Annotated in this window: 41 protein-coding genes (1 of these 41 running past the window's edge); 22 read left to right on the forward strand and 19 right to left on the reverse strand. The window is 64.0% G+C overall.

Features of this window, described 5'->3' with window-relative positions:
• The 11 genes from gnd to QM609_RS17285 form a co-directional block, all read left to right on the forward strand.
• A protein-coding gene (gene gnd, locus QM609_RS17235) for an NADP-dependent phosphogluconate dehydrogenase (protein WP_007730904.1) crosses the window boundary here: on the forward strand, window positions 1-90 show its end. Its footprint begins 1,368 nt before the window's first position; 90 of the gene's 1,458 nt are visible here — the last part of the coding sequence; its start codon lies beyond the left edge, outside the window; it ends in the stop codon at window positions 88-90.
• 62 nt (window positions 91-152) lie between these two features.
• Window positions 153-1,655, forward strand: coding sequence for a DEAD/DEAH box helicase (locus QM609_RS17240; protein ID WP_050656952.1), 1,503 nt, complete (start codon window positions 153-155; stop codon window positions 1,653-1,655).
• 4 nt (window positions 1,656-1,659) lie between these two features.
• Entirely contained in the window at window positions 1,660-2,541 is an 882-nt protein-coding gene (locus QM609_RS17245) for a DMT family transporter (RefSeq protein ID WP_042919783.1), read from the forward strand.
• A 3-nt stretch (window positions 2,542-2,544) separates the two neighbouring features.
• On the forward strand, window positions 2,545-3,981 hold the full coding sequence (locus tag QM609_RS17250) for a GuaB1 family IMP dehydrogenase-related protein (RefSeq protein WP_042919784.1): 1,437 nt from the start codon (window positions 2,545-2,547) through the stop codon (window positions 3,979-3,981).
• Between the two features lie 311 nt (window positions 3,982-4,292).
• Entirely contained in the window at window positions 4,293-5,675 is a 1,383-nt protein-coding gene (locus QM609_RS17255; RefSeq protein WP_003944847.1) for a hemolysin family protein, read from the forward strand.
• Complete coding sequence (locus QM609_RS17260; RefSeq protein WP_003944826.1) at window positions 5,668-6,756, forward strand: hemolysin family protein; 1,089 nt, start codon at window positions 5,668-5,670, stop codon at window positions 6,754-6,756. The genes QM609_RS17255 and QM609_RS17260 overlap by 8 nt, the downstream gene beginning before the upstream one ends.
• A gap of 3 nt (window positions 6,757-6,759) precedes the next feature.
• Window positions 6,760-7,638: a hypothetical protein gene (locus tag QM609_RS17265; RefSeq protein WP_042919785.1), complete on the forward strand. Its 879-nt coding sequence runs from the start codon at window positions 6,760-6,762 to the stop codon at window positions 7,636-7,638.
• A gap of 18 nt (window positions 7,639-7,656) precedes the next feature.
• Window positions 7,657-8,970 (forward strand): CoA transferase, encoded by a 1,314-nt coding sequence (locus QM609_RS17270; RefSeq protein ID WP_042919788.1) that lies wholly within the window; start codon window positions 7,657-7,659, stop codon window positions 8,968-8,970.
• A 31-nt stretch (window positions 8,971-9,001) separates the two neighbouring features.
• Window positions 9,002-9,478 (forward strand): OsmC family protein, encoded by a 477-nt coding sequence (locus tag QM609_RS17275; RefSeq protein WP_007727816.1) that lies wholly within the window; start codon window positions 9,002-9,004, stop codon window positions 9,476-9,478.
• Window positions 9,471-10,505: a nucleoside hydrolase gene (locus QM609_RS17280; RefSeq protein WP_003945017.1), complete on the forward strand. Its 1,035-nt coding sequence runs from the start codon at window positions 9,471-9,473 to the stop codon at window positions 10,503-10,505. Before QM609_RS17275 ends, QM609_RS17280 begins: the two co-directional genes overlap by 8 nt.
• A gap of 230 nt (window positions 10,506-10,735) precedes the next feature.
• Window positions 10,736-11,683, forward strand: a complete 948-nt coding sequence (locus QM609_RS17285) for a sulfite exporter TauE/SafE family protein (RefSeq protein WP_007727818.1) — start codon at window positions 10,736-10,738, stop codon at window positions 11,681-11,683.
• A 62-nt stretch (window positions 11,684-11,745) separates the two neighbouring features.
• Here QM609_RS17285 and meaB read toward each other — a convergent pair whose 3' ends face one another.
• The 3 genes from meaB to mutA are packed head-to-tail and all read right to left on the reverse strand — an operon-like array spanning window position 11,746 to window position 16,900.
• The gene (gene meaB / locus QM609_RS17290; protein ID WP_003945003.1) at window positions 11,746-12,738 is read right to left on the reverse strand and encodes a methylmalonyl Co-A mutase-associated GTPase MeaB; all 993 of its coding nucleotides are present in this window, start codon (window positions 12,736-12,738) and stop codon (window positions 11,746-11,748) included.
• 17 nt (window positions 12,739-12,755) lie between these two features.
• A complete protein-coding gene (gene scpA, locus QM609_RS17295; RefSeq protein ID WP_003944912.1) occupies window positions 12,756-15,008 on the reverse strand; it encodes a methylmalonyl-CoA mutase in 2,253 nt (750 codons plus the stop codon).
• Entirely contained in the window at window positions 15,005-16,900 is a 1,896-nt protein-coding gene (gene mutA / locus QM609_RS17300) for a methylmalonyl-CoA mutase small subunit (protein ID WP_050656504.1), read from the reverse strand. The genes scpA and mutA overlap by 4 nt, the downstream gene beginning before the upstream one ends.
• A gap of 423 nt (window positions 16,901-17,323) precedes the next feature.
• Between mutA and QM609_RS17305 the strand changes: the two genes are divergently transcribed.
• From QM609_RS17305 to QM609_RS17315, 3 genes are read left to right on the forward strand one after another with little or no spacing between them, the layout of a single operon-like run.
• Complete coding sequence (locus QM609_RS17305) at window positions 17,324-18,031, forward strand: TVP38/TMEM64 family protein (protein ID WP_007727829.1); 708 nt, start codon at window positions 17,324-17,326, stop codon at window positions 18,029-18,031.
• Window positions 18,032-18,062: 31 nt separating this feature from the next.
• A complete protein-coding gene (locus QM609_RS17310; protein WP_050656503.1) occupies window positions 18,063-18,659 on the forward strand; it encodes a hypothetical protein in 597 nt (198 codons plus the stop codon).
• A 55-nt stretch (window positions 18,660-18,714) separates the two neighbouring features.
• Window positions 18,715-19,248, forward strand: coding sequence for a hypothetical protein (locus tag QM609_RS17315; protein ID WP_003944797.1), 534 nt, complete (start codon window positions 18,715-18,717; stop codon window positions 19,246-19,248).
• A gap of 43 nt (window positions 19,249-19,291) precedes the next feature.
• Here the strand turns inward: QM609_RS17315 and QM609_RS17320 are convergent, their stop codons facing one another.
• Genes QM609_RS17320 through QM609_RS17330 form a run of 3 tightly spaced genes read right to left on the reverse strand, consistent with a single transcriptional unit; the run spans window position 19,292 to window position 21,876 of the window.
• Window positions 19,292-20,575: an SPFH domain-containing protein gene (locus QM609_RS17320; RefSeq protein ID WP_030536387.1), complete on the reverse strand. Its 1,284-nt coding sequence runs from the start codon at window positions 20,573-20,575 to the stop codon at window positions 19,292-19,294.
• Window positions 20,575-21,006 carry an NfeD family protein gene (locus QM609_RS17325; protein ID WP_003944877.1) on the reverse strand — a complete coding sequence of 144 codons (432 nt, stop codon included), beginning with the start codon at window positions 21,004-21,006 and terminating at the stop codon, window positions 20,575-20,577. The genes QM609_RS17320 and QM609_RS17325 overlap by 1 nt, the downstream gene beginning before the upstream one ends.
• 42 nt (window positions 21,007-21,048) lie before the next feature.
• Window positions 21,049-21,876, reverse strand: a complete 828-nt coding sequence (locus tag QM609_RS17330; protein ID WP_042919794.1) for a DUF3097 domain-containing protein — start codon at window positions 21,874-21,876, stop codon at window positions 21,049-21,051.
• Window positions 21,877-21,943: 67 nt separating this feature from the next.
• Here QM609_RS17330 and QM609_RS17335 point away from each other — a divergent pair, with 67 nt between their 5' ends.
• Complete coding sequence (locus QM609_RS17335; protein WP_007727857.1) at window positions 21,944-22,735, forward strand: Rv1486c family protein; 792 nt, start codon at window positions 21,944-21,946, stop codon at window positions 22,733-22,735.
• On the opposite strand, the gene QM609_RS17340 is transcribed toward QM609_RS17335, so the two are convergent.
• Together QM609_RS17340 and QM609_RS17345 are read right to left on the reverse strand one after the other, a co-directional pair.
• Window positions 22,725-24,518 (reverse strand): enoyl-CoA hydratase-related protein, encoded by a 1,794-nt coding sequence (locus QM609_RS17340; RefSeq protein ID WP_076948447.1) that lies wholly within the window; start codon window positions 24,516-24,518, stop codon window positions 22,725-22,727. The genes QM609_RS17335 and QM609_RS17340 overlap by 11 nt on opposite strands.
• Window positions 24,519-24,672: 154 nt before the next feature.
• Window positions 24,673-25,164, reverse strand: a complete 492-nt coding sequence (locus QM609_RS17345) for a hypothetical protein (RefSeq protein WP_003944993.1) — start codon at window positions 25,162-25,164, stop codon at window positions 24,673-24,675.
• 77 nt (window positions 25,165-25,241) lie between these two features.
• Between QM609_RS17345 and QM609_RS17350 the strand changes: the two genes are divergently transcribed.
• Together QM609_RS17350 and QM609_RS17355 are read left to right on the forward strand one after the other, a co-directional pair.
• Window positions 25,242-25,583, forward strand: a complete 342-nt coding sequence (locus QM609_RS17350) for a metallopeptidase family protein (RefSeq protein WP_003944783.1) — start codon at window positions 25,242-25,244, stop codon at window positions 25,581-25,583.
• A 106-nt stretch (window positions 25,584-25,689) separates the two neighbouring features.
• Window positions 25,690-26,298 (forward strand): transcriptional regulator, encoded by a 609-nt coding sequence (locus tag QM609_RS17355; protein WP_007727873.1) that lies wholly within the window; start codon window positions 25,690-25,692, stop codon window positions 26,296-26,298.
• Between the two features lie 11 nt (window positions 26,299-26,309).
• Here QM609_RS17355 and QM609_RS17360 read toward each other — a convergent pair whose 3' ends face one another.
• The 8 genes from QM609_RS17360 to QM609_RS17395 form a co-directional block, all read right to left on the reverse strand.
• Window positions 26,310-27,362 carry a ferrochelatase gene (locus QM609_RS17360; protein WP_050656502.1) on the reverse strand — a complete coding sequence of 351 codons (1,053 nt, stop codon included), beginning with the start codon at window positions 27,360-27,362 and terminating at the stop codon, window positions 26,310-26,312.
• Between the two features lie 84 nt (window positions 27,363-27,446).
• Complete coding sequence (inhA, locus tag QM609_RS17365) at window positions 27,447-28,244, reverse strand: NADH-dependent enoyl-ACP reductase InhA (protein WP_003944803.1); 798 nt, start codon at window positions 28,242-28,244, stop codon at window positions 27,447-27,449.
• A 54-nt stretch (window positions 28,245-28,298) separates the two neighbouring features.
• Window positions 28,299-29,048: a 3-oxoacyl-ACP reductase FabG1 gene (gene fabG1, locus QM609_RS17370; protein WP_007727875.1), complete on the reverse strand. Its 750-nt coding sequence runs from the start codon at window positions 29,046-29,048 to the stop codon at window positions 28,299-28,301.
• 70 nt (window positions 29,049-29,118) lie between these two features.
• Window positions 29,119-30,099 (reverse strand): VWA domain-containing protein, encoded by a 981-nt coding sequence (locus QM609_RS17375; RefSeq protein WP_003944878.1) that lies wholly within the window; start codon window positions 30,097-30,099, stop codon window positions 29,119-29,121.
• Window positions 30,096-31,088: a DUF58 domain-containing protein gene (locus QM609_RS17380; RefSeq protein WP_003944991.1), complete on the reverse strand. Its 993-nt coding sequence runs from the start codon at window positions 31,086-31,088 to the stop codon at window positions 30,096-30,098. The genes QM609_RS17375 and QM609_RS17380 overlap by 4 nt, the downstream gene beginning before the upstream one ends.
• Window positions 31,085-32,281: an AAA family ATPase gene (locus tag QM609_RS17385; RefSeq protein WP_003944917.1), complete on the reverse strand. Its 1,197-nt coding sequence runs from the start codon at window positions 32,279-32,281 to the stop codon at window positions 31,085-31,087. The genes QM609_RS17380 and QM609_RS17385 overlap by 4 nt, the downstream gene beginning before the upstream one ends.
• Window positions 32,282-32,431: 150 nt before the next feature.
• Window positions 32,432-33,979, reverse strand: a complete 1,548-nt coding sequence (locus tag QM609_RS17390) for an NlpC/P60 family protein (RefSeq protein ID WP_003944866.1) — start codon at window positions 33,977-33,979, stop codon at window positions 32,432-32,434.
• A 451-nt stretch (window positions 33,980-34,430) separates the two neighbouring features.
• Window positions 34,431-35,021 carry an Rv1476 family membrane protein gene (locus QM609_RS17395; protein ID WP_021332993.1) on the reverse strand — a complete coding sequence of 197 codons (591 nt, stop codon included), beginning with the start codon at window positions 35,019-35,021 and terminating at the stop codon, window positions 34,431-34,433.
• A 456-nt stretch (window positions 35,022-35,477) separates the two neighbouring features.
• On the opposite strand from QM609_RS17395, the gene acnA reads away from it, so the two are divergent.
• On the forward strand, window positions 35,478-38,279 hold the full coding sequence (gene acnA, locus QM609_RS17400; RefSeq protein WP_050656500.1) for an aconitate hydratase AcnA: 2,802 nt from the start codon (window positions 35,478-35,480) through the stop codon (window positions 38,277-38,279).
• A gap of 180 nt (window positions 38,280-38,459) precedes the next feature.
• Window positions 38,460-39,026, forward strand: coding sequence for a TetR/AcrR family transcriptional regulator (locus tag QM609_RS17405; protein WP_003944970.1), 567 nt, complete (start codon window positions 38,460-38,462; stop codon window positions 39,024-39,026).
• 60 nt (window positions 39,027-39,086) lie between these two features.
• Here the strand turns inward: QM609_RS17405 and QM609_RS17410 are convergent, their stop codons facing one another.
• On the reverse strand, window positions 39,087-40,718 hold the full coding sequence (locus QM609_RS17410) for an ABC-F family ATP-binding cassette domain-containing protein (RefSeq protein WP_003944932.1): 1,632 nt from the start codon (window positions 40,716-40,718) through the stop codon (window positions 39,087-39,089).
• A 129-nt stretch (window positions 40,719-40,847) separates the two neighbouring features.
• Here QM609_RS17410 and QM609_RS17415 point away from each other — a divergent pair, with 129 nt between their 5' ends.
• Window positions 40,848-41,633, forward strand: a complete 786-nt coding sequence (locus tag QM609_RS17415) for an SDR family oxidoreductase (RefSeq protein ID WP_047270400.1) — start codon at window positions 40,848-40,850, stop codon at window positions 41,631-41,633.
• Window positions 41,634-41,643: 10 nt separating this feature from the next.
• Entirely contained in the window at window positions 41,644-42,774 is a 1,131-nt protein-coding gene (locus QM609_RS17420; protein ID WP_050656499.1) for a lycopene cyclase family protein, read from the forward strand.
• A gap of 14 nt (window positions 42,775-42,788) precedes the next feature.
• Here the strand turns inward: QM609_RS17420 and QM609_RS17425 are convergent, their stop codons facing one another.
• Window positions 42,789-43,760: an alpha/beta hydrolase gene (locus QM609_RS17425; RefSeq protein ID WP_050656498.1), complete on the reverse strand. Its 972-nt coding sequence runs from the start codon at window positions 43,758-43,760 to the stop codon at window positions 42,789-42,791.
• A gap of 149 nt (window positions 43,761-43,909) precedes the next feature.
• Here QM609_RS17425 and ku point away from each other — a divergent pair, with 149 nt between their 5' ends.
• The gene (gene ku / locus QM609_RS17430) at window positions 43,910-44,749 is read left to right on the forward strand and encodes a non-homologous end joining protein Ku (protein ID WP_172932851.1); all 840 of its coding nucleotides are present in this window, start codon (window positions 43,910-43,912) and stop codon (window positions 44,747-44,749) included.
• A gap of 1 nt (window position 44,750) precedes the next feature.
• Here the strand turns inward: ku and QM609_RS17435 are convergent.
• Window positions 44,751-50,085 (reverse strand): non-ribosomal peptide synthetase (locus QM609_RS17435; RefSeq protein WP_283337321.1); only part of this gene is annotated, 5,335 nt, incomplete at its 5' end.

Below are 50,085 nucleotides of genomic sequence, written 5' to 3' on the forward strand. Positions count from 1 at the left end.
TTCTTCGGCGCGCACACCTACGAGCGCATCGACAAGCCGGGCAAGTTCCACACACTGTGGAGCGGTGACCGCAGCGAAATCGAGGCCTGATTCACAGCGGGTATCGGTAGATGCGGTCATCTGCGTCTACCGATACCCGGTAGCCTGGACAAATGCAGGAATCGACGATCGACTCGCCCACCTCGACCGAAGGGCGTTCGTTCGTCGACCTCGGAATCCCCGCCGTGATGGTGCACGCGTTGCGCCGAAGCGGCATCGATGCCCCCTTCCCCATTCAGTCGGCAACCATCCCCGATGTTCTTGCCGGTCGGGATGTACTCGGGCGCGGTGCGACGGGTTCCGGAAAGACTCTGGCCTTCGGGCTTCCGATGCTGGTGCGCCTCAAGGGTGGGGCGAGCCAGCGGAATCGTCCGCGCGGTTTGGTGCTCGCTCCCACCCGTGAGCTGGCGATCCAGATCCACAAGGCACTCGACGACGCCGCTACCGAGATCGGTTTGCGTGTGGCAAATGCGGTCGGGGGCGTTCCGATCAAGCGTCAGGCCGACATCCTTGCCCGCGGCGTCGATCTGCTGATTGCGACCCCCGGGCGCCTACTCGACCTACTCGACCAGAAGTCGGTGATTCTCGACGACGTCGTGATCACGACCATCGACGAAGCCGACCACATGGCAGACATGGGTTTCATCGACGAGGTTGCGAAGATTCTCGACACGACTCCGAAAGACGGTCAGCGTCTTCTCTTTTCGGCGACACTCGACGGCAAGGTCGACGATCTGGTCGCGGGTTACCTGCGCAATCCGGCGTCGCACTCGACTGCTCCCCCGGTTGCGACCGTCTCGACCATGGAGCATCACCTGCTTTTCGTCGACCGCGACGACAAGAGATCCGTTGTCGCACATATCGCTTCGCGCGCGGGGCGGACCATCATGTTCGTCAAGACCAAGCACGGTGTGGATCGTCTTGCGCAGCAACTGCATTTGATCGGCGTCTCGGCCGGGGCTCTGCACGGCGGCAAGACGCAGAACAATCGGACCAAGACCCTCGCGTCGTTCTCCGACGGGACAACACCGGTCCTGGTCGCCACCGATGTCGCCGCGCGCGGAATCCATGTCGACGACGTGACGCTCGTCGTTCACGTCGATCCCCCGGCCGAGGCGAAGGACTACCTGCACCGGGCCGGCCGGACGGCACGCGCCGGGGAATCAGGCGTCGTCGTCACCATCGTCACCGACGAAGAACGTGATTCGGTCGAGAAGTTGACCAAGCAGGCAGGCATCAAGGTTCACGGTGTGCGGGTTCGTCCTGACGATCTTGAACTCACGCGCATCACCGGTGCGATGGAGCCGACGGGAATTCCGGTCGAGGCTCCCGATACGACGGTTGCCGTCAAGCACACCGCCAAGCGTGGCCGTCAGGAACACGACACTGCAGGCCGGACCGCTGCCGGAGGCCGGATGAAGAAGGACGGCGAGAAGCGCGCCGCCTCCTCGCGGCGCGTCACCGATCCGAAGAGTGTGAAGAAGATCCGTGCGGACGGCACTCCGGTCCCGACCCGTTCGGAGCGTCTGGCGTCCAAGGGCTTGACCCCGCGTCGCGGCGCACCCGGCGCAGGAAAGCCGTCTGCCGGAAATCGGGCGGGCAAGCGCGCACACTGAGGGAATGGGTGATCTTCCACTGATCTCGGTTCTCTGCGCACTTCTCGCTGCACTGCTCTTCGCGTGCGCTTCGGTCGCTCAGCAACGGGCGGCGTCCGCGGTTCCCGAGGGCGAGGCGTTGGTGGCGTCGTTGATTCGCAGTCCTCGGTGGTGGGCCGGGCTGATCGGTGACGGCGGCGGGTACGTCATGCAGGCCGTTGCACTGTCGTTGGGTTCGGTGTTGGTGGTGCAGCCGCTGATCGTGACCTCGTTGCTGTTCGCGCTGCCTCTCTCGGCCAAATTCTCGGGAATCCGCATCACCCGTTCCGCGTGGTCACTGGCGATCATGCTCGCGATTTCCTTGGCGATCTTCCTCGTCGTCGGCGATCCCACCGAGGGAGACAGCAATGCTCCATGGTCGGATTGGGCTGTGCCCCTGACGATTACGGTCGCAGTGGCCGTGGCCGCAACTGTCGGCGGCTTGTCCAAACTCGACGGCGGCTGGCGCGCACTGCTTCTCGGCTCTGCGGCAGGCATCTTCTACGGCGTCGCCGTCGCATTCACCAAGTACGTCACCGACCTACTCGGCCACGGCGTCATCGGGGTGATTTCGGCATGGCAGACGTGGGCGCTGATCGCCTCGGGCGCAATCGGGGTCTACCTGCAACAGCGCGCGTTCCAGGTCGGGCCGCTGTCGGCGTCGCTACCCGCCCTGACGATCGGCGAGCCGATCGCGGCCATCTTCCTGGGGATGACAGTGCTCGACGAACGCCTCCGCGTCGACGGTCCCGGAATTGCTCTCATCGGGTGCGCCGTCGCCGTCATGATCATGACCACGATCGCCCTCTCCCGCTCACAAGCGCGCGATACCGAGGGCGCTACGGCGGAATCGACGGTAGGCTCGTGAAACGTGCAGTTCCTCGAAGGGCAACGCCCCCCATACGACCTGACCTACGACGACGTCTTCCTCGTCCCTAACCGGACCGAGGTCACCTCTCGGTTCGACGTCGATCTCAATTCTTCCGACGGATCCGGAACGACCATTCCCGTCGTGGTCGCCAATATGACCGCAGTCGCCGGCCGCCGCATGGCGGAGACTGTCGCCCGCCGCGGCGGACTGGTCATCATTCCGCAGGACGTCCCCACCGACGCTGTCGCCGAGACCGTGGCGTTCGTCAAGAGCCGCCACCTCGTCGCCGATACGCCGGTCACGCTGAGTCCGGACGACGCCGTCTCCGATGCGCTGGCGCTGCTTCCCAAGCGCGCTCACGGCGCGGTCGTGGTGGTCGAGGACGGTAAGCCTCTCGGTGTCGTCACCGAGGCTGCCTGCGCGGATGTCGATCGGTTCACTCGCCTCCGTACCGTCGCGATCACCGACTTCGTCACGGCCCCGGTCACCGCCACACCGCGTGAGGTCTTCGAACTGCTCGAAACCAAGCACGATCCGCTGGCGGTCATCGTCAACGAAGACGGGACTCTTGCCGGCGTCCTCACCCGCACCGGCGCGATCCGTGCCGGCATCTACGACCCCGCAGTCGACGAGCGCGGCGCACTCCGGGTCGCTGCGGCGGTCGGTGTGAACGGTGACGTGGGCGCCAAGGCCAAGGCACTCGTCGACGCCGGTGCCGACGTGATCGTCGTGGACACGGCTCACGGTCACCAGCAGAGAATGATCGATGCGCTCACCACCCTCAAGGCGCTCGATCTCGGCGTCCCGTTGGTTGCAGGCAACGTGGTCTCCGCACAGGGAACCCGTGATCTGATCGCCGCAGGCGCGGACATCGTCAAGGTCGGCGTCGGACCCGGAGCCATGTGCACGACTCGCATGATGACCGGCGTCGGACGCCCGCAGTTCTCGGCCGTCGCGGAATGTGCTGCAGCGGCACGTGAGCTCGGCAAGCACGTCTGGGCCGACGGCGGCGTTCGACACCCCCGCGACGTTGCACTCGCCCTCGCGGCGGGCGCGTCGAACGTCATGATCGGCTCGTGGTTCGCCGGCACGTACGAGTCCCCCGGCGATCTCAAAGTCGATCAGGCGGGCAACGCGTACAAGGAGAGCTTCGGTATGGCCTCCAAGCGCGCTGTTGCCGCTCGCACGGCCACCGAAACGGCTTTCGATCGCGCTCGTAAGGGATTGTTCGAGGAAGGCATCTCCAGTTCGCGGATGCGTCTCGATCCCGAGCGCCCCGGAGTCGAGGACCTGATCGATCAGATCTGTTCCGGCGTGCGCAGTACCTGCACGTACGCGGGTGCGCGCTCTCTCGAGGAGCTGCACGAGAAGGCCGTTCTGGGCGTGCAGTCCGCCGCCGGATTTGCCGAAGGACGGCCGCTTCCGTCTGGTTGGTGAACCACGTTCTGTGACTGTCGGCGGGTGCTCGGGTCCCTACTCCCGGGCACCCGCCGGTATCATTGGATCCGTAAACAGAAAACAAAACTCGGTCGGGTGCCCTTCGGCGACCCGACCGAGCCCGCTACAGCCGAGAACTACTCGGCTCTGACGAAAGGAACCCGGTGCCCGAGGCACCCACACACTTACCCGGCGCTACACCCGTCGTTTTATCCGAGGAATCTTCTGATTCCGCCGGTTCGGAGGGCTCCTCTAGCGAGCCGGGAGACAAACCCGGCGGCCCCCGTGCACATCTCAGGTGGCGATGACACATGGACATCGTTTTCACCATTCTCAGCCTGGTCGGCTTCATCGCGCTGACTGCAGGCACCGCCCTCTTCGTGGCGGCCGAATTCTCACTGACCGCGCTCGAACGCAGCACCGTCGACGAAGCTGCTCGTGGCGGCGACCGACGCTCGCGGCAGGTTCAACACGCGCACAAGACTCTTTCGTTCCAGCTCTCCGGCGCTCAGCTGGGCATCACGATCACAACCCTGATCACCGGTTACCTGGCCGAGCCGGTCCTGGCACGGTTCATCACACCGGTCACGAAGGCCGTCGGGCTCAGTGAATCCGCTGCCTCGACAACGTCTTTGATCCTGGCGCTCGTGATCGCGACCTCGTTCTCCATGATCTTCGGTGAGCTCGTACCGAAGAACCTCGCAATCTCCAAGCCGATGCCCACCGCCCGCGCGACTGCGGGCCTGCAAGCAGGGTTCTCGCTGATCTTCCGGTGGGCCATCAACGGCCTCAACGGAACCGCCAACTGGATCGTGCGACGCCTGGGCATCGAACCCGCGGAGGAATTGCGCTCCGCGCGATCACCGCAGGAACTCGGGTCCCTCGTGCGGACGTCCGCGCAGCGCGGCTCCATCGACAAGGGCACGGCGATGCTCGTCGACCGTTCACTGCAGTTCGGTGACCGCACGGCAGAAGAGCTGATGACTCCGCGAGTGAAGATCGAATCGCTGGAACTCTCGGACACCGTCGCAGACCTGATCGTGACGGCGTCGCGGACCGGCTATTCGCGCTTCCCGGTCGTTCGCGGCGATCTCGACGACACGGTCGGCGTCGTACACATAAAGCACGCGTTCACCGTTCCGGCCGAGCGCAGGCGCACGACGCGCGTCGACAGTCTGGCTCAACGTGTTCCCGTCGTGCCGTCGAGCCTGGACGGAGACACCGTCATGGAGCGGATCCGCTCCGACGGCATGCAGGTTGCGCTCGTCGTCGACGAGTACGGCGGAACTGCCGGCATCGTCACGATGGAAGACCTCATCGAGGAAATCGTCGGCGATGTGCGCGACGAACACGACGAACCCGAACTCGACGTACAGCGCGTCGGCGACGGATGGTCGTGCTCCGGTCTCCTGCGCATCGACGAGGTCACTTCGGCTACCGGGTACACCGCTCCCGAAGGCGACTACGACACGCTCGGCGGCTTGGTGCTCACCGAACTGGGCCGCATCCCCGACGAGGGTGACGAGGTGGAATTGCCCGACGTCGACTCGTCCGGTGATTCGCGCGGAAAGTGGATTGCACGAGTGACCGGCATGGACGGCCGCCGTATCGACCGGGTGACCATCACGCCGGTCCCCGCTTACGTCGAACCCGAATCCGCAGACGACAGCAAGAAGGAGTCCGACGATGAATAACCTCTTCGGTGTACTCCTCACCGTCGTGCTGCTCGCCGGCAATGCATTCTTCGTCGGTGCGGAGTTCGCACTGATCTCCGCACGACGTGACCGCCTCGAAGCACTGGTCGCGCAAGGCAAGAAGCGGGCGCTCACAGTCATCAAGGCCGGTGAGAACCTCTCGCTCATGCTTGCGGCGGCTCAGCTGGGCATCACGATCTGCTCGATCCTCCTCGGTAAGGTCGCCGAGCCCGCCATTGCGCACCTCCTCGAGGTGCCGATGGAAGCCGTCGGCCTGCCCGACGGATTGCTGCACCCGATCTCGTTTGCCATCGCGCTGTCGCTCGTCGTAGTGCTGCACATCCTGCTCGGCGAGATGGTGCCCAAGAACATCGCGTTGGCCGGCCCCGAGAAGACGGCCATGCTGCTCGTTCCCGTGCATCTGGCGTTCATCAAGATCGCTCGCCCGATCATCGCGTTCTACAACCTGTGCGCGAACGGAGTGCTCAAGCTCCTGCGCGTCGAACCCAAGGACGAACTCGACGTCACGGTCTCGGCGGTGGAGTTGTCCGCGATGATCGGTGAATCGCGATCCGAAGGTCTGATCGACGCCGAAGAACACCGGCGGTTGAAGCAGGCACTCGAATCGACCGATCGGACCGTCTCCGAGGTCCTGATCACTCTCGACAAGGTGCGGACCATTCCCCTCACACCGTCGGGAACAACACTGGGTGAGATCGAGCGTGCGGTCATCGAGACCGGATACTCGCGTTACCCGGTGCGAGCGAGCGACGGATCGCTGGCTGGGTACGTGCACCTCAAGGACGTGCTCGACGAGGTGCTCGACGAGGCCGCTGGACCGGACACCGTCGTTCCGACGTCGGATATCCGGCCGCTGCCCATCGTTCCGCTCAGCACACCGCTGGCCGAAGCGTTGGCCGGCCTTCGTCGGGCCAGCTCGCACCTCGGCGCTGTCACGGACGCTGACGGAGTGGTGATCGGTATCGTCGCGCTCGAGGATCTCCTCGAGGAGTACGTCGGAACGGTCCGCGATGGCACGCATCGCGGCACGGATGCTGTTCCCGGACAAAGAAACAGCTGATCGATGACACGTTCGGTGCATTCACTCGCACTCGCGCAGAGCGAGTGGACGGCTCGGCGGGCACTTCACCTCGAGGAGGTGGAGAAGCTCGTCGAGCCGCACCGAGCGCGTCGTAGCGCCGGTATCTCTCACCCGGTGCACGACTTCCTCTTCACGTACTACAACTTCAAACCCGCCCAACTGCGCCGCTGGCACCCCGGGTACGGAGTCGCGCTCGAGAACGCCGCCGAATACGCAGCCTTCTCCGGCTACCGCGTCGACGGGTCGGGTACCGCGACGGTCGAGGCCTCAGTGCTGGAGCGTCGGCGTCACACAGTCCAATTCGTGTGGAATCTGTTGAATCAGACGTCTGCGCGGCCCGCTGTGCTGGGTTGCTTCGGCCTCCACGAATGGGCGATGGTCTATCGCGGGGGCGAGGACGCAATCCGTCACCAGTCGGTGCCGCTGCGACTCGGGTTCGCCGGTACCGACGCGGTCGTCGAATCCCTGCCACTCAAATGCACGCACTACGACGCGTTCCGGTTCTTCACACCGGACGCGGCCCCCAAGAACTCGCTCCCGCTTGCACGCGAAACTCAGATCGATCACGAACAGCCGGGCTGCCTGCACGCCGGTATGGATCTGTACAAGTGGAGTTTCAAGTTGTTGCCACTCGTCGATTCCGACCTGGTGATGCGGTGCTTCGAACACGCGCTCCTGGCCCGTGAACTCGACATGCGCGCGAGCCCATACGACCTTGCCGAGTACGGGTACTCCCCCATTCGTATCGAAACTCCCGCGGGCCGCGCCGAATACGTGCGTCAGCAACAACAGTTGGCGGATCGTGCTGCGCCGCTCCGCGATACGCTGGCAGAGAAGTGCCGGGAGCTTCTCGGCCACTGAACTGCCGAAAGGCGTCGCATGGATCACGGGTACGGGTTCTATCTCGACGAATACCAGCGTGACGTCGGGGTGCACACCGACGACCGACGCGGGCACATCGAATGCCCGGACTCGGCGGGTTTCCTTGCGGCGCACTTGCCGGTGTTCGACCTCGCTGCGGGCTCGGTAGCGGCGTTCGCCTCGGCGATTCATCGGTCAACCGGCCCGGGCGACGGACACTGGACCCTCGATCCCGAGCGCATCGCCGCGTCCTTCTCGAGCGATCGACTGTTCCGGATCGGCGGCGAGCCGATCAACGGGTTCTCCGAGCACTCGGGGTTCTTTGCCGCCCGCGACGGTTGGGTCCGCACGCACGGCAACTATCCGCACCATCGCGACCGCCTGCTCGCCGTCCTCGAGCTCGATCACGGATCACCCAAAGATGCAGTGGCGCAACGGATATCCGAACTCAGCACCATCGAGATCGAGCAGCAGGCCGCCGAGATCGGAGCCATCGCGGTCCGTGTTCGTACCGAGACCGAGTGGCGCCTGAGTGAGCAGTGCGCAGCTGCGAGGTCTGCGCCTCTGGTATCCATCCGAGCACGCGACGAGGGAAAACCCCGCACGCATCCGACGCGCCCACGCGTTCTCGACCTGACCCGCGTCATCGCCGGTCCGGTCGCGACGCGCGCCCTGGCGTTGGTCGGCGCTGACGTTCTGCGGATCGATCCCCCGGCGATCCCCGAGATCGGATGGCAGCACCTCGACAGTGGACAGGGCAAGCGGTCGGCGCTTCTCGACCTGAAGTCCTCGGCGGGAGCGACAGCGTTCCGAGAACTCCTCGAAACCGCAGACGTACTGGTCACCGGCTACCGGCCGGGTGCACTCGAAGCGCTCATCGGGCAGGATCTTCCCGCCCACCTGATTCACGGGCGCGTCAGCGCATGGGGATGGGAAGGTCCGTGGGCGAATCGCCGTGGCTTCGACAGCATCGTGCAGGCCGCGTCCGGCATTTCGTTCCTCGAGGGTGGTGAGAACCCTGGCGCACTTCCGGCGCAGGCACTCGACCACTCGACCGGATACTTCCTGGCAGCGGGGATCCTCGACGCGTTGACACTGCGCTCGCACGACGGCCGTGGCCGCGACGTCGACGTGTCGCTGGCAAGCACAGGCGCTCGTCTTCTCGACGCACCCGGCCGAACCGCCCATCCTGGTCTGCCGACGGCTCCCGGCCTGAATGTTGTTGTCAACCATGCCGACGTGACCACCGCACGACCCGCGCTGGCAGAGTTCGAGGACTACCCCGAACCAGCCCATCCGTGGGGATCGGATCGCGCGGAGTGGGCACACTGAGGGACCGGCACATTCAGGGCAAGATGGACCTGTGAAGTCACATACCTACACACTCGACCTTCAGTGGACGGGCGATCTGGGAACCGGAACGTCCAGCACGCAGGGATATTCGCGCAATCATGCAATATCCGCGGTCGGAAAGCCGGAACTTCTCGGCAGCTCCGATCCCTCGTTCCGCGGTGACGCGCAGCGATGGAACCCCGAGGAACTGCTCGTTGCCTCCCTCGCCCAGTGCCACATGCTCTGGTACCTCGGGCTGGCAGCTGCCGCTGGGGTCGTCGTTCTCGACTACAGCGATCAGCCGGTCGGCAGCATGATCGAGGAATCCGATGGCGGCGGCCAGTTCATCGAAGTGACGTTGAATCCGACGGTGTTGGTCGCGGAGGCGTCGATGGTCGAGAAGGCCCAGGAGCTTCACGGCCCCGCACACACGAAGTGCTTCATCGCTCGGTCGGTGAACTTCCCCGTCCTGCATTCCCCGACGATCCTGGTGGCCACCGATGAGTGACATGCACAAGCTCATCGTCGACGTCGACACCGGTATCGACGACTCGTTGGCGCTTCTCTATCTCCTTGCCAGCCCCGAAGCCGAGATACTGGGGATTGCGAGCACCGCCGGCAACGTTCCGGTGGAACAGGTCGCGGCCAACAACTTGAACTGGCTTGCGCTCTGCGGCGCCCCGGACATCGAGGTTGCACTCGGCGCCCGCGAGCCATTGGTCATACCGTTGCGCACCACCGAGGAGACTCACGGTCCGCAAGGAATCGGCCATGCGGTCCTCCCCGATTCGGGTCGCAAGCGCTCGGTCCGAACCGCCACCGACCTCTGGGTGGATCTCGTCCGGGAGTACCCCGGACAACTCACCGGGCTGGTGACGGGGCCGCTCACCAACCTGGCCTTGGCGATCAGACGTGAACCCGATCTGCCGTCTCTGCTGAAGCGACTGGTAGTGATGGGTGGGTCGTTCAACTATCCGGGCAACACGACGCCGACCGCGGAGTGGAACGTCTCGGTGGATCCGCACGCCGCCAAGGAGGTGTTCGACGCGTTCTCCGTCGTACCCGCGCACCGGCGCCCGATCATCTGCGGCCTCAACGTCACCGAATCCATCGAGATGTTCCCCGAACATGTGCGTCGGCTCGCCGAAGCTGCCGGGAGCACCCCGGAAGAGATCATCTCGCCTGACGACGGTCCCGACGTCCGCAGTTCCGCGTCCAACAGCGTGATCAGGCATATGTCCGACGCAATCCGGTTCTACATGGAATTCCATCGTGAATACGACCAGGGATTTCTTGCTCACATGCATGATCCCTTCGCTGCTGCCGTCGCGCTCGATCCGAGCCTGGCGACGCTGAAACCGGCAACGGTAGATGTCGAAACCGAGAGTCCACTGCTGATCGGAACGACGGTCGCGGACTGGGTCGGGCACTGGCAGCGTGAGCCCAACGCGGATATCGCGGTCAGAACCGATCCGGCGGAATTCTTCGATCGACTTGTCCACCGAGTGGGAAATTACGCCCGCGTCGTGGGTTGACCGAGCCGGTCACCGGCTATGCTCGCATGGACAGAACACCAACGAACGAGAACAAAGGACCTGACGTGCAGATTTCCAGCCACGATGCCTCCCCGGCATTTGCGCTCGGATTGATGGCGTTCTGGCCCACTCGTCGTAGCGCATGCTTCGATCAGGCGTGTTGCTGAGCGGCGATTCTCGCTGCCTGCACCCCTGACTTTGTCGCTTCTTCGCTCGGAGTCTGTCTTCTCATGTTCAACCTTCTTTTGTTCACCCTTGTCGGCGTCGGCGCCCAGCTCGTCGACGGCGCCCTCGGTATGGCCTTCGGTGTCACCGCAACCACTCTGTTGATGATCGGTGGCCTCGGTCCGGCTCAGGCCAGCGCCGCTGTTCACCTGGCCGAGGTCGGCACCACCCTCGCTTCGGGTGTGTCGCATTGGAAGTTCAAGAACATCGACTGGAAGCTCGTCGCCAAGCTCGGTGTGCCCGGCGCAGTCGGTGCATTCATCGGCGCAACTGTGCTCTCGGGTCTGTCCACCGAAGCGGCAGTCCCCATCACGGCGACGATCCTGCTGGCCATCGGTATCTATGTGGCACTACGCTTTTCGGTCCGCCCACCGGCCGTCGCGGACGCTCGTACCACCCCGCACACTGCACGTTTCCTGTCCCCACTCGGCCTGTTCGGTGGTTTCATCGATGCATCCGGCGGTGGTGGTTGGGGTCCGATCACCACCAGCACGCTGCTCTCACGAGGAAAGACCGCGCCGCGCACCGTGATCGGCTCGGTCAGCGCCTCGGAGTTTCTGGTCGCGTCAGCCGCGTCGCTGGGATTCCTTGTCGGATTGGGACGTGAGTCGGCGGGAAACCTCCTCGTTGTCGCCGGTCTCGCGCTCGGCGGTGTCATCGCAGCTCCGTTCGCGGCGTGGCTGGTCAGCCGCGTACCTGCAACCTTGCTCGGAACGGCGGTGGGCGGCGTCATCGTGTTGACCAACGCACAGAAGCTGTTCAAATCCTTCGACATCACCGGGGCGGTCACAGTGGCCGGTTACCTGACCATTCTCGGCGCGTGGGCAGCGCTGCTGTTCTACGCGTGGAAGCGGTCCACGCTCACCCCGGCCGAGGCAGAAGGCGATTTCACGGGAGTCGAACTCGCTGTCGAGACCGAACTCACCGAGCCTGCAGTCAAACGCGAACGATAGCTCGTCACAGAAGAAATCCCGGGTATCCGCGCTCGGATACCCGGGATTTCGTTCTTTCCGCGCTAGTTGCTTCCGTCGAACGCGTCGAGAATTCGCCCCGCCGCCAACGCTGCCGTCAGCGAACCGTCACGCACGCTCTGCTCGACGTCGGCCCGGATCGCACGCACCCGATCGTTGCTCGAGAGCCTGCGTAGCAGCTGATCGTTGACCATCGTCCAGGTCCAATCGACCTGTTGCTTGCGACGCTTCTCCTCGAACTGTCCCGCTTCGGTGAGCACCTCACGGTGTTTGGTGACAGTTCCCCAGAACTCGTCCAGCCCGACACCTTCGAGACCGCTCATCGTGATGACGGGCGGCTTCCAGATGGCGTCGTGCGGGTAGATCAGGCGAAGCGCACCCGCCAATTCGCGGGCAGCGCCCTTTGCCTCGCGCTCATGCTTGCCATCGGCCTTGTTGACCGCCACCAGATCTGCGAGCTCGAGGACACCCTTCTTGATGCCCTGGAGCTGATCACCGGTACGAGCGAGGGTCAGGAACGTGAAGCAGTCCACCATGTTGGCAACAGTGACTTCGGACTGGCCGACACCCACCGTTTCCACCAGGATGACGTCGAAACCGGCAGCTTCGAGAAGCACGATGGTCTCGCGGGTTGCCTTGGCAACACCACCGAGCGTGCCGGACGTCGGTGACGGCCGGATGTACGCATTCGGTTCGACGGTGAGCCGAGCCATGCGTGTCTTGTCGCCGAGAATCGAGCCGCCGGTGCGGGTGGACGACGGATCGACCGCCAACACCGCAACCCGATGTCCCTTGCCCAGCAAGTACATTCCGAGCGCGTCGATGAAGGTCGACTTGCCGACGCCGGGAACGCCGGTGATGCCGATCCGGTGCGCTCCCCCGGCCTCCGGCAGCAACTTCAGTAGAAGTTGCTGCGCGAGGGCCCGGTGGTCGTCGCGGGTGGACTCGACGAGGGTGATCGCCCGAGCGAGGCCGGCACGCTGATTTCCGCGCACCGCCTCGGCGAGGGAATCAATGTCGATGGGCTGACGTGCCATCTTCAGTGACCCCCTTCTCAGCTGTTGTCGTGACCCAGTTGGGCGGAGAGCTTCTCCAACAATCCGCTGGCAGCGTCAGCGATGACGGTGCCGGGCGGGAAGATGGCAGCAGCGCCGGCCTCGTAGAGTTCGTCGAAGTCACCGGGCGGAATGACGCCGCCGACGACGATCATGATGTCGGGACGACCGGCCGCAGCCAAAGCCTCCCGCAGCGCCGGCACCAAGGTGAGGTGACCGGCTGCCAACGACGACACACCGACTACGTGGACGTCGTTGTCGGCCGCCTGATTGGCGACCTCTTCGGGGGTCTGGAACAGCGGTCCGACGTCGACGTCGAATCCGATGTCCGCGAAGGCGGTGGAGATGACCTTCTGGCCACGGTCGTGACCGTCCTGGCCCATCTTCGCGACGAGGATGCGGGGACGACGTCCCTCGTCCTCGGCGAACTTCTCGACCAGTTCCATCGCCTTGCTGATGTTGCTCACCGTTCCTGCCTCGTCGCGGTACACACCACTGATGGTGCGGATCTCGGCCTGGTGGCGTCCGTACACCTTTTCGAGGGCGTCGGAGATTTCGCCGACGGTAGCCATCGCGCGGGCGGCGACGACAGCGAGGGCGAGGAGGTTGTTCTCCATGCCGCCTTCGGTGGATGCGGCAGCGCGAGTGAGGTTCGCCAGTGCGGCCTCGACGGCTTCCGGATCACGTTCCGCGCGAAGGCGAACCAACTTCTCGAGCTGTTCCTTGCGGACCTTGGAGTTCTCGACCTTGAGAACTTCGATGGTGTCGACCTCGTCGGGAACGTACTTGTTGACGCCGACGAGCGGCTGCCGACCGGAGTCGATGCGTGCCTGGGTGCGGGCGGCAGCTTCCTCGATGCGCAGCTTCGGGATGCCTTCGTTGATGGCCTGAGCCATTCCGCCGGCTTCCTCGACCTCTTCGATGTGCTTACGAGCCCGGTTGGCGAGTTCGTTGGTGAGCCACTCGACGTAGTACGAGCCACCCCACGGGTCGATGGGACGCACGGTGCCGGATTCCTGCTGCAGCAGCAACTGGGTGTTACGGGCGATGCGGGCGGAGAAGTCCGTCGGCAATGCGATCGCTTCGTCGAGTGCGTTGGTGTGCAAGGACTGAGTGTGGCCCTGGGTGGCAGCCATGGCTTCGACGCAGGTACGCGGAACGTTGTTGAAGACGTCCTGCGCGGTCAGGGACCAGCCGGAGGTCTGCGAGTGGGTACGCAGCGAGAGAGACTTCGCGCTCTTGGGGTCGAACTTGGCGACAAGCTCGGCCCACAGGAGGCGTCCGGCGCGGAGCTTGGCGACCTCCATGAAGAAGTTCATGCCGATGGCCCAGAAGAAGGACAGGCGAGGTGCGAACTTGTCGATGTCCATACCGGCGTCGAGGCCGGCGCGGATGTACTCGACGCCGTCGGCGAGGGTGTACGCCAGTTCCAGATCGGCCGTCGCTCCGGCTTCCTGGATGTGGTAGCCCGAGATCGAGATGGAGTTGTACTTCGGCATTTCCGCGCTGGAGTACGCGAAGATGTCCGAGATGATCCGCATCGAGGGCTTCGGCGGATAGATGTAGGTGTTACGAACCATGAACTCTTTGAGGATGTCGTTCTGGATCGTTCCGGCCAGCTTGTCCGGAGTGACACCTTGCTCGCCTGCCGCAGCGACGTACAGCGCGAGAATCGGCAGCACGGCGCCGTTCATCGTCATCGAGACCGACACCTGCGAGAGGTCGATTCCGTCGAAGAGCTGACGCATGTCGAGGATGGAATCGATTGCGACACCGGCCATTCCGACGTCACCGGCAACGCGAGGATGATCGGAGTCGTAGCCGCGGTGTGTGGCGAGGTCGAAGGCGACCGAGAGGCCCTTCTGACCGGCCGCGAGGTTACGACGGTAGAACGCATTCGACTCCGCGGCAGTGGAGAATCCGGCGTACTGGCGAATGGTCCACGGCTGGTTCACGTACATGGTCGGGTACGGACCACGCAGGAACGGCGCTGCGCCCGGGAAGCTGTCGAGCGGGTAACCCGACTCGGCGGCGGCCGTGCGGTCCGCACCGGTGTACACCGGCTTGACGTCGATGCCTTCGGGGGTGGACCAGACAACCTGCTCGGCGGCGTAGTTGTTGGCGTTGGCGCCCTCTTCGATGAGCGCCTGGGCCTGCTCGACCGACGGCGGTGTGGGTGCCGGAGACTGCGGGTCCTCGAGTGGGACCTCGGCGAAACTGCCGATCACGTGCTTGACCTCTCGTGTCGTCACTTGGAGCTTCCCGTCTCGATGAAGTCGAGCAGTTCGGTCAGAGCCGACACTGCGTCGATGCGGGCGGTGAGGAATCCGTCCGGGCGAGAATCGCCGGTCGCGTCGGCGACTGCCTTTTCCGGTCCTGCGAGCAGCACCTTGGTGATGCCGGCGGCGCGAAGTTCGGCGACGGCCGCTGCGGCGCTCTCGCCGTAGCGCTTGTCCGTGCCGCACAGCACGGCGACGGTGGCACCGGAAGCCTTGACTGCAGCGGAGATGGCCTCGGCGCCCACCTCGAGCGGGCCGGGGTTGACTGCATCGATACCACCCGAAGCGAGCAGGTTGGACGCAAACGTGGTGCGCACGTTGTGTTCTGCAACCGAGCCCAGCGGCGCGAGAAGCGCAGTGGGACGGGCGCCGCCGGCGGCGAGGAACGCGTCCGAACGGTCACGAAGCGCTTCGAATGCAGCTGCGTAGCGGGCGACGGACTGGCCGGGCTCGACGGCTTCGGCGGACAGCGGCGTTTCGCCGAGGTTCGGGAACTCGTTGACACCGGTGACCGTGGTCTTGCGGTGTGCGATGTCGGAGTCGCGCTTGGCCTTCGTGGCAGCGATGCGACCGGAGACGATTCCCGCTTCGAGTGCCGCCAGATACCCTCCGGCTGCTTCGATTTCCTGGAAGAACTCCCACGCGGTGGCGGCGATCTGCTGTGTCAGGTCCTCGACGTACCAAGACCCGGCCGACGGATCGAGGACACGGCCCAGGTGCGACTCCTCGAGCAGGAGCAGCTGTGTGTTGCGCGCGATGCGCGAGGAGAAGGACTTGCTGACACCGAGGGTGCCGTCGGCCAGGGCGACGTCGAACGGAAGAACAGTCACCGCGTCTGCTCCGCCGACGCCGGCGCCGAATGCGGCGAGGGTCGTGCGCAGCATGTTCACCCAGGGATCACGCTGAGCCATCATCGCGGCGGAGGTGACTGCGTGCTGCGGCGCTCCACCGAAATCGGAAGCTCCGCAGACCTGGGCGATGCGTGCCCATACGAGACGTGCGGCGCGGAACTTCGCGATGGTCTGGAACTGATCGTCGGTTGCCGCGTAGCGGAAAGCCAACTGCGACAACGCAGCACCGATGGTCAGGCCGCTCTGGGCGGTGAGTGCACGGAGGTACTCGAGGCCGGCGGCGATTGCGGCTCCGAGTTCTTCGGCATCCCCGGCACCCGCGTTGTGAAAGGCCGTGCCGTCCACGGTGATCGCGTGCACGGTTTCCGCACGAGCTGCGGCGAGGGCGGCCAACTCGACTGCGCCTGCAAGTTCGACGTCGGCTGCGCCGGAGAACGAACTGGTCAGCGGCGCTGCACCGAGGTGAACTCGGATACTGCTGCGATCGCTGACACCGTCGCCGGCTTCGCCGCGAGCATCGAGGAGAGAGAAGAGTGCTCGGGCTGCATCGTTTGTCGCTGCGCCTGCATCGAGCGTGAGCGGTGCGAGGTCGAGAAGCACGCCCTCGAGCGCAGCGGCGAGGTCGGTGACCGGAACGCCGTCGGCGCCCACCTTCAACCAGAGTGCGCTGACTCCGTTTTCGAGGGCGTCCAGGATGGCGCGATTGGTCTCGGCCGCCGAAGCGGTTCCGAAAGCAGCGGAAACCAACCAACCGGCATTGACATCACGGTGAGCGTCGACGCCACGCACGTACGGAAACGTGCCCGGCAAGCTCTGCTCGGGACGCTCGTCGCGTGGGCTGTAGAGCGGTGCGACAGTGACACCGTCGTAGGTGACGGTTTCGAGCAGTTTCTGTGGCTCGGGGCCCAGTTCTGCCGCATCGACTCTGCGGGACTTGGCGAGCACACCGGCTACGGAGCGCTGCCACTCCGCGTACGCCTGCTCGACAGCCTCGGCTTCTGAAGCTAATGACACTGTGTCCGCTCCCTCTCATTTTTTGCGTGAGCGCTTTACCGATAATCGGATTTGTTCGTTAGTTCTGTGATGCTAACCCGCGGTTGAGCCCAGATATCGTGAGGATCACGTCATGTTCTTCACAGGTCTGTTCGTGGCCACTTTCCGACCGGCCGGGCGACGTGCGGATTCGGTCGTTCGTGCACGTGTAACCGGCCCTTACCTAGCGATTGTTCAGCATGTTTACGGGTTACCCGCGAGTTCGTTTCACTGGTCGGGACTGCAGGTGAAGGCCACTCCGAAAGCCTAGTGGTTTTCGTCACAGCGCCGTTTCATTGTCGCCTGGAGCACGTCGCTTTCCCGCCCCCGTGGCGATGTTCGACTCACGATTGCGGGTCGGCAGTCGGCCCGGTTCACCGTTCGCAGGTAGCCTTGTGACCTGTGATGGGACGCCTGCTGGACCGAAGATTGATCGCAATAGTCCTGGTAGTGCTCGCTTTGTTCCTCGCAGCCCTCCTCGCCCCACATCCCACGGTGTCCCAGGTGCGAGAGTGGGCGGACTCGGTTGGCCCGGCGTTTCCCCTCGTGTTCTTCCTGGTTCATTCGATAGTCACCGTCGCGCCGTTCCCGCGCACCGTCTTCACGCTCAGCGCGGGGGTCCTTTTCGGCTCGGTGACCGGCATCGCTCTTACCGTGGCGGCAACGACTGTGAGCGCCGTTCTGGCCCTCTACCTGGTCCGCGCCATCGGCCGCGACGTCGTGTGGCAACGGATTTCGAGTCCGACGATCCGGCGGGTGGACGAGCGGATCGAAAAGCGGGGGTGGCTGGCCGTCGGCTCTCTGCGCTTGATCGCGTTTGTCCCCTTCTCGGTGGTGAACTACTGCTGCGGCATTTCGTCGATCCGGATCGTGCCCTACATCCTTGCCACCGTCGTCGGCATCTTGCCCGGCACTGTTGGGATTGTCGTTCTGGGCGATGCGCTCTCCGGCGAAGCCGATCCTCGTCTCCTGATTCTGTCCGGGATCTGCATTGCGATCGGCATCGCCGGTCTGGTGTTCGACGCTCGCCGTCAGCCTTCACCGGGCGAAACCATCGTTGACAACGGTCAACCTCAAGAGGTTGATTTGATTGAGTCAACCCAAAACGATTGACTATTGAAAGTCAACTATCTAGCATTGACTAATGTTCGTACTGACAGTGGATCAGCGAGGTAGCCGACGCGATGTCGACCGCGTCGGGGACATCATCGACGACATGGCCGATCGCAGGCTCCTGCGGCCGTTCGAGCGCACAGCGGGCGACGAGATTCAAGCGGTGACCGACGATCCGGCGCTACTCGTCCTCGTCGCACTCGAGCTGATTCGGCGCGAGCACTGGAGTGTCGGGATCGGGATCGGTCCCGTCGAGCAGCCTCTCCCACGGCAGACCCGGGCCGGACGCGGACCGGCATTCGAAGCTGCTCGGATCGCCGTCGAGCGAGCCAAGCGAGCTCCGGCCAGAATTGCCGTCGAACAGGCGCCGGCGGATAGCTCACGCGACGAACTCGCCGCAGATGTCGATGCCACGTTCACCTTGCTCGGAACGATCGTCACGAGACAGACGAAGGACGGACGCGAAGCCATCGCCCTGATGGACAGCGGACTCACTCAGGTCAGCGCAGCGGCCCACCTCGGAATCACCAAACAGGCCATGTCCAAGCGACTCCTGACAGCCGGGTGGCACGCAGAACTCGCCGGGCGCAGACTCGCAGAACGACTTTTGGTCAGACTCCAGCCCTAGACTGCTCACGCTCGCACCGGTACAAACTCGTCGACACAGCAGGGGGCTCGAATACATGGTCGTTCTGGCGTTGATCGCGCTCGCCGTCGCCGCCGCGGCACCAGCAGTTGCAGCGGCACTGGGACCGCTCAGTCGTGGTCGACTCGAAGTCCCCGAATGGGCGTCGTCCGTGGTGGCTCTTCCGGCGCTGGGTGTTGCCGCACTGGCATCGACCCGAACGACCCCGGTCACCGGTTTCGCTCTCGGGGCGACGCTTGTCCTGTGCGTACTTGCCGCCGCCACGGCCGGTGCACCGTTGGTACTTGCCACCTTCAAGATCGCTCGTCGCCAACCGGACGGGAGCCCGGCACCGGACGCCGGACCTCTTCGCGGCGGACGTGTGATCGGCATCCTCGAACGGCTCGCGGTGGCGGCATCGATTCTCGCAACCTGGCCGGAAGGCATCGCGATCGTCTTGGCAGTCAAGGGGCTCGCGCGGTACCCGGAACTTCGCGAACCTCATGCGTCCGAGCAGTTCATCATGGGAACCTTCGTCAGTGTCCTCTGGGCGATCGCCGTATGCGGAACGGGACGGGCACTCATCACGTAGGTGATGAGTGCCCGTCCCGATCAACGTTCGCTACGAGAGGCGTCTACTGGCGCTGGCCACCCTCGGGCGGCTGCCCCTGGTACGGGTACTTCTGCTGGAAATCTTCACGCTCGGGCGGCAGCGGCAACTGACCCGGCCAAGGATTTTCGCCCTGCTGTGGCAACGCGGGATCTACGAATCCAGGCTGCTCGGGCGCACTCTCACGGCGGTGCCTGACCGCAGCTGCCGGGTCTTCGACCGGTGTGCGTGCAGCAACTTCAGCAGCGCGCACTGCTTCCGCGATAGCCGGATCGGATTTGGTCTCGAACCACTCCGCCACCTCGGCTGAATCGTCCTCAGGATTGGGAAGATTCTCTTCGGCGGCCGGCGGCTCGTACCGGAAAACGCCATCCTGCCCTTGCGCGCCAAGCGTTTTGGCAAATCCCTTCAGCGCGTCACCGAAGTCGCTGGGTACGAGCCACACCTTGTTCGCATCGCCTTGCGCCATCTGCGGCAACGTCTGAAGATACTGGTATGCAAGCAATTCCGGAGTCGGCTTACCGGACTTGATTGCAGCGAAAACCTTCTCGATGGCCTTGGCCTCGCCTTGAGCCTGCAAGTACTTGGCCGCGCGGTCACCTTGAGCGCGAAGGATCTGGGACTGACGCTCACCCTCGGCGTTCAGGATCGAGGCCTGCTTGTTTCCCTCGGCAGAAAGAATCTGGCTCTGCTTGGCACCCTCGGCGGTCTTGATAGCGGATTCGCGGTGACCTTCAGCCGTCAGAATCATCGCGCGCTTCTCGCGGTCCGCCTTCATCTGCTTTTCCATCGACTCCTGGATCGAGGGCGGCGGATCGATGCTCTTGAGCTCGACGCGGGCCACTCGCAGGCCCCAGCGACCAGTCGCCTCGTCGAGGACACCACGAAGCTGACCGTTGATGGAATCACGCGAGGTAAGCGTCTCTTCGAGGGTCATTCCGCCGACGACGTTTCGCAGCGTGGTGGTTGCCAACTGCTCGACGGCAGCGATGTAGTTGCTGATCTCGTACACCGCAGCTTGCGGATTGGTGACCTGGAAGTACACCACCGTGTCGATGGACAGTGTCAGGTTGTCCTGGGTGATCACCGGCTGCGGTGGGAAGGAGACCACCCGCTCACGAAGATCCACCTTGGCGCGCACACGATCGGCGAACGGGATCAAGAACGTGAGCTGCCCGGACACCGTCTTCGAATACCTACCGAGCCGCTCGATCACCGCGGCTTCTGCCTGCGGTACCAGTGCTACCGACTTCGCGACCACCAAGATCACGAATAGCACCAACACACCGAGCACTATGAGTGCTGCCATTAAGGTCCCCTCCAGACGACTGCTGTTGCGCCGTTGATTTCCATCACCGTCACCTTGGTACCCGGCGGGTACACCTCGGTGGTGTCGTACGGCCTGGCAGTCCACACCTCGCCGTCCAACTTGACCTGCCCGGAATGCTCGCCCACTTCTTCCAGAACCAGAGCGTGCTTACCTTCGAGTGCCTGTATTCCGGTCGGGGTCGGCGGCGGACTACCGAAGCGACGCAACATGATCGGTCGCACGCCCAGGACGAGGGCGGCGGAGAACACTCCGAACATGACGGCGTCGACCCACACCGGGAAGTCGGTGACAGCACTGACACCGGCAGTAGCGAGCGCCCCACCGGCGAGCATCAGCAGGAAGAAATCCCCCACCAGCGCTTCGGCCCCGGCGAGCACCAGTGCTCCGATCAGCCAAATAAGTGCAGCCACAACACCATCTAACCAGAATGTGTGACCCAGGCCGCCGCTACGTCAGTTCGGCTCGGTAACGAAATCGACAAGTTGTTCGACTGCACCGATCAAAGGAGCTTCCAGATCGCGGAAGCTCTCGACCGAGTTGTAGACCCGCCGCCAGCCCTCCTGAGGTGTCCCCCAGCCCAGTTCGCGGCAGATTCCCGTCTTCCAATCCTCGCCGCGTGGAATCTTCGGCCAGGAGGCGATTCCGACAGATTTGGGACGAACGGCCTCCCACACGTCGATGTACGGGTGCCCGGTCACCAACACGTCCGGGCCGAGGCCCTGAGTCAGTTGGGTTTCCTTGGAACCGGTGACCAGGTGGTCGACCAGGACCCCGACGCGGCGGCCGGGACCAGGCCCGAATTCGGCAAGCCGCTCCCCCAGATTGTCGAGTCCTTCGAGATGTTCGACGACAACACCTTCGACGCGAAGATCGTGACCCCACACCCGCTCGACGAGGGCAGCATCGTGTACTCCCTCCACCCAGATCCGGCTGGGCAGTGCCGTGCGGGCGCGTAAGCCTTCGACTCGCGTCGAACCCGAAGCCGACCGTGCGGGTTTGGTGGACACGGGCTTGGGGGCCGGGCGTACGAGGGTGACCGGTGCGCCGTCGATGAGGAAGGCCGCCTCGCGCATCGCGAACAACCGCGTTCGGGAACGACCGTCCTCGAGCCGCACGAAATCGCCGTCGTACGTGCGCTCGAAACCGACTACCGCACCGCAGAATCCCGTCGCCGCATCCTCGACGACAAGATCACGCTCGGCCGCGACTTCAGGCGTCACGCGCTTCTGTTTGCGGGTATGACCCGCAAAAATGTCACCGTATCCGTTGCCACCGCTCACGCCGGATCACGCTAGGTCACAACGCCGGGGCCGCGCATGTCGCCACGCCGAACTAAACTTCACGGTCATGAGTTCTCCCAGCGCAACCCTCACCGTGTGGGCAGCGTCATGGCTCGCCGGCGACGCTGCGCCGGACGACGTCATCGACGCCCTTGCCGCGTGGGCACCGATGCACCTGATCGGCGCCGCCGATGCGGAAACCGCGGTCCGCCACGATCTCGAGTGGCCGGGAGTCACGGCTTCCGGTGTGCCCACCCTGCTCAGAATCGCGCGCTCGGAGGCTGCCGAGGTCCGCCTGGTCCTTCCCACGGCCGGTGATGTACGTGGTCTGCCCACCGGGACCGAGTTCGCGCGCGCTGCGATCGCAACGGGTGAAGGGATACAGATCGGCGCCGTCGGCAAGCCCGGAGTCGGACTCGTGCCGTCGAAGGAAGGCCCGGACGTCCTGCGATGGACGGTCTTCTCCATTCCCACTGTGGCGGGCAGCGCCGAATCGATCGGACTCCGCGAAGCCGAATACGAACTGCGCCAAGCTGTTCGGGACGCAGCCGAGGTGCTCGGCGGGCTTCCGGCCGTAGCCACCGGAATGCCTGGAAACGACGCTCGTACGCTGGTCGCCGAAGCCCTGCAGGCACAGGCCGGACACCGCTGGCCGTCGACACTGTCACCTCGCCATCTACAGGTGATCGACACAGCCGACAACGTGGCAGCCATTCTCACCGTGGCTGCGTCGGTATCGACCAACCAGGCCCCGAGCGTGTCCACTGCGCAGAGGCGTGACGACCTGCTGCGACGACTGTGGGACGTTGTTCGCACTGCCCGTGTCGCGTCGGCGAACAGCGTGTCGATCAGAGCTTGAGCACGAAGTTCCGGCGTTTCTCGGCAAACCCGTTGCGGTCACCGAACATGTCGATCTTCATCTCTTCGAGCTCACGCTCCTCGTAGGGCTCCACCGGATCACGTTCCAGTCGAAGACGTTTGCGCTCCAGCATCGATTCCAGCCGATCTCCTTCGAGCAAGTCGGTGGCGACCTCGCGCAACCACGCCTCGAACAGATCCGGCCGCCTGGGGCCGATCGCGTCGACAAGTCCGATGTCCAAGGCTCGACGGATGCCTATCGCACTGCACTCGGCCAGCAGACTGCGGGCCTGCTGCTCGCCGACCCGAGCCGGAAGTGTGTACGTGTGCAGTTCCGAGCCGAACAGGCCCATCGTGGCGTAATGAGGATTGAGAACCACACCGTCCCTGGCCACGACTACGTCGGCTCCAAGCGGGAGCATGACCCCGCCGGCACCGGCGTTGCCTGTGAATGCCGCCACCACAACCTGTTCCGTACAGGTGACGATCGCTTTCGCGATCTCGTTGATGGCTTTGATGTTGGCCCACGCTTCTCCGGCTTGATCCGACGCGGCCTCGATGACGTTGAGGTGGATACCGTTGCTGAATCTGTCGTAGTCACCCGTCAGGACAAGGATCTTGGTGTCCTGCGCGATCGCCCAGCGGAGCCTGGAGGCCAGTCGCGCGCATTGCTTCGTACTCATCGCACCGTTGTAGAAGCGGACCGAGAGATATCCGATTTCGCCGTCGCGGTGATAGTCGGTCTCGGGGTAACGACTCTCCCAGACCTGTGGAACGAACACGTCCGGACGTACGACCGCGGTCGACGGAAGTTTGACATTGCCGGTGCCGACAAGCCGCGCGTGTCCGATCCATACGGAGCCCGCACCGGTGGCAACACGTATTGCCTGGTGGAAGTACTCGACGATGGTGCCGGGCGCTGCATCGACGTGGGTATCGAGGTGAGCGTCGTAGACGTAGACCCGGTCGAGCCCCAACTGAACGGCGACGCCGGGAAACCCGTCGGCGGCGTTGACGGCGCGGACGATGCTCGACGCGTCTTCCTCCCAGCTGAAAACGCGATCGGCCTGTTTCATGCTCGGCCGCGATCGGGTCGAAGCCACGGGCCGCGCAACTCGGTCCGATGGGATCGCCTGGAAGTCAGGAGTACGGAAATGTTCGACGACCTCCGTAATGCACTCCATCGCCGCGTCGGTGACTTCCTCGTTGTATACCGAGGATTTGGTTGCCCCGTTCCGGAGTTCGAACGTCCGCCAGGCCCACACCGGCCCGGCGTCGAGTTCCTCAGCGGCCTGCAATGCCGTGACACCCCAGATCGGTTCGCCATCCGTTATCGCCCAGTCCAGCGACGACGGCCCGCGATCTCCGGGCGGGCCGGGATGGATGATGATCGTTGTCCACCGCTGCCAAACAGATTCCGGGACATAGGCTTTCAAAAACGGGCAGATGACGAGGTCAAAATCTCCCGAAGAAGTCGCGGCCAGCACTGCGTCCGCGTCGGCGACGACGGCTGTACGGACTTGGTGTCCCGCCTCGCGAAGAACAAGACCGGCCCGCTGCGAGAGACCGTTGTCGGAGGTGACGAGAAGAAGCACGCTCAACGGTGGCGCGAAGGTCGTACGTGGGCGTGAGCGCCGGAACAGCGCCGCCGTCGCCGCTCGCAGACGGCCCCTGCCCGATACACCTTCACGTAGCTTCGCCGTTGCTCCATCGCTGGAAATAGCCACAGAAGTCGTGAGCGCGGCCGATTTGGGCATCGGTCGTACTTCGGGGGTCGAAACCATGAATTCCTGCTCGCATGCTCGGGTATCTGCAGCGCAGACCAGACTCCCCCCAGAGCAGGACCGACGCACCGATAGATTGATTGAGGTATTTAGGGACTTTATACCTACCGTCGGTTTGTTTCAATAGCTATTTTCAAGCAAACCTTTCGATCGATCAACCCACAGTCTTGTGATTGATCGCGATATGGCGGTCGATGCGAATATGTTCATCCAGCGTCGGGTAGCGCAAACCGGTGTCCTGGCTGTACCCCTGACGGCGCAACCAATCCAGGACGTCGCCCCAGAACCAGATCCCCCCGGCAACCGAGTTGTACGGAATCGGGAAAGGCGTAGCCGCCTGCCGGACCCCTCGCACCCACTGCCCGACAGCTTGCCGCGTCACCCCCGCACGGTCGGCAATGTCCTGACGTGACACCAGATCGGGATGTGTCCGCTGGGGACGCACGCCTGCAGCCACCAACTGGTCCACCACGGTGATAGCCGTTGTCGCCGCTCGCATACCTTCCGAGGTGAGCGTCAGCAGCTGCAGCCCGCGTCGGTCCTCGACCCTTCCGCCCAAGCTCTCTTCGATCGCCTGCTCTTGCGAGACTGTCAGCATCTGAACGATGAATGTGAATTCGTAACGGTGATAGAGGTCTTCGGCCACGCAATGAACATAGCCGTAAGCTGCACTGTTTCCACATGGACACACCCGGATCCCGCCCCCGCACGCACAATGGGCAGATGATCGACGTGGACGACAGCCAGTTCGAGGACATGGTCAAGCGGGCGCTCGACAGCCTGCCACCGAAATTGGGTGCGGAGATGGCCAATGTCGCAGTGACCGTTCAACTCGAAGGTGGACGACCGGGGCTACTCGGGCTGTATCAGGGCATCCCACTGACCAAGAGAACCACCACGTACGCCGGCGTCCTTCCCGATCGCATCACGATCTACCGCAGGGCCATCTGTGCGATCTGCAGCACCGAAGACGAGGTGATCGAGCAAGTTCGCCGAACAGTGATCCACGAAATCGGCCACCACTTCGGGATCGGAGATCCCCGGTTGCGTGAACTCGGATGGTGACAACCGACTCATCTACAAGTCGGAAATCAGCTAGAGGTTGATAATCGGCGAATTGTCATGTCAGCTGTACCAAGCCCGCAACAATTGAACACTTACAGGAGTTCGCATGGTCAATTTGATCCAGATCGCCCCGAAGAATGCCCCGACGTTCGCGATGAGCCGACAGAAGGCCGCAGAACTGCTGGGCATCTCGGTCGACAGCGTCGCGTTTCTCCTCAAGTCTCGCTATCTCCCGGATCTGGACGCCGGTCGGTTGATCAAGATGGCCAACCAGCCCTGGTTGTACTCGGACGGCGACTTTCCCGTCCTTCAGCAGGGCGCATCCGAACTTGCCCCCAAGAAGATGCTGCCCGCACGTAAGTACATCGGCGAGAGCGCAATTCACTCCGATGCCGAATGCGTGGAGGCCAACCAGGGGCAGTGGGCGGGATTCAACGTCGACCATGTGCTCGGCGCCCGCTTCCTGCCTGTGACGCTGCGCAAGTTTCCGGTGTCGGTGCTGCAGATCCACGACGTCAACGACGACGACGAAGAACGCGTCTCGTTTGTCGCGACCCTCGCCGGGCGAGTCCGCGAACTGGGCGCGCCCGAACTCAACTACATCGACCCGTCACTGAGCCCCGAGGATCGACAGATCGTCGAGACGCTCCTCACCTCGCGCAGCACGTCCACCGTTCCCGGGCCCTGCGGAAAGCTCAAGCATCCGAACACCTGAGCGTCGGACGGTCAGCGGGGACGCTGAACGGCCGCGCAGCAATTGACCGCACACGAGAGACCGTTGGTGGTCGAGCCGAGCAGCGGCTCGACCCCCAGTCGCAGTGGCTGCTCGGCCTCGGCCAGTTCCCGAACGAGCGTGGGCACCAGCTGCGCGAAACGCTGATCGCGGCCGGGCGTTGCTGCCCGAACGAAATCCATCCCGAGTTCGGCTGCCTTGTCCTTGGCCTCGGTGTCCAGGTCCCACACCACTTCGAGGTGATCGGAGACGAAACCGACGGGGCACACGATCACGGCGCGAACATCCTTGGCGGACAACGTATCCAGGTGATCACAGATGTCGGGGTCCAGCCACGGAACCTGCGGCGGGCCTGATCGCGACTGCCACACCAGATCGAAATCCTCGACGCCGACGGCCTCGGCAACCAACTTCGCGGCCTCGGCGACCTGTCGACTGTAGAGGTTTCCGCCCTCTGCCGGCGGCCCTGCATTGCGGTCTGCGGCACTCGGTACCGAATGCGCGGTGAACACCAGGCGCGCAGCATCGCGAGTCGCTTCGGGCAACTCTGCGCGGGCCGCGCGCACACCGTCGGCGAACGCGCCGACGACCAGCGGATGGTCGTAGTACTGGCGAAGTTTTGTCAGCGTCGGTGCGCCGTCACCGACCGCCTCACGGGCACGGGCGATGTCCTCGTGGTACTGCCGACATCCGGAGTAACCACCCCACGCCGACGTGGCGAACACGGCGGCGTTGCGGACACCGTCCTCGCGCATCTTGGCAACGGTGTCTTCGACCATCGGGTGCCAGTTGCGGTTGCCGAAGTACACGGGCAAATCCACGCCGGCTGCTGCCAGCTCACCTTCGACCCGTTCGATCAGGTCTCGGTTGAGCGCGTTGATGGGCGAAACTCCACCGAAATGCATGTAGTGCTCGACGACGGCGTCGAGCCGCTCCGGTGGCACTCCCCTACCGCGCGTGACGTTTTCGAGGAACGGCCGTACGTCTTCGGGTTTTTCGGGACCGCCGAACGACAAAACGAGAAGAGCATCGAACTGCATGTCCATACTTACGGTCATGAGTTCAATCTTGCGCGATGCCGTTCGGCGGGAGTCACCCGGGTACTCACCTGCGTAGTAGAAGGGGTGCTACTAGCCGACCATCGCGTGGAAGCCGCCGTCGACGTAGATGATCGACGCGGTCGTGCCGGGCAACCAATCCGAGAGAACGGTGCAGACCGTTTTGGCGACCGGCTCGCGATCGTCGACGTCCCAGCCGATGGGCGCAGCACCGTCCCATGCGGTGTTCAGCTTGTCCAACTCCGCGCCCGGACCGGTGCTGTCGCCGGCAATGGCCTTGGCGGCCAGGGTCTTGATCGGGCCGGAGGACACCAGGTTCGAGCGGATGCCGCGGACGCCGACCTCTTTGGCCACGTACCGATTGACGGCCTCGAGGGTTGCCTTGGAGACACCCATCCAGTTGTAGAAGGGCATTGCGCGTGCCGGATCGAAGTCCATTCCGACGATGGACGCGTTGTCGTTGAGCACCGGCAGCAAGGCCTTGGCCAGTGCGCTGTACGAGTAGGCGGACACCTCGAGTGCGACCGCCACGTCTTCCCACGGCGCGTCCATGAACGGGCTTCCCAGGCAGGAGCGGGGAGCGAAGCCGATCGAGTGGACGACGCCGTCGATACCCTCGGGAGCCAGCTCGCGCACACGCTCGGCGAGAGAGGCGAGATCCTCCGAGCTCTGGACGTTGAGCGAGATTGCCGGCGGCACGGGCTGCGGCAGGCGCTGGGCGATGCGGTCGATGAGGCGCAGACGATCGAATCCGGTGATCAGTACCTTCGCGCCCTGCTCCTGCGCGACCTTGGCCACGTGGAACGCGATCGACGAATCGGTGATGATGCCGGTGACAAGAATGGTCTTACCCTCGAGCAAGCCGCCCATGAGATGTCCTCCTGATTTCAGACGTACGAGAAAGGTGTGTGTACGAAAAGCGGGTCAGTGCCCCATGCCGAGTCCACCGTCGACGGGGATGACCGCACCCGAGACGTAGGCCGAATCGTCGGAGGCGAGGAAACTGACAACTGCTGCAACATCTTCCGGCTTTCCGGTCCGCTGCAACGGGATGAACTCGGTGGCCTTGTCCTTGACGTCGTCGCCCAGTGCTGCCGTCATGTCGGTCTCGATGAACCCGGGAGCGACGACGTTGGCGGTGATCGAACGTGAGCCGAGTTCCCTTGTCAGGGAACGAGCGATACCGACGATGCCTGCTTTGGACGCGGCGTAGTTGACCTGGCCGGCTTGTCCTGCCAGACCCACCACAGAGCCGAGGAAGATGAACCGTCCGAAACGCGCGCGCAGCATCGAACGGGTCGCACGCTTCGAGAGGCGGAACGTACCGGTGAGGTTCGCGTCGACGACGCTCGTGAACTGCTCTTCGCTCATTCGCATGATCAGTGTGTCGTCGGTGACGCCGGCATTGGCGACGATGACCTCGACCGGCCCCTGGTGCGCTTCGACCTCTTTGAACGCACGGTCGATCGACTCGGTGTCGGTGACGTCGCACACGACGCCGAACAACCCTTCGGGGACACCGGAACCGCGGTGCGTGACGGCTACCTTGTGGCCGTCTGCGGCGAGCCGCTGAGCGACGGCCAAGCCGATTCCGCGGTTACCGCCGGTGACGAGCACCGAGCGCGGTGTGGTGACGGTCCGTTCGGAAACCACTGTCGTGGGAGGGGTAGACATGGCGATCAACCTATCAATTCTCTGCGGGCCGCGTACCAGCGGTATTTGGACAATTCGGAACTGCTCTCGATCAGGGCAGACGCTGCCTGCGTACCAGGGCAATCGTCAGACCAGCGGTCGCGAACACGACGCCGAGAACCAACCACGGTCGACTCGCATCGCCTCGTGTCGTCTCGAAACCGATCTGCTCTTCGAGCGTGTCGTACACCTGGCGCAGTTCTTCGAGGCTCGATGCCGTGAAGAAACTTCCGCCGGAAAGGTTGGCGATCTCCTTCAATGACGCGTCGTCGACCGGGACGGGGATTCGGTCTCCTTCGATCTCGACTCGCCCGTATGTCGTTCCGAAGGAAATGGTCGAGATCGGAACGCCCTTGTCCTTGGCCTGACGGGCAGCGGTGAATCCGCCCCGCGGATCGTCCGAGTTTTCGGGAACGGTCTGCTTACCGTCGGACAGCAACACGATGCGCGCCGGTGGCGCCTGATCGCTACCGCCGAGAACAGCCGACAGCGTGTCGATCGACTGCAACGAGGTGAAGATCGCTTCGCCCGTCGCCGTTCGCTCACTGAGCTTGAGGTTGTCGATGGCGACCTTCGTCGCGTCACGATTCGTGGTGGGCGACACCAGAACCGAAGCCGTTCCGGCAAATGCGACCAACCCGAGGTTGATGCCGGGAGTCAGACCGTCGGCGAACGACTTCGCAGCTTCCTGCGCTGCTGCCAATCGCGTCGGCTCGACGTCGGTGGCCTGCATCGACAGCGACACGTCGATCACGAGGATCACCGTGGCGCGGTTTCGCGGGACCTTCTTGTCTGCCGTCGGACCGGCAAGGGCGACGGTGAAGAACACCAATGCGATGACCATCAGAATCGCCGGAATATGACGCCACCGCCCGGGCCGCGAAGGCGCGACCTTCTCCAACAGTGCGAAGTTCGTGAACCGAAGTGTGTGCTTGGCTCGCTGCTTCTGCACGAGTACGTAACCGACCACCAACGCGGCGATGACAGCGAGGAACAGCAGCCACCACGGTGCGGTGAATTGAGAAAGACTCACGAACGAACGCCCCCAGTTCCGGCGCCGGCACCATAACTGTGTCGGCGTGCCGAGATGAATCTCACGACGTCGGCGATCCAGTCCCGATCGGTGTGCAGGGACATGAGCGGTGCGCCGCAACGACGTAGAGCTTGCCTGACCTCGACGCGGTGCTCGGCGGCGACTCTGGCGAAGTCGGCGCGCAGTTGCGGCGTCGTGGTGAATTCTCTGGTCCGGCCGGACTCGGGATCGTGGAGCACCACGTCACCCACGTCGGGCAGTTCGAGGTCTCGCGGATCGACCACTTCCACACCGAGCACGTCGTGCCGTCCTGAAATGGCGCGCAGCGAGCGTTCCCAGTCGATCGGTCCGAGGAAGTCGCTGATGACGACCGCGAGTCCGCGCCGACGCTGTGGGCGTCTGAGCGCTTCGATCGCGCCGACCAGATCACCGCGTACCCCGTCCGGCGCGTGCGGAGTCGTCGCGATCTTGCGGAGCATCGCCTGTGCGTGAATTCGCCCACCGCGGGCCGGAATTCGAGTTGTCTGTGCGCCGGTCGAGATGATGGCGCCGACGCGGTTACCGCCCGAACTGGTCAGGTGAGTGATGGCCGCGGCTGCGGCGACGACCAGGTCGCGCTTCTCGCATCCAGCGGTCCCGAAGTCGAGACTTGCGGACAAGTCGATGACGAGCCACGTCTCGAGCTCACGATCTGCGACAGACTGACGCACGTGTGGGTGCGTCGTCCGTGCGGTGACGGACCAGTCCATCTGCCGCACGTCGTCGCCCGGCTGGTACTCGCGGGCATCTCCCGGCTCCGAACCCGGACCGGGAATCAGGCCGAGATGATCGCCGTGCAGCACACCGTCCAGGCGGCGGCGAACCGTCAGCTCGAGGGTGCGCAGCGCAGCGGTGAGTTTCGGGTCGCTGAGCTCGCCGGATCGGAACGACGGCGGAGAACCGGTGGATCCGGCGGGTGTCGCCTGGCCACCGTCGCGGCCTTCGGTCACTGCGGGCGACTCATCGTCTCAGCGGTCGCGATCGGCGCGCCGTTGCCCTGCGGATTAGCTGTGCCCTGTGGGTTAGCTGTGCCCGGTGCGTTGAACTGCGGTGCTTGTGGTGCGCCCTGCTGGGGCGGACCGGGAACGGTGGGGACCGGCCGCGCGGCGATCTGCGGCAGTCCGACGGTCTGCAGCACCCGGGCGATGACGGCGTCGGGAGTCACCTCGTCGGCCATGGCGTCGTAGGAAAGAACGAGACGGTGACGCAACACGTCCGGGATCACCTCGATGACGTCCTGCGGCACTACGTAGTCGCGCCCGCGGACGAGAGCGAGGGCCCGCGACGCGGCGATGATGCCGAGCGTCGCGCGGGGTGAGGCGCCGTACGCGATCCAGCCTGCGACGTCCTCGAGTCCGACTTCACGCGGAGTACGCGTAGCGGCGATGACCCGGACAACGTAATCGACGAGCGCGTGGTGAACGAAGACGTTGCTGGCGACGCGTTGGAGCCTGACCAACTCCTCCGGACCGAGGATCTGGTGCGGCTCCGGCGCTGCCACGCCCATCCGGTAGACGATTTCGCGTTCTTCCTCCACTGTCGGGTAATCGACGAGGATCTTGAACAGGAAGCGGTCGCGCTGCGCTTCGGGGAGCGGGTAGACGCCCTCGTTCTCGATGGGGTTCTGCGTCGCCATCACCAGGAACGGATCGGGCATGTGGTACCGCTTGCCACCGATCGAGACGTGGCGTTCTGCCATCACCTCGAGGAGCGCGGACTGCACCTTGGCCGGGGCACGGTTGATCTCGTCGGCCAACACGAAGTTGGCGACGACGGGGCCGAGTTCGGTGTCGAACTCCTCGCGGCCCTGACGGTAGATGCGCGTGCCGATCAGGTCGGTGGGCACCAGGTCCGGGGTGAACTGGACGCGGGAGAACGAACCGCCGACGACCTTCGCGAAAGTCTCGACGGCCAGCGTCTTGGCGACACCGGGTACGCCTTCGAGGAGGACGTGCCCCTTGGCGAGAAGTCCGACGAGAATGCGCTCGACAAGCCGGTCCTGCCCGACGATGACTCGCTTGACCTCGTAAATCGCTCGTTCCAAGGTCTGAACGTCGGCTGCCAGGGAAGGTGCTGCTCCGTCCGCACTTCCACTCGCCTTGCTTACGTCGACCGTTCCGACCGAATCTTCACGTGAGGTCACCAAGAATCCATCGCTTTCACCTAGAAAAGTACCGACAGTAACGTGTTCCCCGTCAACTATTCCAGGTAGTTGCGCTCGATGCCGTAACACCACGTCGGGAACTTGATACTTCCCTGACAATGCGGGTGTCAGCGGCATTTCCTCTGACGGTCAGGACACCAGTCGGACGGCGTACGGCGTCATTCCGCCCCACCGAACCGGTGAGACCATGACACTCGAACCGGATTGTGGTGCCTCGAGCATCTGACCGTTACCGAGGTAGAGCGCCACGTGTTGGCTGGCGTTGGGGCCGTAGAAGATCATGTCGCCGCGCTTCATCTCCGAAGACGGAACCTGAGTGCCTGCGGTGTACTGGTAGCCGGTGTAGTGCGGCAGCGAGATCCCGATGCCGGCAAAGGCATAAATCATCAAGCCGGAGCAGTCGAACCCGACCTTGTTGAAGTCGCCGTAACTGTCAGCGACGCCGCCGTCACGGATGCCTCGCGTCGGTCCGTTCTCGTCGCCGCCGCCCCAGGCATACTGCACGCCTAGCTGAGACATTCCGCGGTCGATGACGGATTCGATTGCAGCGCTTCCGGTAACGGAAGGCTTCGGAGTGGTGGGTTTCGGCGTCGTCGGCTTCGGGGTGGTGGGCTTGGGCGTCGTGACCGTTTCCTCGTCGGTGCCGGTCTCTTCGTCCGTGCCTGTTTCCTCGTCGGTCCCTGTTTCTTCGTCAGTCCAGGTGTCGTCGTCGTCCGGGATGACGGTCGGAGTCGGGTCTTCGACCGCGGTGTGCGGACGCTGGGCCGCTGCCAGTGCGGCAGCTCGATCCTTGGCTGCCTGGTCGGCTGCGGCACGGGCGGCGGCCTGAGCGGCCGCTTCCTTGGCCGCGGCTTCGAGAGCCTTCTGATGAGCTTCCTCGGCACGGCGCTGTTCGTCCCAGGTCGCGTATGCCTGGCGTTGACCCTGCAAGCCGGCGACGGCGTTGCGGGCGGCGTCGAGCTGAGCCTGGGCAGAGTTGCGCTCGGCTTCGATCGCGGCCTTCTTGGCTACCTGCTGATCGAGAGCGTTGCGCGCGATCTGAATCGCCTGCTCCGCCAGATCCTTCAGCTGCGCGGCGACCTCGGCGGCGGCATCGGCCTGCTGCTTGGCCTGGCGGGTCGCGGAATCCTTGTTCGCCTGCTCGGTACGTGCTCGCTGGAGACCGTCGAGCACTGCACTCTGCGTATTGGCGAGAAGCTTGAGGACCTGCGCGCGGTCGAGAACGTCGCCAGGACCCTTGGCGTCGAGGAACGACGAGATCGACGCAGTATTGGTGCCCTTGACGTAGCTCGAGCGTGCGTACTTGTCGAAGTCCGTCTGAGCGACCTCGATCTGCGCCGACGCGTCCTTCAGAGCTTGTTTCGTGACTCCGACGGCCTGCGCTGCGGAGTCTGCGGCGCCGCGAGCGTTCTGCAGATCCACGAGAGTCTTGTTGACGTCTTCACGCTTGATCGCAACTTCGTTGTCGAGTGCCGACAACTGTTCGTTTGCCGATGCGACTTGATTGATGAGCGCGCTGACGGTGCCGACGCTCGACGAGACCTGCGAATCTGCCGCGGCGATATCCGAGTCACTCGGATTCGGCGGCGGTGGCGGTACGGCCGAGGACATGGCCGGCGTCCCGACGATCAGGGATCCGACGACGCCGAATCCGATGACCAGTTGCGCCAGGCGCATCGATTTACGGGAAGGACCACGACGGGACTCGCCGCCACGTGTTACTTGCCTCACAAATAACTCTCCCTCGCGTGTAACGCCACGGCCCGCTGGGTCGCCGATCCGTGCGGGGAGGGAATGCGCAGACCAAGCACCGGTCGCCCACAGCCCGAGAGCTGCTCGTCGACCTGGACGTGCCGTACGAACGCCACCGTCGACACCTCGAGAACGAGGCAACCGACAAGTACGCGTCGAACAACATCAGCCTGTCTGCGACACTTCTTCCCCAAAAAGTGCCAGTTGTACCGTACGACACTCAAGCGTTCTTTGGAAACTTTAGCCACAAATAACACAAACGGTATTTGAGCTGGTCGAATGGCATGCAGGCACCAAAAAGGGCAGGTACTCACCGCAAACAGCAGTGAGTACCTGTTTTCGACGAGTTACTGAAAATCTCGCAAAAGGACCAAGGTCAGACGGAATCGGCCCGGTGGTCGGATGGTGCTGGTGTTTCCGAAGTCGAGGCGATATGTCTGGTTTGCGCGTTTTCTGGCTCTCGCCGCCACTTGACGGCAAAGGTAATTCCGGCAATAACCGCCACCACTGCGATGACAAGGACCGTGTAAAGCGTCCACGGCGGACCTGGCGCCACGATCTCGTGCGAGAAGCGGTCCGCGGTCACGCTTGCGCTTTCGCCGAAAGATCGGTCCTGTGCAGTTTCGAGCTGCACTCGACTGATCGAATCGCTGTAGCTACCCATCCAGTCAGGGCTCAGAACGAGAACCGTTCCGCCTTCTGTTTTGCCGACCGTCGTGGCCAGGTCTCGAAGATCGGACGGCCGGCCCGGATTTGCGTCGACTACTACGACGCTCAAGTCGACACCACGTTCACGAGCGTCGGTCACCACCGCGGTCAGCCCCGCAACATCATCCGCGGGGGCGGAGACGCCGTCCGTCGAAATGTCCGCGAGCACGTCGTCGAGATCGACGTCCGACGGAACAGCGACGTGCAACGGGGACTTCACGTGCACAGGCGCAAAAGCGTGATTTGTAGGAGCAGACATCTCTCATCCGGGTGCTGTTCGGATTCCGTCCACCGCTGAGATGCGGGGAGTTCTTCCGAGGTCGTTTTTCGGCGGCCGACCCGCGACGGGCCTGCATGCACCCTACTTCAGGTCGACTGCCACCAGGCGTCACACACAACCGCCGCGCGTGCCGCCCGAGCGGTAGCTGTGGGTGCGGTCACCCAGCCAAGCCTGCGTTGCGCAGGCCCGCAGTCTGCATGAAGATTGTTTCGGTCAACTTGCCCTGAATTCTCACAGGACAAGCGTACTGTTAGACTTGGACCAAGAGGTACCACCGGTCAGGACAGGTTCTACTGCAGCTCCGATGTTCGGACAGTTCTCACGCGAACTGTGCGATTGGCGTGAGCTACGGAGGATCTTCCCGGCCGAAGTACCTCGCTTCAGCTGCCGACACAGCCCCGTCGGTAGCGACCCTCATAGACGAGTGGAGCAGACGTGAGCACCAGTATCGATTCATTCGGAGCCAAGGGAACCCTCGAGGTCGGTGAGAACTCTTACGAGATCTTCCGCCTCTCGGCCGTCCCCGGCACCGAGAAATTGCCCTATTCCTTGAAGGTTCTCGCCGAGAACCTTCTCCGCACCGAAGACGGCGCCAACATCACCGCGGATCACATCCGCGCAATCGCAAGCTGGGATCCCTCAGCCGAGCCGAGCATCGAAATCCAGTTCACGCCTGCCCGCGTGATCATGCAGGACTTCACCGGCGTTCCTTGCATCGTCGACCTCGCCACCATGCGTGAGGCCGTCACCACCCTCGGTGGCGACCCGAACAAGGTCAACCCGCTCTCCCCCGCCGACATGGTCATCGACCACTCGGTCATCCTCGACGTCTTCGGCCAGGCCGACGCACTCGAGCGCAACGTCGACCTCGAATACGAGCGCAACGGCGAGCGTTACCAGTTCCTCCGTTGGGGCCAGGGCGCATTCGACGACTTCAAGGTCGTCCCCCCGGGAATGGGCATCGTTCACCAGGTCAACATCGAGTACCTGGCACCCACCGTCATGTCGCGTAACGGACAGGCATACCCCGACACCTGTGTCGGCACCGACTCGCACACCACGATGGTCAACGGCCTCGGCGTGCTCGGCTGGGGCGTCGGCGGCATCGAGGCCGAGGCAGCAATGCTCGGCCAGCCCGTCTCCATGCTGATCCCCCGCGTCGTCGGCTTCAAGCTCTCCGGTGAGATCAAGCCCGGCGTCACCGCAACCGACGTCGTGCTCACCGCCACCGAGATGCTCCGTAAGCACGGCGTCGTCGGCAAGTTCGTCGAGTTCTACGGCAACGGTGTTGCCGAGGTTCCGCTCGCGAACCGCGCGACGCTGGGCAACATGAGCCCCGAATTCGGTTCCACCGCAGCGATCTTCCCGATCGACGCCGAGACCATCGAATACCTGCGCCTCACCGGCCGCAGCGACGAGCAGCTCGCTCTCGTCGAGGCGTACGCCAAGGAACAGGGCCTGTGGCACAACCCCGACAAGGAACCCGTCTTCTCGGAGTACATCGAGCTGGATCTGGGAAGCGTTGTTCCCTCGATCGCCGGCCCGAAGCGCCCGCAGGACCGAATCCTGTTGTCGGAGTCCAAGACTGCGTTCCGCAAGGACATCCACAACTACGTGGAAGAGAACCACCCGACCGAGCACACCCAGCTCGACGAGGCCGTCGAAGAGTCCTTCCCGGCTTCCGATCCCGCGGTTCTGTCGTTTGCCGACGACGGAGCGGTCGACGTTCTCTCTGCTGCCAACGGTGCAGAAGGCCGTCCGAGCAAGCCGGTCGTCGTCAAGTCCGACGCCGGTGAGTTCGTTCTCGACCACGGCGCCGTCGTCGTTGCAGGTATCACCTCCTGCACCAACACGTCCAACCCGTCGGTCATGCTCGGCGCTGCACTGCTCGCACGCAACGCCGTCGAAAAGGGCCTCGCCACCAAGCCGTGGGTCAAGACCAACATGGCTCCCGGTTCGCAGGTCGTCACCGACTACTACGAGAAGGCCGGCCTGTGGCCGTACCTCGAGAAGCTCGGTTACTACCTCGGTGGTTACGGCTGCACCACGTGCATCGGTAACACCGGACCGCTGCCCGAGGCAGTCTCGAAGGCGATCAACGACAACGACCTCTCGGTCACCGCGGTGCTCTCGGGTAACCGTAACTTCGAGGGACGTATCTCCCCCGACGTCAAGATGAACTACCTGGCTTCCCCGCCGCTCGTGATTGCCTACGGCCTCGCCGGAACCATGGACTTCGACTTCGAGACCGATTCGCTCGGTAACGACACCGACGGAAACCCCGTCTACCTCAAGGACATCTGGCCGTCCACGCAGGAAATCGAAGAGACCATCAAGTCCTCGATCGACCAGGACATGTTCCGCAAGTCGTACGCAACCATCTTTGCGGGCGACAGCCGCTGGCAGAACCTCGAAACCCCGAAGGGTGACACCTTCGAGTGGGACGAGAACTCCACCTACGTGCGGAAGCCACCTTACTTCGACGGCATGACGATGGATCCGGCTCCGGTCAAGGACATCAAGGGCGCTCGCGTCCTCGCACTGCTCGGCGACTCGGTCACCACCGACCACATCAGCCCGGCAGGTCCGATCAAGGTCGGTACCCCCGCTGCGCAGTACCTCGACTCCCATGGCGTCGAGCGTGCGGATTACAACTCGCTCGGCTCGCGTCGCGGTAACCACGAGGTCATGATTCGCGGAACGTTCGCGAACATCCGTCTGCGCAACCAGCTCCTCGACGACGTCTCGGGTGGTTACACCCGCGACTTCACGCAGGAAGGCGCACCGCAGGCATTCATCTACGACGCGTCGCAGAACTACCAGGCAGCCGGCATCCCGCTGGTCGTCCTGGGCGGCAAGGAGTACGGCTCCGGATCCTCGCGTGACTGGGCAGCCAAGGGCACGAGCCTGCTCGGCGTCAAGGCCGTCATCACCGAGTCGTTCGAGCGCATCCACCGCTCCAACCTGATCGGCATGGGCGTTGTCCCGCTGCAGTTCCCGGTCGGCGAGTCCGCAGGTTCGCTCAAGCTCGACGGCACCGAGACCTTCGACATCGAAGGTGTCGAGAAGCTCAACGAGGGCGTCACCCCTAAGACCATGAAGGTCACGGCGACGCGCGAGAACGGCGAGAAGGTCGTGTTCGACGCAGTCGTACGCATCGATACCCCCGGCGAAGCGGATTACTACCGCAACGGCGGCATCCTGCAGTACGTGCTTCGCAACATGATCCGCGGCTAGTAGGCACTACGTGCCTGTGAGCACTTTCGGCCCCTGACGGGTCACAAAGCGCTCACGACCACTTTCGCCGGAAGGCGAACCAGGTTTCATCGGTGGTCGTGAGCGCTTTGTGCACTGAGTCGACATTCAGCGCCTACGGCCGAAAGTGTTCACAGGCAACCCGACAAAGGAGGGATGCCCGTGCCCAAGGTCAGTGAAGACCATCTCGCGGCACGGCGCAGTCAGATCCTTGACGGCGCCCGCCGCTGCTTTGCGGAATACGGCTACGACGGCGCCACAGTTCGCCGTCTCGAAGAAGTCACCGGTTTGTCCCGCGGAGCGATCTTCCATCACTTCAAGGACAAGGACGGCCTGTTCCTCGCTCTCGCAAGCGAGGATGCGAGCCGGATGGCAGATGTCGTCGCCGAAGAGGGCCTCGTCCAGGTCATGCGGGACATGCTCGCGCAGCCCGACCAATTCGATTGGCTGGGAACGCGACTGGAGATAGCGCGTCGACTGCGCAACGACGCCGATTTCCGCGAGAAGTGGTCACAGCGCTCCGTAGAACTGACGGAAGCGACCAGTGCGCGTCTCGCCAGACAGAAATCGGCAGGCAGACTCCGTGACGACGTCCCCACCGAAATTCTGATCGGATACCTGGATCTGGTGATGGACGGCCTGGTCGCGAGAATCGCCTCCGGCCACGGCGTCGACAACCTGTCAGCGGTTCTCGATCTGGTCGAGGAATCGGTGCGGCGGAGAGATTGAGGGGCTTCGCCCCTGTGCGCCTTTTTGGTAGTTCCCACTACCAAAAAGGCGCACAGGGGTTTAGGCGAGCTGGATCAGCTCGAGGTATTCCTGCGACCAGTGGTCCTCGTTGCCGTCGGGCAGGAGGATGACTCGCTCGGGGTTGAGGGCCTCGGCAGCACCCGGATCGTGGGTGACCAGGACGACGGCGCCGGTGTAGCTGCGGAGCGCGTCGAGCACCTGCTCGCGTGAGATCGGGTCCAGGTTGTTGGTGGGCTCGTCGAGAAGCAGAACGTTGGCAGCCGAAGACACCAGACCGGCCAGAGCCAAACGCGTCTTCTCACCACCCGAGAGCGTTCCGGCCGGCTGTTCGAGTTGCGGGCCGGTGAACATGAAGGCACCGAGCAGCGAACGCAGTTCCTGCTCCCCTGTGTCCGGCGCGGCGTGGCGGATGTTCTCCCACACGGACGCGTCGTCGTCGAGGGTGTCGTGCTCCTGAGCGAAGTAGCCGACCTTGAGTCCGTGACCGGCGATCAGCTCACCAGCGTCCGCTTTCTCCGCGCCCGCGAGGATGCGGAGCAGTGTGGTCTTACCTGCACCGTTGAGTCCGAGGATCACCACACGAGACCCACGATCGATCGCGAGATCGACACCGGTGAAGATCTCGAGCGAGCCGTACACCTTGGTGAGGTTCTTGCCCATCAGCGGAGTCTTGCCACAAGCGGCGGGTTCGGGGAAACGAATCCGCGCAACCTTGTCCGAGACACGTTCGGCATCGAGGTTGGCCATCAATTTGTCGGCTCGCTTGGCCATGTTCTGAGCCGCGACGGCCTTGGTTGCCTTTGCGCCCATCTTGGCGGCCTGAATCCTCAGCGCACCGGCCTTCTTCTCGGCGTTGGCGCGCTCGCGGCGACGACGCTGCTCGTCCGTGGCACGAGCGTCGAGGTACTTCTTCCAGTTCATGTTGTATACGTCGGCCTCACCGCGGACGGCGTCGAGGAACCACACGCGGTTGACGACGTCGTTGAGCAGGTCGACGTCGTGGCTGATGACCACCAGTCCACCCTCGTGGTTCTGGAGGAAGCCACGCAGCCAGGTGATGGAGTCGGCGTCGAGATGGTTGGTGGGCTCGTCGAGCAGCAGAGTCGTGTCCGAGCGGGCACCGCTGCCGTCGGAGGCGGCGAAGAGGATGCGCGCCAATTCGACGCGACGACGCTGACCGCCAGACAGCGTGCTGAGCGGCTGCCCGAGAATGCGGTCTTCGAGACCGAGGCTGCTGGTGATGCGTGCAGCTTCACTCTCGGCTTCGTATCCGCCGAGGGCCGAGAACCGATCCTCGAGCTGGCCGTACTTCTTGACCGCGCGGTCCTGCGATTCCTGATCGAGCACCTCGCCCATCAGAATCTGCTGCTTCTCCATCTCGCGGAGCATCGTGTCGAGGCCACGTGCGGAGAGAACCCGGTCCTTGGCGAGGACGCTCAGGTCGCCCTCTTTGGGGTCCTGCGGGAGGTATCCGAGTTCACCGGTACGTACGACGCTTCCGGCATATGCCTCACCTTCGCCGGCGAGGATGCGCAGTGTGGTCGTCTTTCCGGCTCCGTTACGTCCGACGAGTCCGATCCGGTCGCCCGGCTGGATGCGCAACGAAGGCCCGGGAGCCGTGAGAAGGGTGCGGACACCGGCACGAACTTCGAGGTCAGTGGCGGTAATCAAGCAAACTCCTCAGGAAAAACGACGAATACGGGTAAACAATGCCTGACTACAGACACAAGAACTATCGATTTTACCGTGACCTGACGGTCGTTCCGACCAGCAGCGTGTGAGTCCGCTAACGTTCGGGACATGACTAGCGAAAACAGCACTCGTCCTCGCGACCTCGAAGGCCGTGCCGCCATCGTCACCGGCGCAAGTCGCGGAATCGGCAAAGCTGTCGCCGCCGAACTCCTCGCTCGCGGTGCCGACGTCTTGATCACAGCCCGCAAGCCGGAGCCCCTCGAGGCCGCCGCATCCGAGCTGTCCGCTCTGGGGCACGGCGGAAAGGTCGTCGCATTCGCGGGCAACGCAGCCGATGCCGAAGCCCGCTCCGGTGCCGTCGACCGCGCCGTGTCCGAATTCGGTTCACTCGACATTCTGGTCAACAACACCGGAATCAACCCCGTCTTCGGTTCGCTCATGGAAGCGGACCTCGACGCCGTGCGCAAGATCTTCGACGTGAATGTGGTTGCCGCCCTCGGTTACGTCCAGCAAGCACATCGGGCATGGATGGGCGAACACGGTGGAGCCGTCGTGAACCTGGCAAGTGTGGCCGGGATCCGGTCGACGGGCGTCATCGCGGCGTACGGCGCGTCGAAGGCTGCGCTCATCCGCCTGACGGAAGAACTGGCCTGGCAATTGGGACCGAAGATTCGTGTCAACGCCGTAGCTCCCGGGATCGTCAAGACGCAGTTCGCGGCAGCCCTGGTCGCTGCCGGCGAGGACAAGGCGTCGGCGGGCTACCCGATGAAGCGGCTCGGCACCCCCGAGGACGTTGCCGGTCTGGTCGGCTTCCTCGTCTCCGACGCGGCGGCGTGGATCACGGGCGAAACGGTCCGGGTCGACGGCGGTCTGCTCGCAACGGGATCGATGTAGTGCGCCGGTCGTGAGCACAGACAACTCCTCCGCCGACGTGGTGATCGTCGGTGGCGGCCCGGCCGGGCGGGCACTCGCCACCCGCTGTATCGCCCGGCAACTCACCGTCGTCGTTGTCGATCCGCATCCCCATCGGGTGTGGACGCCGACCTATTCGGCGTGGGCTGACGAGCTGCCGTCGTGGCTGCCCGTCGATGTAATCGCAAGCCGGATCCAACGCCCGAGCGTGTGGACCCGCAGACAGAAAACGCTTGATCGCACATATTGCGTATTGAATACATCATTACTGCAATCATTTCTCTCGGGCACATCCGTACAGTTCAGAGCCGTGCGTGCTCAAACACTGTCACCTACCGCCGTCCTGTGCGTGGACGGATCGCAGCTGAGGGGATCCGTCGTCATCGACGCCCGAGGCACCGATCTGACGGTGACAACCGCCCAGCAGACCGCCTTCGGAGTGATCGTCGACCGCGCTCTGGCCGATCCGATTCTGGGTGGTGGCGAAGCCTGGTTCATGGACTGGCGAACAGACAACGGCGCCTCCGACGCCGACACTCCGTCGTTTCTCTATGCGGTCCCACTCGATGACGAGCGAGTTCTCCTCGAGGAGACCTGCCTCGTCGGCCGGCCGGCGTTGGGGCTCCGCGAACTCGAAGCGCGTCTGCGCACCCGGCTTCGCAATCGGGGCTGCGAAGTCCCCGACGACGCACCGGTCGAGCGGGTCCGTTTTGCAGTCGAAGGCCCGAAGGAGTCGTTCCCCGACGGTGTACTCCGTTTCGGCGGGCGAGGCGGTCTGATGCATCCGGGAACCGGATACAGCGTTGCCTCGTCACTCGCCGAGGCAGACGCTGTCGCCAAAGCAATCGCCGACGGTGGAGATCCCAACGCGGCGCTCTGGCCGCGGTCGGCCAAGGCGGTGTCTGCCCTTCGCCGCGTTGGCCTGAACGCACTTCTCACCCTCGGCTCGGGAGAGGTCGCGACATTCTTCGACACGTTCTTCGATCTACCGGTCGAGGCTCAGCGGTCCTACCTGTCCGATCGGCGGGACGCGTCCGCGACGGCGAAGGTGATGGCAACCCTGTTCCGATCGTCACCGTGGCACGTCCGAAAGACGTTGATGCGCGCGCCGTTTCTGAGGTGAGCACTCCGGACCGACTACTGCGCTCCCATCGAGCCGGCGATCATCGGCCAGGAATTGTGTAGGTCGTCCTGCCAGTAGCCCCACGAGTGGGTTCCGGTCGGCTTGAAGTCGAAGGTCGCGGGGATGCCCAGTGCGTTCAGTCGGTCCGCCAAGCCGTGCGTGCACCCGTTGACCGCGGATTCGATGATGCCGCCGACGACGATCTGATTAAGGAGGGCTCCGGGATTTCCGTTCACATCGGGTGCCTGAAGGTTGTCGTGCGGACCTGGCAGCCCGGATCCGGTGGAAACGTACAGTGCGGTCCCCCGCAACTTCTCCGCGTTCACGACCGGATCGTTCTCGCGCCACCCCGGACCGTCGAACGGTCCCCACATGTTTGTCGGATCAGCGCCACCCCGCGCGCCGACCACCAACCGCACATAGTCCTGACCCGGCTGGGTGGAAGTCTCCGCGCACCCGCTGTACGCCCCGACACTCCGATAAAGCCCTGGTGCCGAGATCGCGAGATTGAGTACCGACGTCGCCGTCATCGAAATCGCCGCGATGGAGTTGACCCCGTTGGTACCGAACTGCGCATCGATGACGGACGGCAGTTCGCGAGTGAGGAACGTCTGCCACTTGTTGCGCCCGAGTACGGGATCGTCTTTCTGCCAGTCGGTGTAGTAGCTGAACGCTCCTTCCAGCGGCGTCACGACGTTGACATTCTTGTCGGCGAAGAAATCCAGGACATCGGTCCGTCCTTCCCACGTTGCACTGTCCTCGCCACCACCGGCGCCGTTGAGCAGATACAACGTGGGCCGTGGGGCGCTCGTGTCGGCGGGGAGGATCACCTCGAGTGGAATGTCGCGGCCCATCGCATCGGAGTGGACGCTGATGGTTACGGTGCGTGCCGGATCTGCGTTCGCGGGCAAAGGCGCAAACAGCAGTGGAACCAGTGAAATCGCCAGCGCCGCGGTGACGCGTCGACGGTAGGTTCGGATTCTCATCGGAGCGTCCCCCCAGGTGTGCGAGTCGGGTTCTCGAAGCGGATACCCGCTCGATACGCCCCGAACCGACCCATCCACACGCAACGGTTCGGGATCAACCGTGATCGTTTGCCTCGCGCAAACGGCCGGCGGCGACCATCATGGGAGGCATGCGCTCGATTTGGAAAGGCTCGATAGCCTTCGGTCTGGTCAACGTCCCGGTCAAGGTGTACTCGGCGACCGAGGACCACGACATCCGATTTCACCAGGTCCATGCAAAAGACGGTGGCCGCATCAAGTACAACCGTGTGTGTTCCGAGTGCGGAAACACGGTTCAGTTCGCGGACATCGACAAGGCGTACGACTCGGAAGACGGATCGCGCGTCATCTTGAGCGACGAGGACTTCAACAAACTCCCGGCCGCGGAGAAGCACGAGATTCCGGTGCTGGAATTCGTGCCGAACGATCAGATCGATCCGATCTTGTTCGAGAAGAGTTACTTCCTCGAACCCGATTCGGCGTCGCCGAAGGCGTACGTCCTGCTTTCGACTGTGCTCACCGAGAGTGATCGAACGGCACTGGTGCATTTCACTCTGCGACAGAAGACGCGCCTGGCCGCGATGCGCGCTCGCGACGGCGTCCTGGTGATCCAGACGTTGCTGTGGCCCGACGAAGTTCGCGCAGCAGAGTTCCCTTCGCTCGACGACGTGGAGAAGCCGAAGGCCAAGGAACTGAAGATGGCGCAGACGCTCGTCGAGAGCATGGCGGGCGATTTCGATCCGACCGAGTTCACCGACGACTACCAGCTCCAACTGCGGCAGTTGCTCGACGAGATGATCGAGAACGGCGGCAAGAAGGTCATCCCCGCCGCCGAGGTCGACCAAGAGGGCACCGATGCGGAGGTGGTCGACCTGGTTGCCGCACTGCAGCGCAGTGTGGACGAAGCGAAGTCGAACGCCTCCAAGGCCGGCTCGTCGAAGTCGACCACACCGAGGAAGAAACGAGCCTGAGTCAGCCGCGCACGTCTTGGACCTCGATCAGAGCGTCCAACTCTGCGTCGACGTCCGGGGCCGCGTGACGACCCGTTCCGACCGCAAGGTTGATCACGGGTCCGATCGCCTCCAGACCTGCCTCGGTGAACATTTCGGCGTGTGACGTGGGCACCGGACGGTCGATGATCACCCCGGAGACGAACGGTCGCCACGCCGACGCGGTTCGCAGCGGGTCGAAGGTGTCGGCGTGTGCCGAGAAGAACAGCAGATCGCCCACGAACTTGCCCGGGCGGTATCGGTGAGCCAGTTCGGCGCCTGCGGAGTATTCCTCGAACAGTCGCTCGATCCGATCGCTCGAGACCAAGGGGTGATCGCCGATGGCTTCGCGCAAGAGTGCTTCGGCGTCCTCGGGTGTCAGATCACGCTCGCCGGTGTCCGGGACCGAGATCCCCAACCCGCCGATCAGTTCGGCGAGAGAAGGCTGCGCGCCCGCCATCGTCGGGTCTTCGAGAACGAAGCTGTCGAGCAGAATCAGGTCGGCGACGCTCTCACCCGCGGCTTGCAACTGCACCGCCGCCGCGTGAGCGATCAATCCGCCGATCGACCACCCCAGCAGGTGATACGGACCGTGCGGCTGAACTCCGCGAATTTCCTCGACGTACCGCGCCGCGAAGTCCTCGATCAGCTCCGCCCGAAATTCGGAGTCCGTCAGGACCGGCGACTGCAGGCCGTAGAGCGGCCGGCTGGAGTCGACGTAGCGATCGAGCGCTCCGTAGCACCAGGCCAATCCGATGGCCGGATGGATGCAGAACAGTGGCTCGGCGCGGCCTTCCGGACGTAGTGGCAGGACTACCGCAAGTGCGGAGGTATCCGCGTCACTTGTCACAACTGTTGCCTCGAGTTCGAAGAGTCTGCGCGCCAATGCCTCCGGAGTCGGGTCGGAGAATATCCACGCGACGGGGACGGTCATGCTGGTGCGTTCTTTGATGGCAGCGACCAAACGCGTTGCCATGAGTGAGTTGCCGCCGAGTTCGAAGAAACTCGAATCGGCGTACGTGTCTACGTCGGCCAGATCGAGTACCTCTGCGAAAGCAGCGCAGATCGCGATCTCGTCGCTGCCTTCCGGACTGCGTCCACTCGGCGACTCCCAGTTGGGAGCAGGCAGAGCGCTGCGATCGAGCTTGCCCGCCGGTGTGGTCGGGACTGCGCCGATCACGACAACAGCGGACGGGATCATGTGCGCAGGCAGCGATATACCTGCGTGACGGCGTAGCGCGGCGGCGTCGAAGTCCGCATGTGCCGGGACGACGTACGCGACGATCCGAGCGTCGACGCCCTCCCCGACGACGACGCTGACAGCCGAATGCACGGACGCTTCCGCTGCCAGCACCGCGTCGATTTCTCCGAGTTCGATTCGGAACCCTCGGATCTTGACCTGGTGGTCTGCGCGTCCGAGGTAGATCAGTGCCCCTGAGCGATCTTCGCGCACAAGATCCCCGGTGCGGTACATCCGAGCGCCTTCGGGTCCATGCGGGTCGGCGACGAAGCGCGCGGCTGTGAGTGCGGGGTTGCCGAGGTACCCGCGGGCGAGACCGTCGCCGCTGACGTAGAGCTCACCGACGACCTGGCCGGGAACCGAGTGCAGTCGGGAATCGAGAATCATCGCGTCCACGCCGCGGATCGGGCCGCCGATCGTCACGGGCTCCCCCGCGACCAGCGAATCACTGATGGTGACTGCGACGGTGGCCTCGGTCGGGCCGTACGCGTTGAACATTCGGCGCCCCGGTGCCCACCGAGATACGAGGTCGGCGGAACAGGCGTCGCCGCCGACGACGACGGCTTCGAGATGGTCGAGCCCGGCGGGATCGACAGTCGCCAAGGCGGCTGGAGTCACGAAAGCATGGGTGATCGTCTGCTCGTCGAGCAGTTCGTGCAATTCGACACCGCCGAGAACTGTCGGCGGCGCTATCACCATCGTTGCGCCGGCGCCGAAAGCCAGAAGGAGCTCGAGAACCGACGCGTCGAAGCTCGTCGAGGCGAAGCTCAGAGCGCGAGAGTGCGCGGTGACGCCGAAACGCTCCCGCTGTTCGTCGGCAAACGCTGCCAGTCCCGCGTGAGTGACCAACACGCCCTTGGGTTTTCCTGTCGAGCCCGAGGTGTAGATCAAGTAGGCCGGGTTGTCGAACTCGAGTGGCGCGTCCGGCAGTGTCTCGGAATGGACTGCCTCGATTTCGGTGGTGAATTCGATCGCATCCAACTCGATCCACGATGTGACGCCCGGAAGGTCGGCCGCATACTCGCCCCTGGTGATACCGAGTACCGCTCCACTGTCGGTGAGCATGTGCTCGATCCGCTCGGCGGGGTACGCCGGATCCACGGGAAGAAACACTCCGCCGGCTTTCGCTACGGCCCAGAGCGCGATCACATAGTCGGCCGACCTCGGAAGCGCCAGTGCCACAATCATTTCCGGCGCTATTCCGCGAGCGATCAACGCAAACGCCATAGCGTCGGAGCGTCGGTCGAGTTCGCCGTACGTGAGCGTGACGGATGTGGCGACGTCGACGATTGCCGGGGCGTGCGGATCGGCAGCGCCGCGAAGCAGCAACTCCGGCAGGGTCAAAGCATCGTCGGCCGGACGTCCGGGCAACGCACGCAGGCGACGTCCCGCAAGATCCACGTCACCGACGACGGCGGAGGGCTGGGCAGTCAGTGTCTCGACGATCGTTTCCAGCATCACTGCAAACGACTCCGCCGTATCGGTGTCGAAGAGATCCTTCGCGTAGGTGAGGGAGGCCTCGTAGCCGCCGCCTTCCTCCGCGGTCTGTTCGACAACGGTGAACTGCAGGTCGTACTTGGCGATGTCCGGTGTGATCTCGTGGGCACGAACGGCAAGTCCAGGCAGGTCCCACGTCGTCGGGTGGGCGCCGTGGAACGAGATCATCGTCTGGAACACCGGATGACGGTCGGTGGTCCGGGTCGGCGCCACCACGTCCACGACCTGCTCGAACGGAATATCCGCGTGGGCGAAGGCGTCGAGATCGACGGAGCGGACAGTACGCAGAACGTCGACGAACGTCGACCCGGGGTCGACCGTCGTGCGCAGTCCGACCGTGCCCACGAACATTCCCACGAGGTCGTCGAGAACGCGGTGTCCTCGCCCGGCGACCGGAGATCCGATCACGATGTCCGTGCTTCGACTCAGCCTGGACAGCAGGACGGCATAGGCAGCGTGCAACACCATGAACGGCGTCGCCGCATTGGCTCCGGCAACCGCCTCGACCGCGATCCGGGTGTGCGCCGGAAGCGAGACCGCGGTGTGGGCACCGCTCAACGACTGGGTGAGCGGACGCGCTCGATCGCTCGGAAGGTCGATCAATTCAGGTGCGCCCCGCAACGTCTCCCGCCAGTACGACGCCTGTGCCCCTAGCACGCTCTCGGATTCGTCCACCGAGCCCAGCGCTTCCCGCTGCCAGATGGCGAAGTCCGCGTAGTGCACTTCGAGCGGGGTGAACTCGGGAGCGTGTCCCGAACTTCTCGCGACGTAGGCGGTGAGCACGTCCTTCATCAACGGCGCGATCGACCATCCGTCCGCCGCGATGTGGTGGATCACGATGACAAGTGTGTGGTGCTGCGGCGTCGATTCGAGCAGGAGCGCGCGAACGGGAGCTTGGGTCGTGATGTCGAATCCACGCGACGCGAATTCTCTGGCGAGCTCTGCCGGTTCACGGGTGTCCGCATTTCCGTACTCGAGCGAGGTGAATGCATCCTGGATCACCTGGTGTGGACCGGTGCCGGAGTCGGGGAACACCGTGCGCAGGATTTCGTGCCTTTCGATCACGTCGAGGACCGCAGCTTCGAGGGCCGGCACGTCGAGTGCACCGTCGAGGGAGATCGCAGCAGGGACGTTGTACGCGGGTGAGCCGGGATCCATCTGGTTGAGGAACCAGATGCGTGCTTGCGCGTAGGACAGCGGAATTCGCTCGGGGCGGTCTACGGCGGTGATCGGTGGAAGCGCCTTCGCCCCGGCGGATGTGTCGAGCGCGGTGGCAAGTTCCCGAATTTCGGCGTGCTCGAACAGCATTCGGACAGGCACCTGCCTGCCCAACGACTCGCCGAGTCGCTGGGCCAGTCTGGTGGCGAGCAGTGAGTTGCCACCGAGTTCGAAGAAACTGTCCGACGCACTGATCTGTTCGATACCCAGCAGTTCCGCCACGACGCCGGCAACCTGGAGTTCGGTCGCGGTCGTCAGCGGCTCGACACTTCGCTCGGACGAACGCAGTGTCGGCGCCGGCAGCGCCGATCGGTCGAGCTTCCCGACGGGGGTCAGCGGTACGTGATCGATCGGGGTGATCGCCGACGGCACCATGAAGGCGGGCAGTGAGCGGCGCGCATGGCTCAGCAACTCGTCCATCTCGACCGCATCGGCGCCGAGCACTACGTACGACGCCAACATCGTCTCACCGGAAGCTGCGTCGACGCCCACGGTGACCGCGAACTCGACGCCGGGGTAAGTGCTGAGGACGGAGTCGATCTCGCCCAGTTCGATGCGGAATCCGCGCACTTTCACCTGGTGATCGGAGCGTCCGACGTATTCGATCGTCCCGAGCGGCGTCCACCGAACCAAGTCACCGGTCCGGTACATGCGGGTGCCGGCCGGGCCGAACGGCGCTGCCACGAATCGCGTCGCCGTCAAGGCGGGTTGGTCGAGGTAGCCGCGGGCAAGTCCCAGGCCGGCGATGTAGAGCTCACCGGTGACCCCGACGGGTACCGGCTGAGCCGAGCCGTCGAGAATTACCGCGGACACGCCGCGGACGGGCCCGCCGATGGTCACGGTCTCCCCCACGCTCAAGGCATCACTGATGCAGACCATGACGGTGGTTTCCGTCGGCCCGTAGCCGTTGAACAATCGGCGACCCGGTGCCCACTTACGGACCAGTTCGGGTGGGCATGCCTCGCCACCGACAACGATCGACTGCAAGACGTCCAGCCCGGTGGGATCGACCGAGGTCAGCGCTGCCGGTGTGATGAACGCGTGGGTCACCTGGTGATCGGTGACCAATTCGGCGAGGTCCTGGCCGCCGTAGACGTCGGGAGAGGCGATCACCATCGTCGCGCCTTCACCGACTGCGAGCAGCAGTTCGAGGATGGATGCGTCGAAGCTCGGTGAGGAGAAGTGCAGCGTCCGCGACTGCGCCGAGATGCCGTAACGCGCCGTCTGCTCGGCCGCCAACGCGCTCAGGCCACGATGAGTGATGCTGACGCCCTTGGGCTTTCCCGTCGATCCGGAGGTGTAGATGATGTAGGCGAGGTTGTCGATTCGGATCGGCGCGGCCGGAACCGGCTGCCCGACACCG

Origin of the sequence: Rhodococcus sp. IEGM 1302 (assembly GCF_030056935.1) — a bacterium.
Lineage (GTDB): Bacteria > Actinomycetota > Actinomycetes > Mycobacteriales > Mycobacteriaceae > Rhodococcus_F > Rhodococcus_F qingshengii.

What these genes read in the sequence shown, in the direction of transcription:
- QM609_RS17265 (WP_042919785.1), top strand. Translation starts at nt 6,760, where the DNA reads ATGACACGTTCGGTGCATTCACTCGCACTCGCGCAGAGCGAGTGGACG.
- QM609_RS17355 (WP_007727873.1), top strand. Translation starts at nt 25,690, where the DNA reads ATGGTCAATTTGATCCAGATCGCCCCGAAGAATGCCCCGACGTTCGCG.
- ku (WP_172932851.1), top strand. Translation starts at nt 43,910, where the DNA reads ATGCGCTCGATTTGGAAAGGCTCGATAGCCTTCGGTCTGGTCAACGTC.
- meaB (WP_003945003.1), bottom strand. Translation starts at nt 12,738, where the DNA reads ATGGCACGTCAGCCCATCGACATTGATTCCCTCGCCGAGGCGGTGCGC.
- QM609_RS17320 (WP_030536387.1), bottom strand. Translation starts at nt 20,575, where the DNA reads ATGGCAGCACTCATAGTGCTCGGTGTGTTGGTGCTATTCGTGATCTTG.
- QM609_RS17245 (WP_042919783.1), top strand. Translation starts at nt 1,660, where the DNA reads ATGGGTGATCTTCCACTGATCTCGGTTCTCTGCGCACTTCTCGCTGCA.
- QM609_RS17240 (WP_050656952.1), top strand. Translation starts at nt 153, where the DNA reads ATGCAGGAATCGACGATCGACTCGCCCACCTCGACCGAAGGGCGTTCG.
- QM609_RS17280 (WP_003945017.1), top strand. Translation starts at nt 9,471, where the DNA reads ATGAGTGACATGCACAAGCTCATCGTCGACGTCGACACCGGTATCGAC.
- fabG1 (WP_007727875.1), bottom strand. Translation starts at nt 29,048, where the DNA reads ATGTCTACCCCTCCCACGACAGTGGTTTCCGAACGGACCGTCACCACA.
- QM609_RS17285 (WP_007727818.1), top strand. Translation starts at nt 10,736, where the DNA reads ATGTTCAACCTTCTTTTGTTCACCCTTGTCGGCGTCGGCGCCCAGCTC.
- QM609_RS17315 (WP_003944797.1), top strand. Translation starts at nt 18,715, where the DNA reads ATGGTCGTTCTGGCGTTGATCGCGCTCGCCGTCGCCGCCGCGGCACCA.
- QM609_RS17350 (WP_003944783.1), top strand. Translation starts at nt 25,242, where the DNA reads ATGATCGACGTGGACGACAGCCAGTTCGAGGACATGGTCAAGCGGGCG.
- QM609_RS17425 (WP_050656498.1), bottom strand. Translation starts at nt 43,760, where the DNA reads ATGAGAATCCGAACCTACCGTCGACGCGTCACCGCGGCGCTGGCGATT.
- inhA (WP_003944803.1), bottom strand. Translation starts at nt 28,244, where the DNA reads ATGGGCGGCTTGCTCGAGGGTAAGACCATTCTTGTCACCGGCATCATC.
- QM609_RS17395 (WP_021332993.1), bottom strand. Translation starts at nt 35,021, where the DNA reads ATGTCTGCTCCTACAAATCACGCTTTTGCGCCTGTGCACGTGAAGTCC.
- QM609_RS17260 (WP_003944826.1), top strand. Translation starts at nt 5,668, where the DNA reads ATGAATAACCTCTTCGGTGTACTCCTCACCGTCGTGCTGCTCGCCGGC.
- QM609_RS17335 (WP_007727857.1), top strand. Translation starts at nt 21,944, where the DNA reads ATGAGTTCTCCCAGCGCAACCCTCACCGTGTGGGCAGCGTCATGGCTC.
- QM609_RS17390 (WP_003944866.1), bottom strand. Translation starts at nt 33,979, where the DNA reads ATGCGCCTGGCGCAACTGGTCATCGGATTCGGCGTCGTCGGATCCCTG.
- QM609_RS17270 (WP_042919788.1), top strand. Translation starts at nt 7,657, where the DNA reads ATGGATCACGGGTACGGGTTCTATCTCGACGAATACCAGCGTGACGTC.
- QM609_RS17340 (WP_076948447.1), bottom strand. Translation starts at nt 24,518, where the DNA reads ATGGTTTCGACCCCCGAAGTACGACCGATGCCCAAATCGGCCGCGCTC.
- QM609_RS17360 (WP_050656502.1), bottom strand. Translation starts at nt 27,362, where the DNA reads ATGGACATGCAGTTCGATGCTCTTCTCGTTTTGTCGTTCGGCGGTCCC.
- QM609_RS17305 (WP_007727829.1), top strand. Translation starts at nt 17,324, where the DNA reads ATGGGACGCCTGCTGGACCGAAGATTGATCGCAATAGTCCTGGTAGTG.
- QM609_RS17255 (WP_003944847.1), top strand. Translation starts at nt 4,293, where the DNA reads ATGGACATCGTTTTCACCATTCTCAGCCTGGTCGGCTTCATCGCGCTG.
- QM609_RS17415 (WP_047270400.1), top strand. Translation starts at nt 40,848, where the DNA reads ATGACTAGCGAAAACAGCACTCGTCCTCGCGACCTCGAAGGCCGTGCC.
- QM609_RS17310 (WP_050656503.1), top strand. Translation starts at nt 18,063, where the DNA reads ATGTTCGTACTGACAGTGGATCAGCGAGGTAGCCGACGCGATGTCGAC.